The 57,553-nt window shown below is 60.2% G+C and carries 52 protein-coding genes (1 of these 52 cut by a window edge); 22 read left to right on the plus strand and 30 right to left on the minus strand.

Annotated features, from left to right (window positions below):
• From NQL71_RS28225 to tssB, 14 genes are all read right to left on the minus strand, one after another.
• On the minus strand, positions 1-1,241 hold a 1,241-nt coding region (locus tag NQL71_RS28225; protein ID WP_274643696.1), incomplete at its 3' end, for an ImcF-related family protein.
• Between the two features lie 169 nt (positions 1,242-1,410).
• Positions 1,411-2,607, minus strand: coding sequence for a KPHS_23130 family T6SS system protein (locus NQL71_RS28230; RefSeq protein ID WP_507189793.1), 1,197 nt, complete (start codon positions 2,605-2,607; stop codon positions 1,411-1,413).
• Position 2,608: 1 nt separating this feature from the next.
• Complete coding sequence (locus NQL71_RS28235; protein ID WP_046817255.1) at positions 2,609-2,788, minus strand: hypothetical protein; 180 nt, start codon at positions 2,786-2,788, stop codon at positions 2,609-2,611.
• Positions 2,789-2,899: 111 nt separating this feature from the next.
• The gene (locus NQL71_RS28240) at positions 2,900-3,928 is read right to left on the minus strand and encodes a formylglycine-generating enzyme family protein (RefSeq protein WP_274643698.1); all 1,029 of its coding nucleotides are present in this window, start codon (positions 3,926-3,928) and stop codon (positions 2,900-2,902) included.
• A gap of 35 nt (positions 3,929-3,963) precedes the next feature.
• Positions 3,964-4,986, minus strand: a complete 1,023-nt coding sequence (locus tag NQL71_RS28245) for a formylglycine-generating enzyme family protein (protein WP_274643699.1) — start codon at positions 4,984-4,986, stop codon at positions 3,964-3,966.
• Positions 4,987-5,000: 14 nt separating this feature from the next.
• The gene (locus NQL71_RS28250; protein WP_274643700.1) at positions 5,001-7,286 is read right to left on the minus strand and encodes a hypothetical protein; all 2,286 of its coding nucleotides are present in this window, start codon (positions 7,284-7,286) and stop codon (positions 5,001-5,003) included.
• A gap of 17 nt (positions 7,287-7,303) precedes the next feature.
• Positions 7,304-9,820, minus strand: a complete 2,517-nt coding sequence (locus NQL71_RS28255) for a type VI secretion system Vgr family protein (RefSeq protein ID WP_274643701.1) — start codon at positions 9,818-9,820, stop codon at positions 7,304-7,306.
• Between the two features lie 2 nt (positions 9,821-9,822).
• Positions 9,823-12,486 carry a type VI secretion system ATPase TssH gene (tssH, locus tag NQL71_RS28260; protein WP_274643702.1) on the minus strand — a complete coding sequence of 888 codons (2,664 nt, stop codon included), beginning with the start codon at positions 12,484-12,486 and terminating at the stop codon, positions 9,823-9,825.
• A 136-nt stretch (positions 12,487-12,622) separates the two neighbouring features.
• A complete protein-coding gene (locus NQL71_RS28265; protein ID WP_046817247.1) occupies positions 12,623-13,114 on the minus strand; it encodes an Hcp family type VI secretion system effector in 492 nt (163 codons plus the stop codon).
• Between the two features lie 34 nt (positions 13,115-13,148).
• Entirely contained in the window at positions 13,149-14,870 is a 1,722-nt protein-coding gene (locus tag NQL71_RS28270; RefSeq protein ID WP_274643703.1) for an OmpA family protein, read from the minus strand.
• A gap of 10 nt (positions 14,871-14,880) precedes the next feature.
• Positions 14,881-15,561, minus strand: coding sequence for a type VI secretion system protein TssL, short form (tssL, locus tag NQL71_RS28275; RefSeq protein WP_077182539.1), 681 nt, complete (start codon positions 15,559-15,561; stop codon positions 14,881-14,883).
• Complete coding sequence (tssK, locus tag NQL71_RS28280; protein ID WP_046817244.1) at positions 15,558-16,913, minus strand: type VI secretion system baseplate subunit TssK; 1,356 nt, start codon at positions 16,911-16,913, stop codon at positions 15,558-15,560. The genes tssL and tssK overlap by 4 nt, the downstream gene beginning before the upstream one ends.
• A complete protein-coding gene (gene tssC, locus NQL71_RS28285; protein ID WP_046817243.1) occupies positions 16,910-18,475 on the minus strand; it encodes a type VI secretion system contractile sheath large subunit in 1,566 nt (521 codons plus the stop codon). The genes tssK and tssC overlap by 4 nt, the downstream gene beginning before the upstream one ends.
• 34 nt (positions 18,476-18,509) lie before the next feature.
• The gene (gene tssB, locus NQL71_RS28290; protein ID WP_274643704.1) at positions 18,510-19,013 is read right to left on the minus strand and encodes a type VI secretion system contractile sheath small subunit; all 504 of its coding nucleotides are present in this window, start codon (positions 19,011-19,013) and stop codon (positions 18,510-18,512) included.
• Between the two features lie 481 nt (positions 19,014-19,494).
• Here tssB and NQL71_RS28295 point away from each other — a divergent pair, with 481 nt between their 5' ends.
• Genes NQL71_RS28295 through argE form a run of 4 tightly spaced genes read left to right on the plus strand, consistent with a single transcriptional unit; the run spans position 19,495 to position 23,110 of the window.
• Positions 19,495-20,805, plus strand: a complete 1,311-nt coding sequence (locus tag NQL71_RS28295; protein ID WP_046817241.1) for a flavin-containing monooxygenase — start codon at positions 19,495-19,497, stop codon at positions 20,803-20,805.
• 51 nt (positions 20,806-20,856) lie between these two features.
• Positions 20,857-21,273 carry a RidA family protein gene (locus NQL71_RS28300; protein ID WP_008058648.1) on the plus strand — a complete coding sequence of 139 codons (417 nt, stop codon included), beginning with the start codon at positions 20,857-20,859 and terminating at the stop codon, positions 21,271-21,273.
• A gap of 11 nt (positions 21,274-21,284) precedes the next feature.
• Positions 21,285-21,962 carry a DUF1028 domain-containing protein gene (locus NQL71_RS28305; RefSeq protein ID WP_274643705.1) on the plus strand — a complete coding sequence of 226 codons (678 nt, stop codon included), beginning with the start codon at positions 21,285-21,287 and terminating at the stop codon, positions 21,960-21,962.
• Positions 21,959-23,110 (plus strand): acetylornithine deacetylase, encoded by a 1,152-nt coding sequence (gene argE, locus NQL71_RS28310; protein ID WP_046817239.1) that lies wholly within the window; start codon positions 21,959-21,961, stop codon positions 23,108-23,110. The genes NQL71_RS28305 and argE overlap by 4 nt, the downstream gene beginning before the upstream one ends.
• A gap of 13 nt (positions 23,111-23,123) precedes the next feature.
• Here argE and NQL71_RS28315 read toward each other — a convergent pair whose 3' ends face one another.
• Positions 23,124-24,035: a LysR family transcriptional regulator gene (locus tag NQL71_RS28315; protein ID WP_046817238.1), complete on the minus strand. Its 912-nt coding sequence runs from the start codon at positions 24,033-24,035 to the stop codon at positions 23,124-23,126.
• A gap of 256 nt (positions 24,036-24,291) precedes the next feature.
• On the opposite strand from NQL71_RS28315, the gene NQL71_RS28320 reads away from it, so the two are divergent.
• Entirely contained in the window at positions 24,292-25,707 is a 1,416-nt protein-coding gene (locus tag NQL71_RS28320) for a purine-cytosine permease family protein (RefSeq protein ID WP_046817237.1), read from the plus strand.
• A 237-nt stretch (positions 25,708-25,944) separates the two neighbouring features.
• Entirely contained in the window at positions 25,945-26,682 is a 738-nt protein-coding gene (locus tag NQL71_RS28325) for a hypothetical protein (RefSeq protein WP_046817236.1), read from the plus strand.
• A 37-nt stretch (positions 26,683-26,719) separates the two neighbouring features.
• Here the strand turns inward: NQL71_RS28325 and NQL71_RS28330 are convergent, their stop codons facing one another.
• A complete protein-coding gene (locus NQL71_RS28330; protein WP_046817235.1) occupies positions 26,720-27,523 on the minus strand; it encodes a membrane protein in 804 nt (267 codons plus the stop codon).
• Positions 27,524-27,901: 378 nt separating this feature from the next.
• Here NQL71_RS28330 and NQL71_RS28335 point away from each other — a divergent pair, with 378 nt between their 5' ends.
• Complete coding sequence (locus tag NQL71_RS28335) at positions 27,902-28,120, plus strand: PLD nuclease N-terminal domain-containing protein (RefSeq protein ID WP_046817234.1); 219 nt, start codon at positions 27,902-27,904, stop codon at positions 28,118-28,120.
• A gap of 128 nt (positions 28,121-28,248) precedes the next feature.
• Positions 28,249-28,674 carry a hypothetical protein gene (locus NQL71_RS28340; protein ID WP_046817233.1) on the plus strand — a complete coding sequence of 142 codons (426 nt, stop codon included), beginning with the start codon at positions 28,249-28,251 and terminating at the stop codon, positions 28,672-28,674.
• A gap of 86 nt (positions 28,675-28,760) precedes the next feature.
• Here the strand turns inward: NQL71_RS28340 and NQL71_RS28345 are convergent, their stop codons facing one another.
• From NQL71_RS28345 to NQL71_RS28360, 4 genes are all read right to left on the minus strand, one after another.
• Positions 28,761-29,309 (minus strand): cupin domain-containing protein, encoded by a 549-nt coding sequence (locus NQL71_RS28345; protein WP_274643706.1) that lies wholly within the window; start codon positions 29,307-29,309, stop codon positions 28,761-28,763.
• Between the two features lie 338 nt (positions 29,310-29,647).
• Positions 29,648-30,931 (minus strand): NAD(P)/FAD-dependent oxidoreductase, encoded by a 1,284-nt coding sequence (locus NQL71_RS28350; RefSeq protein ID WP_274643707.1) that lies wholly within the window; start codon positions 30,929-30,931, stop codon positions 29,648-29,650.
• A 52-nt stretch (positions 30,932-30,983) separates the two neighbouring features.
• Positions 30,984-32,474: an aldehyde dehydrogenase gene (locus tag NQL71_RS28355; RefSeq protein ID WP_248687763.1), complete on the minus strand. Its 1,491-nt coding sequence runs from the start codon at positions 32,472-32,474 to the stop codon at positions 30,984-30,986.
• Between the two features lie 187 nt (positions 32,475-32,661).
• On the minus strand, positions 32,662-34,038 hold the full coding sequence (locus tag NQL71_RS28360; protein ID WP_046817230.1) for a glutamine synthetase family protein: 1,377 nt from the start codon (positions 34,036-34,038) through the stop codon (positions 32,662-32,664).
• 283 nt (positions 34,039-34,321) lie between these two features.
• Between NQL71_RS28360 and NQL71_RS28365 the strand changes: the two genes are divergently transcribed.
• The 5 genes from NQL71_RS28365 to NQL71_RS28385 all read left to right on the plus strand — a co-directional run bounded on the left by NQL71_RS28365 (position 34,322) and on the right by NQL71_RS28385 (position 39,496).
• Positions 34,322-35,083, plus strand: coding sequence for a gamma-glutamyl-gamma-aminobutyrate hydrolase family protein (locus NQL71_RS28365; protein ID WP_077182532.1), 762 nt, complete (start codon positions 34,322-34,324; stop codon positions 35,081-35,083).
• A 326-nt stretch (positions 35,084-35,409) separates the two neighbouring features.
• Positions 35,410-36,552 (plus strand): polyamine ABC transporter ATP-binding protein, encoded by a 1,143-nt coding sequence (potA, locus tag NQL71_RS28370; protein WP_046817228.1) that lies wholly within the window; start codon positions 35,410-35,412, stop codon positions 36,550-36,552.
• Between the two features lie 29 nt (positions 36,553-36,581).
• On the plus strand, positions 36,582-37,463 hold the full coding sequence (locus NQL71_RS28375; RefSeq protein ID WP_162837833.1) for an ABC transporter permease subunit: 882 nt from the start codon (positions 36,582-36,584) through the stop codon (positions 37,461-37,463).
• On the plus strand, positions 37,460-38,344 hold the full coding sequence (locus NQL71_RS28380; protein ID WP_077182531.1) for an ABC transporter permease subunit: 885 nt from the start codon (positions 37,460-37,462) through the stop codon (positions 38,342-38,344). Before NQL71_RS28375 ends, NQL71_RS28380 begins: the two co-directional genes overlap by 4 nt.
• Positions 38,345-38,398: 54 nt before the next feature.
• Positions 38,399-39,496 (plus strand): polyamine ABC transporter substrate-binding protein, encoded by a 1,098-nt coding sequence (locus NQL71_RS28385; RefSeq protein WP_046817225.1) that lies wholly within the window; start codon positions 38,399-38,401, stop codon positions 39,494-39,496.
• A 233-nt stretch (positions 39,497-39,729) separates the two neighbouring features.
• Here the strand turns inward: NQL71_RS28385 and thpR are convergent, their stop codons facing one another.
• The gene (thpR, locus tag NQL71_RS28390) at positions 39,730-40,269 is read right to left on the minus strand and encodes an RNA 2',3'-cyclic phosphodiesterase (RefSeq protein WP_077182529.1); all 540 of its coding nucleotides are present in this window, start codon (positions 40,267-40,269) and stop codon (positions 39,730-39,732) included.
• Positions 40,270-40,343: 74 nt separating this feature from the next.
• Between thpR and NQL71_RS28395 the strand changes: the two genes are divergently transcribed.
• Entirely contained in the window at positions 40,344-40,538 is a 195-nt protein-coding gene (locus tag NQL71_RS28395; RefSeq protein WP_046817223.1) for a hypothetical protein, read from the plus strand.
• Between the two features lie 15 nt (positions 40,539-40,553).
• Here the strand turns inward: NQL71_RS28395 and NQL71_RS28400 are convergent, their stop codons facing one another.
• Positions 40,554-40,907 (minus strand): DUF1428 domain-containing protein, encoded by a 354-nt coding sequence (locus tag NQL71_RS28400; RefSeq protein WP_046817222.1) that lies wholly within the window; start codon positions 40,905-40,907, stop codon positions 40,554-40,556.
• 16 nt (positions 40,908-40,923) lie between these two features.
• Positions 40,924-41,988, minus strand: coding sequence for a hypothetical protein (locus tag NQL71_RS28405; protein ID WP_046817221.1), 1,065 nt, complete (start codon positions 41,986-41,988; stop codon positions 40,924-40,926).
• Positions 41,989-42,393: 405 nt separating this feature from the next.
• Here NQL71_RS28405 and NQL71_RS28410 point away from each other — a divergent pair, with 405 nt between their 5' ends.
• The gene (locus NQL71_RS28410) at positions 42,394-42,654 is read left to right on the plus strand and encodes a hypothetical protein (RefSeq protein WP_274643708.1); all 261 of its coding nucleotides are present in this window, start codon (positions 42,394-42,396) and stop codon (positions 42,652-42,654) included.
• On the opposite strand, the gene NQL71_RS28415 is transcribed toward NQL71_RS28410, so the two are convergent.
• From NQL71_RS28415 to NQL71_RS28440, 6 genes are all read right to left on the minus strand, one after another.
• Positions 42,626-43,573 (minus strand): NAD-dependent epimerase/dehydratase family protein, encoded by a 948-nt coding sequence (locus tag NQL71_RS28415; protein ID WP_046817250.1) that lies wholly within the window; start codon positions 43,571-43,573, stop codon positions 42,626-42,628. The genes NQL71_RS28410 and NQL71_RS28415 overlap by 29 nt on opposite strands.
• Positions 43,574-43,575: 2 nt before the next feature.
• A complete protein-coding gene (locus NQL71_RS28420; protein ID WP_046817219.1) occupies positions 43,576-44,700 on the minus strand; it encodes an HlyD family secretion protein in 1,125 nt (374 codons plus the stop codon).
• Between the two features lie 6 nt (positions 44,701-44,706).
• Complete coding sequence (locus NQL71_RS28425) at positions 44,707-45,549, minus strand: hypothetical protein (protein WP_248687765.1); 843 nt, start codon at positions 45,547-45,549, stop codon at positions 44,707-44,709.
• Position 45,550: 1 nt separating this feature from the next.
• Positions 45,551-46,879, minus strand: a complete 1,329-nt coding sequence (locus tag NQL71_RS28430) for a glycosyltransferase family 2 protein (RefSeq protein WP_077182526.1) — start codon at positions 46,877-46,879, stop codon at positions 45,551-45,553.
• Positions 46,876-48,273 carry a TackOD1 domain-containing metal-binding protein gene (locus tag NQL71_RS28435; protein WP_274643709.1) on the minus strand — a complete coding sequence of 466 codons (1,398 nt, stop codon included), beginning with the start codon at positions 48,271-48,273 and terminating at the stop codon, positions 46,876-46,878. Before NQL71_RS28435 ends, NQL71_RS28430 begins: the two co-directional genes overlap by 4 nt.
• 495 nt (positions 48,274-48,768) lie before the next feature.
• Positions 48,769-49,662, minus strand: coding sequence for a LysR family transcriptional regulator (locus tag NQL71_RS28440; RefSeq protein WP_274643710.1), 894 nt, complete (start codon positions 49,660-49,662; stop codon positions 48,769-48,771).
• Positions 49,663-49,795: 133 nt separating this feature from the next.
• Between NQL71_RS28440 and NQL71_RS28445 the strand changes: the two genes are divergently transcribed.
• Entirely contained in the window at positions 49,796-51,058 is a 1,263-nt protein-coding gene (locus tag NQL71_RS28445; protein WP_274643711.1) for an MFS transporter, read from the plus strand.
• A gap of 6 nt (positions 51,059-51,064) precedes the next feature.
• On the opposite strand, the gene NQL71_RS28450 is transcribed toward NQL71_RS28445, so the two are convergent.
• Entirely contained in the window at positions 51,065-51,514 is a 450-nt protein-coding gene (locus NQL71_RS28450) for a cupin domain-containing protein (protein ID WP_046817213.1), read from the minus strand.
• A gap of 377 nt (positions 51,515-51,891) precedes the next feature.
• Here NQL71_RS28450 and NQL71_RS28455 point away from each other — a divergent pair, with 377 nt between their 5' ends.
• The 6 genes from NQL71_RS28455 to NQL71_RS28480 form a co-directional block, all read left to right on the plus strand.
• A complete protein-coding gene (locus NQL71_RS28455; RefSeq protein ID WP_046817212.1) occupies positions 51,892-52,743 on the plus strand; it encodes a putative selenate ABC transporter substrate-binding protein in 852 nt (283 codons plus the stop codon).
• Positions 52,740-53,537, plus strand: coding sequence for a phosphonate ABC transporter ATP-binding protein (locus tag NQL71_RS28460; RefSeq protein WP_046817211.1), 798 nt, complete (start codon positions 52,740-52,742; stop codon positions 53,535-53,537). Before NQL71_RS28455 ends, NQL71_RS28460 begins: the two co-directional genes overlap by 4 nt.
• Positions 53,531-54,358, plus strand: coding sequence for a phosphonate ABC transporter, permease protein PhnE (gene phnE / locus NQL71_RS28465; RefSeq protein ID WP_046817210.1), 828 nt, complete (start codon positions 53,531-53,533; stop codon positions 54,356-54,358). Before NQL71_RS28460 ends, phnE (NQL71_RS28465) begins: the two co-directional genes overlap by 7 nt.
• Positions 54,355-55,122: a phosphonate ABC transporter, permease protein PhnE gene (gene phnE, locus NQL71_RS28470; protein ID WP_046817209.1), complete on the plus strand. Its 768-nt coding sequence runs from the start codon at positions 54,355-54,357 to the stop codon at positions 55,120-55,122. Before phnE (NQL71_RS28465) ends, phnE (NQL71_RS28470) begins: the two co-directional genes overlap by 4 nt.
• A 644-nt stretch (positions 55,123-55,766) precedes the next feature.
• Entirely contained in the window at positions 55,767-56,897 is a 1,131-nt protein-coding gene (locus NQL71_RS28475; protein WP_077182523.1) for a PAS domain-containing protein, read from the plus strand.
• Positions 56,894-57,553, plus strand: partial view of a sigma-54 interaction domain-containing protein gene (locus tag NQL71_RS28480; RefSeq protein WP_046817207.1) — the 5' end (the start) only. The gene runs 768 nt beyond the window's last position; only the first 660 of its 1,428 coding nucleotides appear in the window; its start codon is at positions 56,894-56,896; its stop codon lies off the right edge, out of view. Before NQL71_RS28475 ends, NQL71_RS28480 begins: the two co-directional genes overlap by 4 nt.

A 57,553-nucleotide genomic window follows, 5' to 3' on the forward strand; every position in this document is an offset into this window, starting at 1 on the left:
GTCAGGGCAGCGAGTTGCTGCTGCAGGCTGGCCACCGCCGGGTCGAGCAGCAGGCGCTGGTTGGCCTCGACGTAGGTGGGCCAGAGCATTTGCAGCAGTTGTGGGTTTTTGTTCAGGCCGAAGCGCTGGTACCAGGGCGTGCCGTGGGTGGCGCGGTATTCCAGGCGGCCCAGTTCGCGGGTCAGGTCATTCAGGGCGAGGAATTGTTCGTCAGGGGTTGATGATTGTTGCAAGGTCGCCAGCGAGGTTTGCACCTGGGCGATGTGCACGCGGTTGGTGGCGAAGGACAGTAGCATGCCGGCGCTCCAAATCAGCGCCAGCCCCAGCGCCAGTGAATAACCCACTCGCGTGACGCCCCAGCCGAGGCGGCGATGGAGCACGGTCTTGTCACCGAGCACGCCGTCCCAAGGCGGCATGGCGTACCAAAGGTGATCTTTTTTTACTTCAGTGTCTTTACTGCCCGGCAGCGGCAGGCTGAACCACAACCCGCGCAGCGGCAGACTCCGGGCGAACACCCGGAACAACGGCGCCAGCGCCTGCCGCCAACGCGCTATGCCCTCGACCTGCAAATCACGGGACAGACGCAGCAGGAAGTCATGACGCATGGTGCCCTGTATTTGCGCCCAACCGTTGTCGCGCAGGGGTAACACCAAGCTCTCCAACCCGCTCTCCAGCGCCTGCGGCGTCACATCGGACGGCAGCAGACAACCGACCGCCTGGGTGGGGCGTTTGTCCTGATCCCATCCACTGTCGCAGACCTGCCACAGGTGCAGCGGCAACTGCCAGCGCAGCTGGCGGGCCAGGTCTTGCAGGTGACGCACACCGTTGTCCATCGCCTCGGTGTCGGTGCTTTGTTGTGCGTTCAGGGCCCAGATCACGCCGTCGAGGGCGCGCCAGCGGCTCAGACCTTGCCACGGGGTGACGCGGCCATCATCGAATTTGGTTTGGGTGCTGCCACCCCAGAGCAGGATGGTGTCGTGGCCTGCGAGCCATTTTTTATCTTTCAGGTGGGGGGCGATGGCGGTGATCTGATCGGGTTCGCCGACAACCAACAGCAGACGGACTTTGTGGCGCCAGAAATGGCCGTGATGTTCGCGCAGGTAATAATCGAGACCGTCCCGTTCAACGTTATCGCAGCTCGATCGAGGGGCTCCTGCACCGAATTTTTCCCGTGCCCACGCTATGAACTCCAGTGTCCCCAGCTTTCTGGTAGCCAGCGCTCCCAGACTTTCGAGAAACAAGATCACCATACATCCGGCGAGCAGCCAAGCGGAGAAAGTCACCCTTTCGAGCCCATTATTTACAGAAAGGATCGGGTTCTCCACCCATATCAGCAGCCCACCGATAATTCCCAAACAAAGCACTACAATCCAGACACTGACTTGTTTCATGATTAATCCTTATCCCCGATCATCCAGCGGGCCGCACAACGCACCATTGCGGCGAAGTGTCCTGCATCATTACAAGTTGAGGTTGGCGCTCGGTGCGCGCGTTTTCGCTGGCGACGACCAGTGCCAAATTGCCCACTGCACACCCCGGCAATCCAAGCGAATGGTCCAGTGACTGGCTCCTTTCAACATTTAGCGGGTGCCCGGCAGCGCTCATTGCAATGCTCACCTGGCACAAATGATCGGAAGGCACTTGTGTCTGCCAGGCAAACAGCGGCGAGTTGTCTTCCTGAACGCGACCCCAAAGGAGTACGTCCTGTAAGGACTCGGCCTGCCCGGTCATGGAAACCGGGCGGTGTACCCAAGATGCCGGCGCAAGGTTTTCCCTGGCGCACCATTCAGGTTGGGCAAGCAACAGGACAGAAACAGACTCGGCCTGTTCGGCGGTAGGCTGTTGAAAAAAATTGAGCTCAAGCGACAGCATCAAAGGACACGGCGAGGGGTCGTCGAGCCAGGTATCCAGCCAAAGCAAACCGTCGTCCTGGTTCGCCAACCACACATGTTCCACAACCAGCACCTCACCTAGGCATTCACGCCAAAGCGACAAGATCCTTTCGTCGCTAACTTCCTGGTTATGCCTTATACGAACGCAAACTGGTGTAGTACCCGCAAAACGCTGCAAGTCCTCATCAAGGCCGCGCATGACCTGATGAACATAAGCCGTTAAACGCTCCGTGTACTCTTGTTCCGTATAAAATCTCGGCTCGGGCGCCAACTGGCTCAAGCGCATCGTGGTCGCGGGTTGTGTCAGATAAGTGGGCTGCAGCGGCTTGCTACCGCCGCGCAGCGCGCGAGCCAATTGGTTGCAACCCGCCGCCGTGCAGTAGGACGTTGCCAACACGGCTATCGAACGCTGTCCTTGTTGAATCAGCGCCCGCTCCAGCTCGCTACGACTCAGGTTCCAGCTCTGCGCAAAGTCATGCTGACGCTCATAAATCAAACGTCGCAACGCAAACAGCAACAATCCGGTGATCGCGGGAAAAACCAGGACGCAACACCAGTACCACAAAGGCATCTGCCACAGGTCTTGCGGCCACAGCAAAATCACCAAACCGGCGCCCAGTAAAGCGCAGAGCAGCACCACCAGGCACCATCGCCATACGCGAGGTGGCATCGGCAATACGCGCTTCTCGGCCAAGGCTCGAAGATCCACCGGCACGTTACAGCCTCCCGGCCCGGGGCAACGACGTGATTAAGGTGCAACCACCATCACAACGATAACCGTCCGGAACGGCCTCTTTCAGGAAGTTGTTGATGTTTCTGTAAGACGTCACCGCACCTGAAGGCAGGGCAACCCCCACCATTGAGAACGTGTATTTGATAATGGATAAGACTTTCATGGTTTTCTCCTTGAACTAATACCAGTGCGCATCAGCAATGCACTGACACATAGCGTCAATCCATAGATAGCTGGCGGAGCAATGCCACCTTTGAATGAAAGGCCTGCGCGCTCACTTAATGGGTTGCGGATGATTGACTACGCAGCGGGCGGTTTTATTTCTAAGAATCAGTAGATCACCCATTCCAGTAACAACACTAGGCTGAGTACCATCTGGACTTTTATAACTCCTATGCACGTTTACACCACCTCCCCAACTCGGATCGGCAAAATCCTTCCCTCGTAGTACCTTGGCGTATTTGTGGTTCGAACGAGCGTCTTTATAAACAGGCTCACTCGGACCCTGTGGATCTTTAAGCGATGAATACTGATAATAATTCGGATCATACCAATCTTTCACCCATTCATATCCATTATCGGACATTGAATAGAGACCCAGTGGATTCGGAGGAAATCTATCGACAGGTAGCGGTGTAAAAGTACCAGTCTTCCAGCCCATCTCTTTGGCGAAAATTTTGCGATCCCATGAACTGGAAATATTGATACCCTTGGGCCCATCTTTCCAATCTTCGGTTACTGCATCATCAGTCGCTTTATAGGTACCATCATCAGTAGCCACCATTAAAAATTGCCCACGACTTCTCGCCGCATACTCCCATTGGGCTTCAGTCGGCAATCCAAAAGGCAATCCACTGGTATCTGCCAGCCAACTGCAATATTGCTCAGCTTCAAACCAGTCCATATGTGCAGGGGTGGTGGGCGCTGCACTAATGATTTTGAAATCATTACCAGCATCCTGACGAAGCACTAAACCATTGCTCTTCAGATAAAATTGAAACTCCTCATTGGTAATCTTGTACTTATTGATCGAATAGCTACTTAGCTCAACTTTATGCAATGGCTTGCTGTCTTTATCCGAGTCATACGAAAGCCTTTCCGGGCCGTATTGCACGCCGTAATCCCCCATCAAGAACTCACTACCCTCTACGAATACGAGGTTGCTTTTTATTCCCTTAATAAAAGCCTGAAAATCCTGCGAAGATCTTTCTTCAAAGGAAGTATTCGACAACTCAGGACTTCGCTCGCAACCCGCAACTGCAAACAAAAGAAAAACGCATACAACTGATTTTAGCTTGCTCATTAAATCACTGCCCTGATTTGGTTTTTTTCAAGTCGTCATTTAATAGGATGTGGATGATTGACTATGCAGCGAGCTGTTTTATCACCAAGCACCAAGCGCTCTCCCCTATTAGACAGGGCAGCCATAGTCGCATCTGGACTTCTATAGCTTCTGTGTACGTTTACTGCACCTCCCCACTGCGGATTTGCATAATCCTTGCCTCGGAGCACCTTGGCATATTTGTAATTTGAAGGAGGATCCTTATACACGGGGGCGCTCGGACCTTGAGGGTCCTTGAGTGGAGAGTTTTGGTAATAGGTTGGGTCATACCAGTCCTTAACCCACTCAAATCCATTATCGGACATCGAATAAATACCCAGTGGATTGGGTGGAAATTTATCCACGGGCAATGATGTCAGAGTACTAGTCTCCCACCCCATCTCTTTGGCGAATATTTCACGGTCCCATGAGGTTGAAATATTAATGCCTTTGGGTCCACTCCCCCACTCTTCAGTTATATCGTCATCAGTCACCTTATAAGTACCATCATCAGTAGCCACCATTAAAAATCGCCCACGACTTCGTGCTGCATATTCCCACTGGGCTTCGGTTGGCAATCCGAACGGTTGTTCGCTGATATTTGCCAGCCAAGTGCAATATTTCTCCGCTTCAAACCAATCCAAGTGCGCCGGGGTGTTTGGAGCGCCACTGACAACGGCAAACTTATCTCTGGTATCCTGGCGGAGCAGCAGACCGTTGAAACTTAGGTAAAGCTGATATTCCTGATTGGTAATTTTGAATTTATTGATTGAAAAATTACTCAGCTCAACTTTATGCAGCGGTTTACTATCCTTATCCGAGTCGTAGGGTAGCCTTTCAGGACCGTACTCCACGCCATAATCGCCCATCAGGAATTCCCCGCCCTCAACAAATACGAGATTGCTTTTAATCTTTTGAATGAAACTTTGCAGCTCACGCGAAGATACATTGTTCTCTGTCGTACTCAAGGACAAGGCATCCTGCTCACAACCCAGCATTATAAAAACAAGAAATATTATTGTAATTTGCAGCCTTATCATAAAAACTCCTTGTATCAAGCCCATCGACCCGTCTCTGCTTCACACGGACCAAAAGTACAACCTTCGGGAAAACGGTGATGATCGAGAGAATTATTTTGATAATAGGGCGTGTCGTTCATGGCCAGCGCATACCCCCAAACAGCACCGGGCCTTATCCGTTCATAAATAATGGACAGTTCACGTTTCGCCTTATGCAAATCCTGATCACGATTGAGCCCCTCCCGCAGAAAATCCACTAATTTCTGTTCCTGTTGCTGGGTTATCAGGAGTTCATCTTCGGCTCCTGCCAAGCTAGAGCCATGAGGCGTCATGCGACAAAATACTTTGCGCCACTCGTCGTGGGTCTGGATGCTTCTGAGTAACCAGATCACCGCTTCCTTACGATCTTGGTAGATATCGGGTATCAACCCCTTACCATAATTGTACGGATCGAGATGGTCCCAAATACCATGACGAGTGAGAAGGTAAAGCAAAATCCCTTTTGCCTCCGGGGTGTAGCTCAATAACTTTGTGGCATTGGCATTAATACTAGCAGCAAGTTGATTGCGTCGCTTCGAGGCATCTATATTCGTTTTGCTTTCATCTACAATAGAGTTTATGCGATCTTTGAATTCATACTCAACAGACTTGATACTTTCCCCTAGCGTCATAAATCCTGCATAAATGTCGCTTTGCATATCATCCATTTGCATGACGCAGTACCTACTGTACGTTCTAAATGCATCCCTATCGATCAAATCAAAATAACTATAATTCAACCGATATAACTGATAGACCAACCATGCTCCAAACTCTACAATCGTACTCGTACCCACCTCACAAATAAGCCCGCCCTTAGCCCCCAACCCCCAACACAAACTGGCGGCCACATGAAAACAGAACTTCCCATTTATAAAGGTGCAGTGAAATTTGCCACCGGCCCCAGCCCCGGCCAAACCGGCAATGCTGCCGCTAATACTGCAGAAGTCGGTGAATTCGCCGCTGGACTTCAATAAGCCGGCGAGTGCGGGATTGACGTCCGCGGGCGGTGTAGGTTTGAGCCATTGCAAGCCACCCTTGAGGCTGCCCTCGACCCGGGCGCCGGCGAAGGCTTCACCGGTCAGTTGCAGGCCTTCATCTCCGGCGGCCATTTGCTTATGGAACACCGCGCCCCTGGTTCTTCTTTCCTTGAAGCGGGGTAATCGGCCATTGGGCTGGCCAGCGAGCAATTGCTGATCACCTTTGGTCACAACCTGCAATTGCCCCTCGAGCGTCACCGAGGCTCCGACGAAACCGCACAACTGAGGCGTCAGGCGCAAACGCAACATGCCCATGTCAAAGAGATTGCCTTTGGCATTGGTGTAGGACAACGACCAACCCATGCGGTCTGGGACAAAGGCGCTGAGGTTAACCATGCCGGAGGCGACGGTCAGGCTGGCTTTGGTCTCGCCCTTGGCCGCGACATTGCCCTTGTTAGGGTCGAACTCGGCGCTGGCCCCGACATTGGATACAAAGCGCATGAACTGCGCGGCACCGGAAACGTCGACGTTCTCGCCCAACTCGGTCTTGCCCTCCAGGCTTCCGTTCCAGCTTTCAGCCCAGTCGAACAAGGTAACGTCCTGATTCAAGGCTTCAGGATCGAAATCCAGACCGGTCCACTTGATGACGTCGCTCAACTCCAGCTTCAGTTTTGGCCACTCCAAGGTGGTCAGTTGCTGCTTGAGTTTGTGCGTATCGATGCGGCGTATACCGTGCTTGTCCTTGCCGTAGATACTGTTCTCGGCGCCTTTCTTCTGGTTGCCTTTCAAGGACACCGTGTGCAGCTTGCGACCTTCCTGGCCTTTGCTGAAGTAGCCTTTTTTGACATAGGCATAGCGGACGGGCCTGGTCCCGCGTTTGCCTTTTGCCGTTCCCGCTACCGGAAGCAATTCGACGACGTCGTCGTAGCTCATTTTTTCCTGGGAAAAACTGCCGAGTTTCTTGTGTAGAGCCTCTTGTTCTGCCTCCAGTCGATTTTCCGCCGCCGTGATTTCCTTGGCATGCGCTTCAGCTTCCAGGGGAGGCAGGGCGGAGGTTGAAGCCCTTTTGGCATAATTTTCCAATGCCCTGGAGTAGCGCTCTTTGGCCAGGTGAAACTCATTTATCCGGCGGGCCATCTCTTGCCAGTGTTGTTCGAACTCGCCCGCCTCGGTGGCCGTTATAAAGACCAGCTCTTCGGTCTCGGGGCGAAAGTAGCATTGGGGCGACTGGTGAGGCGCAACCACAATGGGGGCTTGCTTGCTGGTCCGGTTTTCAGCGACATGGGTATTGGCTTCGGTCATGCATTCAGGCTCCACGATTATTCAAAGAACAGCTTGATGCCTTGCGGATCAAGGCCATGATGGCGCTGGGTGAAGCCGTTGCCGTCTGTCACTCCTCGCACCACGCTGCCGTCAGCGGTTTCGATGCGATAGCGCACATCGGATTTTGGTGCGCCTGTCTCTTTGTCCTTGACCTGGAATCCACCCTGCGTTGGATTTTTGTAGAGGGGGTCTTGCAGGACCATGGCCGACAGCGCCTGTTCAAGGGAGGCACCGCCGCCCCAGGCGATAAGGTCGTTCTTGATGCGCAATTCACCCGGCGCACCGATTTCGATGGAGCCATCCTTGATCTTGATGTAGGCGCCTCGACTGACCAGGGTGATGCCTTGTTCGGCGTTGAGCATGATTTCGCCGTTGATACTGTTAAGCGTCAGCGCCTTGTCCGCTTGCAGTGTCATCGCATCGCTTTGCGCCTGGATCTCCACCGGCCCCCGGGCGGCAAACAGCTTGAGCCCAAGTTTCTGCGCGAACAGGCTGATTGCTTCGCCGGCGGTCACGCTAAAGCGCTTGAATACGCTGACATCAACGGTCTCCCCTGCCGTCGCGGTAAGGGTTTTTCCCGCTGAGATCTGAATATTTGCCGGTGTCGTGAGAGCAATACCCGCAGGTGCCGACGCAATCAGTCCAGCTTGCTTGAGATGCGCCAATGCCTCTTGCAGCCCTTGTTGCGACTGCACGTCTGCTGGCAGGGCGCCCGATACGGCGGCGCTTTGAGCCAAGGCATTCACCAGTTGCAAGGCACTGTTGAGCTGCGCCAATGCGGCACTCATCTCAAGCACCTGACCTTGAGCCTTGGCCTGTTCATCCGCACTGATGAACAACCCCTTGCCCCCGCGAATGGCGCCGTGCCCATCCGTGCGCAACTCAAATCCTTCGCCACGCTTCTGTTTCTTGGCATCCACTAGATGCCCCAGGTTCAGCTGGCTCTTGCCACTGTGCTCGGTACTGAGCTTGACGTGCTCCTCGCCGCGGTTGTCCTCCATGCGCAGCTTGTTGTTCGCCGGGGTGCGCAGCACGTTGCGTTTGTAGTTGCGTAGGGTCACGTGGTCCGGGTGGTCGCTGTCGTGCAGGGCGTGGGCGATGTAGGGGCGGTCCGGGTCGCCCTGTTCGAAGGCGATGGCGACTTCGGTGCCGCAGATCAGCGGCAGGTGCAGGCCGTGGGTGTCGCCGGCGTAGGGGCGCGCCTGGCGTAGCCACATGCTTTCCCGGCCGAGCTTCCAGGGGTCGCGATCGAACAGGAAGTTGACCTTGTAGCGGCCTTCGAGGTCGATTTCGGCGTAGGGATCGTTGGCTTTGCCGCTGGTGACGCGGGCCGGCAGGGTGCCGGCGATGATCGGTTTGGGCGGGACCGGCGGGCGGAAGCAGACCATTTCCGCGTAGGGGATGGCCTCGAAATTTACTTCGATGCTGCGGTCGCGGGCCGCGCGGGTGTGCAGGCCGGTGATCACTGCGCCGGGGGTAAAGGCCTGGGGCGCGTCGGCGATTTTCAGCACCTGGCCCGGTGCCAGGGTGGCGCTGCTGCTGGCGCCGCTGAGGTGGGTCTGGCTGTTGAGGTAACGTTCGTGACGCAGGCGGGCGTAGAAAAAACCGCTTTCGCTTTGCAGATCTTCGTCCTGGTCGAGGCGATCGCCGAGCACGCGGTAGGGTTCGGCGTAGTGGTAGGCCTCGCCGTAGGTGGTGGTCGTGGTGCCGCGGGTCTGGTCGACCTCGCCATCGAGCCGGGCCCGCGCATCGCGGTGATGATAGGCGCGAAAGTTGATGGATTTTTCCACCACCTGGTGGCGGGTTTGCAGGTCCCACACGCCGTCCTCGCCGCTGGCAAAGCCGGACGGTGGACGAAATGGCAGCTGCACGCCGAACTGGTAGTGACGCTGGTCGTCGTGGAATTCGACGACGTCGATCTGCAGGCGGTCGTCGTGGCTGAAGCGGTACCAGATGCCGACCTCGGCCAGCAGGCGCTCGATGAACTTGAGGTCGCTTTCGCCGTATTGCATGACCTGCTCGCGACGGGGGTATTCGCGTACCAGCTGGAACAGGAAGTGCTGGCCAAGAAAATCGTGGCGGCTGCGCAGGATGTGCTCGACGATCTCCGGCACCGACTGTTGCTGGTACAGGCGGTACTGACGGCCGCGATCGAGCAGGGCCAGGCGCGGTTGCAGGGTGATTTCGTAGCGAGCTTCGTCGCGGGAGCTGGACAGGCGCTGGAAGGTGTTGACCACGCCATACAGGCTGCGCAACGGCTTGTACTCGGGCACTGGCAGGCCAGGGTAAGGCGGCTTTGGCGGCAACGGATACAGACTGAAACGGGCGTCCTTGTTGAGTATTTGTTCGGCGCTGAGGTCCTGTTCGGCGCAGGTGAATTCGATGCGGTAGCTGAAGGGCTGGCTGAGGTGTTCCTGGCCTTCGAAGGCCAGGACGTCGAAGACGGCGTTGAATCGGTGGATGGTGAATATGTGGCGGCTGTGGTTGAAGAAGATGCGCGGTTGGGTGCTCATGGTCAGGCCTCCTCGACGATGCCCGGCATCGCTTCCTGTGTGTCGATGAACTGCAGCGTGATGCCGTCATCGTCGCTGTAACCCAGGGTCACCCCCAGGGCTTGCCGATGGGTCGCCTGGCGCTGCAGCAGTTGCTGGCTGAGCACCGGCAGGATCTGCTGGTTGAGCAGGCTGTCGATGTTGCGCGCGCCGGTATCGGGCAGCAGGCAGGCGGCAACCAGGGCCTGGTTGAGAGCGCTGTCGATCTGGCAGGTCAGGCCGTAGTGGCGTTGCAGGCGCGTGGCGACGCGGGCGAGTTTTTGCGCGACGATGCGCTGCAGGGCGTCGACTTGCAGCGGGCGGTAGATCAGGGTCTGGAAGCGCGCGAGCAAGGCCGGCTGGAAGTGTTCGCGCAACAGTGGTCGCAGCAGCTCATGCAGGGTGCTGTCCGCTGCTTCAGGATGCTCTTGCAGGCAGGCTTGCAGTTCATCGCTGCCCAGGTTCGAGGTCATGAGAATGACGGTGTTGCGAAAATCGATTTCGCGCCCCTCGCCATCGCGCATGAAGCCGCGATCGAAGACCTGGTAGAACAGATTGAGTACGTCGCGGTGGGCCTTTTCCACTTCGTCGAGCAACACGACGCTGTGGGGGCGCCGGCGTACCGCTTCGGTGAGCACGCCACCCTGGCCGTAACCGACATAGCCCGGTGGCGAGCCTTTGAGCTGGCTGACGGTATGGGCTTCCTGATACTCGGAGAGGTTGAGGGTAATCAGCGACTGCCCGCCACCGAACAGGCAGTCGGCCAGCGCCAGGGCGGTTTCCGTCTTGCCGACGCCGCTGGTGCCGACCAGCAGGAACACGCCCAGCGGCGCTTGCTCCTCGGTCAGGCCGGTTTTGGCCGCACGCAGGCGCTGGGCCAGTGCGCCCAGGGCATGATCCTGGCCGACGACACGATCACTCAACTGCTGCTCCAGTGCCAACAGGCTGGCCTGCTCGTCCTTGAGCAGACTGCCCAGCGGCACGCCGGTCCAGTCGGCAATCACTTCAGCCACACTGCGCGGGTTGACGTCCAGCGAGAGCAACGGCTGGGCGCCCTGCACTTCGGCAAGCTGCTGTTGCAGTCGAGTACAAAGGGTAATCTGCAGGGGCTCAGCCTGACGTGCATCAAGCAATTGGCGGGTCAGGTCGAGTTCATCGCGGTATTGCCGCACCAGCGCACTGTGCTGGTCTTGCAGCTCGACAAGTTGTGCGTCGATCGAGGCAAGGCGCTCGTCGACGCTGCAGTCACCGAGTTGCGCATCCTCTGCCAGTGCTTGCCGTTCAAGCCCCAGGGCCGCCTGCCCGGCCTTGAGTCTGACCAGTGCCTGGGGTTCGCAGTCGAGGCCCATACGCACCCGTGCACTGGCGGTGTCGAGCAGGTCGACGGCTTTGTCAGGCAGCTGGCGACCGGTCAGGTAGCGCCGCGAAAGCGTGACCGCAGCCTGTACCGCCGCATCCTGAATGTGCACGCCATGATGACTGGCGTAACGCGCCTTCAAGCCACGCAGCATGAGACAGGCATCGAGGTCATCCGGCTCGTCGACCTTGACCTTCTGGAAGCGTCGTTCCAGGGCGGCATCGCGCTCGAAATACTGCTTGTATTCGCTCCAGGTGGTGGCGGCGATGGTGCGCAGCTCGCCACGGGCGAGTGCGGGCTTGAGCAGGTTCGCCGCGTCGGCACCGCCCGCCTGGTTACCGGCGCCGATCAGGGTATGGGCTTCATCGATGAACAACAGCACGGGATTCGCCGACTGCTGCACGGCATCGATGACGTTTTTCAGGCGTTGCTCGAACTCGCCCTTGACCCCGGCCCCTGCTTGCAGCAACCCCAGGTCGAGGGTACGCACGCTGACTGGTTTGAGGCTGTCCGGAACATTGCCCTCGGCAATGCGTAGCGCCAGTCCTTCGACCAGTGCGGTCTTGCCGACGCCCGGTTCGCCGACCAGCAACGGGTTGTTCTTGCGCCGGCGACTGAGGATGTCGATGACCTGGCGTATCTCATCGTCACGGCCGAACACCGGGTCAATCCGCCCTTCCCGGGCCTTGACGGTAATGTCCTGGGTGAACCTGTCCAGCACGGCCTGCAAGGCCGCCTGGTTAGCGGTCGCGGGTGCAGGCGTGGCCAGCAGATCAGAAGCAACTTGTGCCTGATCAATGCCAGCCGCTTGCTGCGCCTGGGGACGTTCTTCGGAATGTTGATCGAGCAGTGCAGACAGCTGTTGTAACTGGGTTTCGCTGATGCTGAACAACGGCCAGGCGGCTTCGCAAGCCAGCAGGTCGGGTGACTCCAGCAGCGCGCCAAGCAAGTGCGCCGAGCGCAGGTGATCCTGGCTGTCCAGCGATGCACGCAGCCAGGCATCGCTGATCAATTGCTGCAGCTTGCCGCACAGCTGCGGCTTGCCCTGGACGCTGCGCGGCAGTGTGTCCAGGTGTTCAAGCAGCCCGCGCCAGAGTGCATCCAGGTCCCATTCGTAGCGACGGGCAATGAGCGTCAGGTCGCCCTCGCCCTGTTCGAATAATTTGAGCAGCCAGTGCTCGATACTGATGTAGCCATGGGCGCGACTTTGGCACAGCGTCGCCGCCGCGCTCAGCGCCTGGGCACAGTAGGAATTGAGACGGCGAAGCAAGCGGGAGGCGTTCTGTACCATGGGTACGTCCTTGTCTTGAGTGGGAGGCTGGTAATTAAAAAGAGCCCGGCTCGACGGGGTTGGCTGAGCGCCCGCGGACGGACGCTCAACACGGGACACTGGACCCGCAGGCAAGCATGCCTACAGGTTCAATGGGTTAAGCGCTCTGGCGTTCGTCCCAGGCATCGGAGTGACTGAAGTTGCCCTCGATGAACTTCCAGGTGATCTTCTCGAAGCGCAGCTGGACGTCTTCCAGGTGATTGTGTTTTTCCTTGGCCGGGTCCTTGATGTCGTGCATTTTCGTCACGACGCTTACGACCTTTACGTTCTCGAGCAGAGCGGTGTAGTAGACGACCTCCTGGCCTGCGTCATTGATGCGATACCACTTGAACTCGGCGCTCTTGAAGGTCTGCCCCTGGGACGCGCCCTTGAGCAGGTAGACGCTGGCGGCATCGATTTCCTTGGTGAACATGAACGGAGTGTGAATCCGTGTGCCTGTCAGCTTGCCGGTGTTGTTGTCAGTGGGAATGGTCAAGCCATGATCCTGGGCCAGCACTTCGATACTGCCCTCACGCCCTTGAACATCCACCGAACCCTTGATGTCGGCGCCGCCGTCATTTTTCAGCCACAGGTAAACGGGAATTGCCATGTGAAGCTCCTTCTCTCTGAACATGAATGCCGCGTTATGCGACAGGGGGTTGCAAATCCGGCCCCGCAGCGGGGAACACGCAGGCTCCAGGCTCCGGTACCAGACGAATATCAACTCGGCGATTGGCGCTGCGTCCGGTCTCATTGTCATTGCTGGCGATGGGCTGGCTGGCACCGAAGCCCTGCACCGCAAAGCAACTGGCGGGGATACCGCCCATGTGCTGCATCCAGTCGTGCACGGCGGCCGCCCGGGCCCGAGACAACTGCAGGTTTTGCTCGGCGCTGCCGGTGGCATCGGTATGGCCGCTGATCACGATGAGCCAGCCAGGCTGGGCCTTGATGTCGACCAGAGCATTGATAAGGACCCTGGTCGAGCCGGGTTTGAGCTGGGCGCTGCCGGTACTGAATAGCGACAGGCTGTCCAGGCGCACCGGCTTTGGATTACCCACAAGTCTTGGGGCCAGCGACGGATGACGGTGAGCGGCAATCGTCGACTGCAGCCTGATGCGCAATCGCTCGCCCCGGTAAAGGCCCAGCCCCAGCGAAAGGGGCGCTCCGTGTCGGTAGTAGCTGTCCAGTCGCAGGGCATCCTCGCGCAGCACCGCGAGAGCCTGCTCGCGCAGGATGAATTCAGGCCGATCGGGTTGTCCTGACGCGGGGATGGCGTGGTAACGACGCAGGTCGTCACTGACCTGGCGGACCAGCAGGGTGTTCTGCCAGGCCGAGCTGGCCAGGGCCGTTGTCCCGGCAATGGCGAACATCCACAACGCGATGACGCTCGCGCGGCGCAATGGGACGCGTTGAGTCTGCGTGGGCAGCAGCGCCAATAAGGGATCGGGGAATGGCATTGACGTGCCCTGCCCTGGCTGCGCCTGCCTGACGTCATGCAGTGCAACCTTGTTGCGCAGCCATTGCTGCCACAGGTTACCCGCGACTGATTGCGCGAGCGCCGGTACGAAGGTGATGGCACAGACCCTCGGCAGGCTGTCGGGATCGCGCACATCGCGGGGGGCCAGGTGGGGCAGTACCGCGTTGTCCAGCCATGCCACGACACTGTTGAGCTTTACGCTGGTGTGCATGCGGGCAGCGCGCGTTGCGCTGTCTGAAGGCTGTCTTTGCCAGTCGTCCAGGCTGGCGCGGGTTCCGGCCTCGCGCACCCTGGGGCTGACTTCACCGGCCTCCCAACTGAACCAGGGGCCTTCTGCGGCCGAGACTTGCACATAGCTCGTCAACAATAGCGGCAACGCAACGCCGCCCTTTCGAATGAGGCCGACCTGATAGCGCAGTGCTCGCGCCTGTCCAGCCAGCACGGCGGTGTCGGCGTGTTCAGCCGGGTTGACGATGAACATGACGCTGAGCTGCCCACTCCATTCAGGACGCAGCGTCATCAGACTGGCGGTGACCGCAGGCAACTGCTCAAGCCCGGGCACCCGCAAATAGCAACCGTGACGGGTTGTGCGCAATGCCAGTTGTTCCACCGGCGTCGCGCCGAACAATCCCGTCAGGCCATCGCCACAAACCAGGACGACCGGTTGACGGTAGGCGGCCGGGGGCAGCGAGGTATTCTCGGCCAGGGTCAATGATGCGCGCATTGACGTTGCCCGGCGCCCAATCCGGTTCCAGGCTACACCCACGACGCACACAACGACCAGAACGGCCATGGCGCGCAGGCTCCAGGTCAACGGAAAGACAATCAGCAACACCAGTAAGAGCGCACCCGCCCATAACCAGAGACCGCGCATCAGTGTCGGCGTCATCGGTCCCACCTCAAGCCTCACCGGGCAAAACCGAGCTGAGGAGATTGGCCAACAGGTGGTCAAGCCCCCACCAGCAACCGACAAACAGCAGACCCACAAGCAGACCATGAGCCAGTGGCGAACGCGGCCATAGCGCAATGCGCAGTCCCTGTCCGAATGTCTTCTTCGTCGCCAGGGTCTGGCTGAGTGCCAAGGGGGCGACTTGCACTTGGAACGCGCTCAGCAACTGTTCGCGCTCAGGATCTTCGGCATCGTGGTAACGCCCCTGGAAGCCGAGCATCAGCACCCGATGGAACACCGTCAGCACCAGTGGATCAGGGGCGGGCTCGCGCAAGACTTCGCGCATGTCTTCATACAGGAACTCGCCCGCCTGGTGACGGCTGAAGAACTTCGCTTGCAAGGGTTCTTTCGTCCAGGCGTCGCGAGCCTGCTTATCGACACGCAGTACGGTTTCATCGAGCAAGGCGCACTGGGCATGGCTGATGTGATCGATGCTGCGCGGGCTCAGACCGGCATGCTCGAGCATCTGGCGAACATGTTCGACCTGCTTTACGCAAAGGTCCTTCAACGTCGGGCCATCGTGCGTCGATGCGCCCTTGCACAGTTCTACCACCAGCAGGTAGCTGTCCTGCAGCAACGCGTCGATATCCACCGCCATTGCGGTGGTTTTTCTTGAGGCATTCAGGTTCATGTGCGCAACACCGCAAACAGTTCAAGTTTCACCTCGGCCAGTGTGCTCGGGACGTAGAAGGCGCAGACCCCTGCAGCCAGCACCGCCTGCCCCTTGGCGTGGTCGAGATCCAGGGCGAAATACTGGTTCTCCAGTCGCAGCGGAATGGCTGCCGGTACATGGCTGAGCGACTGCAACGGCACTCCGTCGAGCGCGGCGTTGATCAAGTGATCGACATCGTCCGGCGTGCCGATCTTGCACAAGCGCGGGAACTGGCTCTGCACCTGTGCCGCCGGCAAGCGGCAACGCACCGACAGATAAAAATCAGCGCCTTCGCGCTCGCACAGACGTGGATCATTGAGGCTGACCTTCCAGCGGTTGGCGCCGTTCTCCTCCATCTCAAGGGCAATGACCCGCGAAGGCAGGCTGGCCTCAAGCAAGGTGGAGATCAGACGCAACAGTGGGGGAAAAACGCTTTCCAGTTGCTCATGTCGATAAGCCGGAATCTGCTCGATATCGTGTTCCAGGGAAAAGGTCAGCAGGCCGCCGGCCAACTTTGCCAGTTCCCGATATACCGGCTCGGGATGTCGTGCCGGGTGCGCCTTGATATCTGCCAGGATCGGCTGGTAGGTGTTCAAGGCATTGAGCAGCCAAAACAACGACACATCGGCCACGGCAAAATCGGCCATGCGCTGGTTACTTTCACGACGCATGCCCATCAGCCGTTGACGCTTGGCGGCCAACTGGATCAGCAAATTATCCAGCTGCGCCAGCAACCCCGGGTGTGCCGCGAAGTCGAGCAGCGGTGGCACATAAGCGCCATCCAGCCCCCATGCACCCTGCCCGTCCCGTATCAGGCGCACGATCGGACAGGTCAGGTAATCGGCGTTATCGTCGTGGGCAAAACGCAGGCTCAGCACGTGTTCCAGCACGCCGATCTGCTGCACCTCGCTTTCGTACACGTCCTGCACTTTGCGCCAGTCCTGGCGATAGCGCGTGGGTCGCTCGACCTTGCCGTCATCGAGCAGGCAGTTGTTGCCATTGGCCTGCTCCAGCGGCAAGGCCAATACCACCGTGGCATCCTGCACGTCACTGGAAAGCAGCTCGGTCAATTCCAGGGCCGAGGGCAGACGATCCACCTCATCAGTATCGATCAAGGTGCCATCGGGCATGCGCAGGCACAACCTTGTGGCCTTGAGCTTGCCCAGGCGCAGGGTCTCCTGGTCAAACGCCACTGCCCCTACACCCCAGGGATGCACCAGTGACAAATGAGCCAGGCGTTCGTTGGTCCAGGCTTCCCATCGCGCCTGTTGCTGGAACTGCTGGGGGCACAGGAGTGCCCCCGCAGACCATACGGGACGGTCGATTTTCAAGACCTGGATTCCCCGCGAGCGCCATCGGCCTTGCGCTTGGGCATCTGCGACACCAGCGAAAGATTGACGTCCATGCCTTCGACCTGGAAGTGCGGCACGGCATACAGCTTGACGCGGAAGAAGCCCGGGTTGTCCTCTATGTCTTCCACGGTCACCTTGGCATCACGCAGCGGATGCGAGGCCTGCAGGTCGTCGCCCGGGTCGGTCATTTCGGTGACCAGTCCGCCGATCCACTTGTTCAGCTCAAGTTCCAGCAAGCGCCGGTCCTTGGTGGTGCCGATGTTTTCGCGCTGGATCAGCTTGAGGTAATGGGCAATGCGCGATAGCAGGAAAATGTAGGGCAGGCGCGAATTGATCCGGCTGTTGGCGGTCGCATCGGCAGTGTCATAGAGGGCCGCTTTCTGAGTCGAGTTGGCCGAAAAGAAGCATGCGTAGTCGCGGTTCTTGTAATACGACAGCGGGATGAAACCGAGGTCGGCGAACTCGAATTCGCGGGTTTCAGGGATCATGACTTCCGAAGGAATCTTCACCTGGTTGCCGGTGCCCAGGTCGTACAGGTGGATAGGTAATTCAGTGACTGCACCGCCCGACTGCGGCCCGCGGATCTGCACGCACCAGCCATTGGCAATGAAACTCTTGACCATGTTGGCGGCAAAGGCGAACGAGGCGCTGGTCCACAGGTACTTGTCGTGGTCGGGGCCCTTGACGCTCTCGATGTAGTTGAAGCTGCGCACCGGGACGGTGTCTGGGCCATAGGGCAGGCGTCCGAGGACACGGGGCATGACCAGGCCGATGTAACGGGCGTCGTCACTGTCGCGGAACGCCTTCCATTTCAGGTATTCGGCGCGGTCAAAATAGTTGCCGATGTCCTTGATCGCGGCCACTTCTTCCATCGACTGCTTGCCGAAGAAGGCCGGGCCGACGGTGCCGATAAATGGCATGTGCGCAGCTGCGGCGACTTTGGAAATGTTGCGCAACAGGGCGATGTCCTGAGGACTGCGACCGAACTCGTAGTTGGAGATAGCCGCGGCAATCGGCTCGCCGCCCGGCGTGTCATACTCCTGGGTATAGGTATGCACGTAGAGGCCGCTTTGAGCTATTTCCGGTGCATCGTCGAAATCCTGGACCAGATGATCCTTGCTGATATCCAGCAATTCGATGCGCACGTTCTGGCGGAAATCGGTCTGGTCGATCAGCGATTTGACCCCGCGCCAGGTTGACTCGACGCGCTGGAAATCCGGGTGGTGCATTACGGCATCAAGTTGCCGACTGATTTGCGCATCCAGTGAGGCAATGTGATCATCGAGCAGGACTTTATCCAGGCGCTCAACCTTCTGTGAAGACTGTCCGAGCAGTTTGAGAAAAACACTGACTGCCGCAGTCACTCGCTCATCAGCAGACACTTCGGACAGCGCCTCGGTGTTCTGAAACACTTCGATACTACTTAGTGTGGAGACCGGACTGAGATTGATCTTTCCGAACAGCGCGCCATATACACCTTTACTTTCTTCGGACAACACTGTAGCGCCGCGCGATTGCACGTTAGAACTTTCGATGGACATGAAGGTAACTTCCCTTTAAACGAACCGAAGTGGATTAACGATTTTCTGGCGGCGCCAATGCGGCCAATTCAGCGCGCAGTTCGTCACTCAGCGCATCGTCCTTGAGAATGCGTTCCAGTTCATGACGAAAGGTGGCATTGTCCAGCAGGTTAGACTTGAGGTCGCGCAACAGGTTGCGCATGGCCAATAGTGCACGCAGATGCGGGATTTGCCGTGCTACCTGCTCCGGCTCGAAGTCCTTCATGCGCTGGAAATTCAGCTCGACCGAGGTGTCGCCGCCATCATCGACCAAGGTATTTTCCACGGTCACTTTCAAGAGAGGAGAAAACTCCGCCAATACGCTATCGAAGTTGTTTTTGTTGATCGAGACTTTTCTTCGGGCTGATAAGGGACGCTGCTCCTGGCCATTGCTGTAGTCCCCCATCACCATCAGCTTCAGTGGTAGTTCGACTTTTTTCTGCGCACCGCCGGTATGCAGGTCGAGCTTGATATTGACCCGCGCCTTCGGCACTTCGTTTTGAAAACTGCTTGAAGACATAACACCTCCCGATTATTTTGCGACGGCCACTGCCATCGCTAAAACCTGTAGCGACAGGAACTCGAAACTCTAGCCAACAGAGTAGAAAGTTCCTCCACTACAGCCTGTGAATTCCATGTCTAAATAAGTACAACAATATACGCACGGGAACTATGCCTGTTCTCCTACAACAACAATGAAGTATCTCACTCTCACATTCCACCCCTGTCCTTAACTTTGGGAAATTTCGTACTTATTTACGGAAACGCCCTACAAGAAACCCGTGGAAATGGACATTTTGTCGGGCGCCAGTCTTCGTTTTTCTGCTCCGACCGGACTGCAGCCTCCCCTCCAATCCACCCGGTCAAAACCCACTGCATCAATTATTTATACTCAAATACCAGCTTAATAATATTTTACCGACATCAGGCTGATCCCTAGTCTTGAGCCCAGGAAATGGCAGGTCGACACCGACCGTTAACCAACTTCGAAGGGCAAGCAGATGACCATTGAAAAAACAATAATAGATACCTTGATTGTCGGCGCCGGCCAGGCCGGCGTAGCCATGAGTGAACACCTGAGCAAGCTCGGCGTGCCGCATCTGGTGCTGGAGCGCAATCGTATTGCCGAGCGCTGGCGCACCGGCCGCTGGGATTCGCTGGTGGCTAATGGTCCGGCCTGGCACGACCGTTTTCCCGGCCTGGAATTCGACGACGTCAGCCCCGATGGTTTTGCCCCCAAGGAGCGCGTGGCCGATTACTTCGAAGCCTATGCCCGCAAGTTCAAGGCGCCGATCCGCACCGGCGTGGAAGTGAAGAAGGTCGAGCGCAACGTCGGTCGCCCAGGCTTCACCGTCGAGACCTCCCAGGGCGTGATCGAGGCCAGCCGCGTGGTGGCTGCCACGGGTCCGTTCCAGCGTCCGGTGATCCCGCCGATCGCCCCCAAGGATGCACAGTTGCTGCAGATCCATTCCGCCGACTACCGCAATCCCGGGCAATTGCCCGAGGGTGCCGTGCTGGTGGTGGGCGCAGGTTCCTCGGGCGTGCAGATCGCCGATGAATTGCAGCGCTCCGGCAAGCAGGTCTACCTGTCGGTGGGCGCCCACGATCGTCCGCCCCGCGCCTATCGCAACCGTGATTTCTGCTGGTGGCTGGGGGTGCTGGGCGAGTGGGACCAGGCCGCGATGAAACCCGGCCGCGAACACGTGACCATCGCCGTCAGTGGCGCCCAGGGTGGCCGCACCGTGGACTTCCGTGGCCTGGCCCATGCCGGCATGGTGCTGGTGGGCCTGACCCAGTCGTTCAACGGCAGCGTGGCGACCTTCCAGGCGAACCTGGCGGAGAACCTGGCCCGGGGCGATGAAAACTACCTGGCCCTGCTCGACGCCGCCGATGCCTACATCGAACGCAATGGCCTGGATCTGCCGGAAGAACCCGAAGCGCGCCATACCTTCCCGGAGCCGGACTGCGTCACCCATCCGATCCTTGAGCTCGACCTGGCCAAGGCCGGTGTGACGTCGATCATCTGGGCTACCGGTTTTGCCGTGGACTACAGCTGGCTGAAGGTTGACGCGTTCGACGACAACGGCAAGCCCCGGCATCAGCGCGGGGTGTCCAGCGAGGCTGGCGTGTATTTCCTCGGCCTGCCGTGGCAGTCCCGCCGTGGTTCGTCGTTCATCTGGGGCGTGTGGCACGACGCCAAGTACGTGGCCGATCACATTGCCATCCAGCGGACCTACCTTGAGTACCGCGACGCCGCCCAACGCGAGGCCGATAGCAACCCGGCCGATCACAAGACCACTGTCAGCGCTTGATAACCGCTCGGCGCGTGAACCGCGCCGCCCCCCATATTCCAGGAGTTTCAAATGACTACGCCTACCCACACTCGCATCCGCATGTTCAACACCAAGGAAACCTACCCGAACCAGAGCCTGGACAACGACCTGTGCCAGGCCGTCCGCGCCGGCAACACCGTGTATGTGCGCGGCCAGGTCGGCACCGATTTCGAGGGCAACCTGGTCGGCCTGGGCGATCCGCGGGCGCAGACCGAGCAGGCCATGCGCAACGTCAAGCAACTGTTGGAAGAAGCCGGCAGCGACCTGAGCCACATCGTCAAGACCACCACCTACCTGATCGACCCGCGTTACCGCGAACCGGTGTACCAGGAAGTAGGCAAGTGGCTCAAAGGCGTGTTCCCGATTTCCACCGGGCTGGTGGTGACGGCATTGGGTCAGCCGCAGTGGCTGATGGAGATTGATGTGATTGCGGTAATTCCCGAATAAGGAGCAGGCCCATGACCTTTTCCATTGCCGGCCGCTGCCCCGACACCGGTCAGTTCGGCATCGCCATCAGCTCCTCGAGCATTGCCGTGGGCGCCCGCTGCCCCTGGTTATTGCCCGGTGTGGGTGCCGTCTCGACGCAAAACATCACCCTGCCCTCCCTGGGCCCGGAAACCTTGGCCCTGATGGAGCAAGGCCTTACACCTGCCGAGGCCCTGGACAAGGTGCTGACCCGCAATGGCTACAGCCAGTACCGGCAGATCACCGCCATCGACCACCTCGGTCGCACCGCGCATTTCAGCGGTGCGCAAACCCTGGGCAACCATAACGCGGTGTCCGGCGAGCAATGCGTGGCGGCCGGCAACATGCTCGCAAGCCCTGTGGTGATCGAGGCCATGGTCCGCGCCTTCGAACAGGCCGAAGGCCAACTGGCCGACCGTTTGCTGGCGGCGATGCAAGGTGGCGTGGCGGCCGGTGGCGAAGCCGGGCCGGTGCATTCGGCCGCAGTAATGGTGGTCGGCGAGTTGACCTGGCCGATCGTCAACCTGCGGGTCGACTGGGCCGATGAGGACCCGATTGGCCAGCTGCAAAAACTTTGGCAGGCCTACCGTCCGCAGGTCCAGGACTACATCGACCGCGCCCTGGCGCCCGACCGGTCCCCTGGCTACGGCGTCGCCGGAGACGATCGATGAGCGCCAGCCGCGATTTGCTCGCAACGCTGGTGGCGTTCGACACCACCAGCCGCGAATCCAACCTGCAACTGATCGAGTGTGTCCGCGACTACCTCGCAGGCTTCGATGTGCCGTGCCAGCTGGTCTACAACCCGGAGCGCAGCAAAGCCAACCTGTTCGCCACGATCGGCCCGGCGGACCGGCCGGGCATTGTGCTCTCGGGGCACACCGACGTGGTGCCTGTCGACGGTCAGGCGTGGACCGTCGTGCCGTTCCAGCTCACCGAGCGCGAAGGGAAGCTGTACGGTCGCGGCACGGCGGACATGAAGGGCTACATCGCCTGCGTGCTCGCCCTGGTGCCCGCGCTGGTGCAGGCGTCGTTGCGCCTGCCGGTGCATATCGCCCTGTCTTACGATGAGGAAGTCGGCTGCCTGGGCGTGCGCTCGCTGCTCAAGGCCCTTGAGCAACGACCGGTCAAACCGCTGCTGTGCATCATTGGCGAACCCACCGAACTCAAACCGGTGCTGGGCCACAAGGGCAAGCTGGCGATGCGCTGTGACATCCAGGGGCACGCCTGCCATTCGGCCTATGCTCCGCTCGGGGTCAATGCCATCGAATACGCGGCCGAGCTGATCGCTGAACTGGGGCGCATCGGCCAACGGCTCAAGGCACCGGAGCAGCATGACGCGCGTTTCGATCCGCCGTTCTCCACCGTGCAGACCGGGGTGATTGGCGGCGGCAAGGCTTTGAATATCGTCCCGGCCGACTGCCGCTTCGACTTCGAGGTTCGCGCCCTGCCCTCCCACGACCCGCTACGGGTTGCACAGGAACTGCAGGCCTATGCCGAACAGCATCTGTTGCCACGCATGCGCGCCGTGAGTGAGCACAGCGACATTCGTTTCAGTGAATTGTCGGCGTACCCCGGCCTGGCCACCGATGCCCGCAGCGAAGCGGCGGAGTTGATCGCTGCGTTTTCCGGCTCCCGGGACTTCGGCACGGTGGCGTTCGGTACCGAGGGCGGCCTGTTCGATGCAGCGGGAATTCCAACGGTGGTATGCGGCCCGGGCAGCATGGAGCAAGGCCATAAACCCGATGAGTTCGTCAGCCTGGAACAACTGCACGGTTGCGACGCCATGCTGCAACGGATGCTGCTGGCCATCAGCAACTGATCCCTGGCCCGACTCAGGTATAGAGTCGGGCCAGTTCTTCCTGGCAGTAATCGACGAACAGCTGCACCGGCTTGGTCAGCTGTGCCCTGCGCAACCACGCCGCGGACAACCCGGAGCCGGTGACGTTTTCGGCCAGCGGCACGCACACGACTTTTTGCCCGTCATAGGTGTATTCGGAGAACGGTTTGGTCACCAGGATCGAAAAGCCGAAACCCCGCCCGACCATCCCGCGCACCATCTCGATCGAAGGCGAGCTGAACACGATGTTCGGCGTCAACCCGCGCTCTTCGAAAATGCTCACGAAGTAGGTCCGGCTGGGCACCACGTCGAGCAAAATCATCGGCTCCAGCACCAGGTCATGCAGCGAGACTTTCGCCTGCTGGGCGAAGCGATGGTCGGCGGGCAGCAAGGCGTAGGGTTGCTGGGCCGGCATCAGCGCCACGGTCTCGATGGTGCTGTCCAGGTCATGTTCGTAAACCATGGCCATGTCGATGCTGCCGGCGGTCAGCGCCTGCACCAGCTCCTGCTGCTCGCCATCGCGAATGCGGATTTCCACCCCGGGCCAGCGCAGCTTGAACCCGGCGATCAGGCGTGGCAGGTACAGCGGTGCCACGGTTTCAAAACAGCCGATGTCGATCTGTCCCGCCACCACGTCATTGTCCGCCAGGGCATTCTGCTCGAACTCATGGGCGACCCGCAGCAGCTCCTGGGCCTTGCGGTAGAACCGCGAACCGCTCGGCGTCAGCGACACCCCCTGGGCGTGATGGCGGATGAACAGTTGCACGCCAAAACTCTCTTCCAGGTGCTTGATTGCCGTCGACACCGAGGGCTGCGCGATGTAGAGCTTGCGCGAGGCCTCCGCCACGCTGCCGCAGTCGGCCGTGGTGACGAAATACCTGAGCTGGCGCAGGTTGTAGGCGGCCATGGGAACCTCCGGGAAACAGAACATCAGGGTCAAGGGATCGGCAGCGCACACAAGGGTTTGGTGCAGGCCTGCGGTCAAGGCTGAACATACCGGAGGCGACCGCCGGCGCGGCATATATTTTTTAAGGTTTGAAGCAACAAACTTACTAATTTATCTATCCCGATCCATTGCACATGATCGCTCCAACAAGAAAAGCGTCGTTCGCGCGACGCTCACCGAAGTACGTCCACGTACTCACTTTGCCTTGGAGTTCGTCATGGTAACCACTGCAACAACGAGCGCCCCGCTCATCGAGAAACACACGATCGGCTACGTGCCGCCGCAAGATCGTCATGGCAAGACCCGCGACCTGTTCACCCTGTGGTTCGGTGGCAACATCGCGCCCTTGCCCATCGTCACCGGCGCCCTCGGCGTGCAGATGTTTCACCTGAACCTGGTCTGGGGCATCGTCGCCATCCTCGTTGGCCACCTGGTCGGCGGCGTGCTGATGGCGCTGCACTCGGCCCAGGGCCCGCAGATGGGCATCCCCCAGATGATCCAGAGCCGAGCCCAGTTCGGCTCCCTCGGCGCACTGCTGGTGGTGCTGATCGCCGGCGTGATGTACATCGGTTTCTTCGCCTCCAACATCGTGCTGGCGGGCAAATCACTGCACGGCGTGGTCGACAGCGTGCCGGTGCCCGTGGGCATCGTCATCGGTGCCCTGGGTTCGGGCATCATCGGCATCATCGGCTATCGCTTCATCCACGTGCTCAACCGTATTGGCACCTGGGTGCTGGGCATCGGCATCGTGCTGGGTTTCGCCTACATCCTGACCCACGTGCAGACCGGCGACTTCCTCACCCGCGGCAGCTTCAACATCTCCGGCTGGCTGGCGACAGTGTCCCTGGCCGCGCTCTGGCAAATCGCCTTCGCGCCCTACGTGTCCGACTATTCGCGCTACCTGCCGGCCGACGTGCCCGTGGCGGCGACCTTCTGGACCACCTACCTGGGCACCGTGCTCGGTTCCAGCCTGTCGTTCATCTTCGGCGCCGTCGCCGTACTGGCCACGCCTGTCGGCATGGACACCATGGAAGCGGTCAAGCTCGCCACCGGTTCCATTGGCCCGCTGATGCTGGTGCTGTTCCTGCTCAGCGTCATCAGCCACAACGCCCTCAACCTCTACGGCGCCGTGTTGTCGCTGATCACCCTGGTGCAGACCTTCGCCTACCGCTGGATCCCCACCGCCAAGAGCCGCGCCGTGCTCTCGGTGATCGTGCTCGGTGCCTGCTGCTTTGCCGCCGTCGGTGCCTCCGCTGACTTCATCGGCCACTTCGTCGACATGGTGCTGGTCCTGCTGGTGGTCCTGGTGCCGTGGACGGCGATCAACCTGATCGACTTCTACGCCATCCACAAGGGCAAGTACGACATCGACTCGATTTTCCACGTCGATGGCGGCATCTACGGGCGCTACAACCCGCAGGCGCTGCTGGCCTACGCGATCGGCATCGTGGTGCAGATTCCGTTCATGAACACGCCGCTGTACGTCGGACCGATTTCCGAGCACATCAATGGCGCGGACCTGTCCTGGTTGGTGGGCCTGGTGATCACGTCACCGTTGTACTGGTGGCTGGCCAACCGCGACAGTGCCTACAAGCGTCGGTTGTCGGGTGGGAAACTCGCCGCCAGCCTGTAGTCACGATCCTGGACGTTTGCTCGCGACAAGGCCCTGACGTCGAACGTCAGGCCTTTCGCGAGCGAACCCCCCGCCTGAACCGAACCGCGCTTGATACCCCCCCGTTACCCGCCTGTAACGCCAAGACACTTAGCCAGTGCATCGCCTGAACCTAGAGTGAAGCTCTCGATGGATGGCCCCGGTTGACTGCCTGCCAGCCATCGATTGCCCAACACACCACCAAGGAAGAGGGACACCATGAGCCAATCAAACGCTGTCAGCCAACAACGCCAGCAGCTGCACGATGAGGTGCAAGAAGCCGTCAAGTCGATCATGGGTGCAACGCAACTGAAGTCGGCGGATTACGGCAGGGTATTGAGGTCCGCCCTGGCGGCGGCGCAGAAAACCGTCACCATCGAAATCGCCCCCGGCGACCTGACCCTGCTCAAGAAGTCTGGCTACAAGCTGTGCTTTGCCAAGAAAGTCGGCACCGCCGACTACAACGTGGTCTGGCAGTCCTATGTCGCTTACCTGAGCAATAACGAATTCAGCTGGACGCCGTTGTACCAGATGTTCGCTTCCAACGTGTTCAAGGAAAACATCCAGGTCAAAGTCTCGACCAACATCGTCAATATCGGTCTTGGGCAAACCTCGACACTCGATGAACACGGCCTGCTGAGCCCGGCGATCACGGGCGGCCCGGACGTTTCCATGACCTTTGTGAACGAGTACGCGCCGATCCATCCGGGGATCAACCAGCTGTCCACCGGCATCGACGGCAATCAGGTCAGCACGCCGATCTATGTGGCGGTGGATCAGGTAGTCACCGGTAAAACCGTACTGACCCCCGTCGAAACCATCCTCGTATGGTTCGAACAGAATGTGCAGACCAGTACCATGTTCAGTACCTCACGCTCCAAGGCGATCGAAATCGACCTGACGTTCGAAAACACCGCCGGTCGCCTTTATGAAGGCGGTCAATGGAAAACCGTGTAACCGGTGCGCGCCGGGGCAACCCCCAGGGTTGCCCCTTTCATTCGTCAATGGCGCCTTTGGCAAAGTAGCCCGTCAGGGACAGGCAGATCGATTGCGCCAGGTCCTCCTGGGTGGCGATGCCATAAGGCTGGGTGCGATCGAACTGCGCCGACCAGCGAATCCGCCCCTGCGCGACATCCACCAGGCGCAACGACGCCCGCACCCGCGCAGGCTCGACCCGCACGCTGCCCTCCAGGCAATAGCTGTAGCGCCCGACGCGTCCGCCATCGGCTGTCTTGACGCTGCTGCGCGGCACCTTCATCAACACATGATTAGCCCCGGTCTGCGCCTGCTCGAACGACTCGAACAAGCGACAACTCAGCTCCTCGCACAAGCCCCGGGCGAAGTCATCGCCGTCACGGGTAATGCAGGTGAACGGCTGGATCTGCAAAACCGGATGGCGGGTGGCGATGGCCTTGGGCTGCAATCGCTGATAAGCAAGGCGATAACAGCCGGCCGGTATGCTCAGGCGCACCGGGTCGTGCTGACCGTTGCTGGCGTAGTGCGCCGCAAGCTTGCGCCGTAGCCGCCCCACCTGCACCCGCACCACAGGGTCATCGCCGGTGCAGTACACCGCCGGATCACGCCGGAACACCGCGATGCCGATGGCGTGTTCGGTGAGGGGGGTATTGGAGGGTTGCAAGTCGTGCTCGGCCAGAAAGCGCAACAGACTGCCCATGCGCCGGGACTTGGCGAACAAGGGACTTGCCAGCAGCAACGCCAGTACTCGCTCCATCTCTTCAGGATCGAGCGGCACGGGAACCCGCGCCGCGCTCGAATCCACCATGCGCTTGAACACCATCGCCTGCCTCCGTGCAGATTGCCGACAGGAATAGAGGTGGAACTCCGTGGTTGCGCACGCAACGTGAGCCCAGGGCAGGCTCGGGTGCTGCAACGACGAAGCTTAGCAGCCGTGATGGAACGGGCAGGCAAAAGCGCTGATAGCCAGCTGACATCCGACGAACGTTAGATTCTGATCTGCAAAACCTGCAGGACATTTCCCTTTATGGTGAGACCGCTAACCACCGACGCACTGCGAAGTGGCGGTAGTCCCGCCAGGCTCAGTCCTCCTGATCGACAAGTCGAGGGGGGGTTGAGGTGCCTGTTTCGTCTACCGCAAATTAAATGAACCCTGTGCACAACTGCCCACCTAACTGAAAGACTATCAGGAGGTGACTACATGCAGATCGAAACGACGTGGATTGTATTGGCAGCCGTTCTTCTGTTGATCGAGTTGTGGGCCATCAACCGGGTGCGCAAAAGCGCAGGCAAAGCGAGCAGCAAAGGCGTGTGGATGGTGGTGATCGTGTTTGTGCCGCTGATCGGATTGATCCTGTGGGCGCTGGCAGGGCCCAAGCACATCACCCACCACCCGGATCCAGCACAGGCCAGACAATAAGGCCGGGGCTACGCGTTAACGCTGCATAAACGAGCCAAATGCATGGAACCACAGGCCACATCGGGGTTTCGAAACTCTATCAGCGCTGATCCTGGTTCAAACAAGGCGCCATTGGAGAGGAAATCCCGATGAACAGTAGACTGCTGCTTTTGCTCGCTGGCCTCTGCCCTGCCCTGGCATTCGCCGAAGGTTGCGACGTGCTGACCCGATCCCAAAGCGCTTCCGTCCCCGTGGTCGAAAGTCATAGTTGTTATGAATACGAAGGCATGCCAGTCAATTCCATCGACTGGTCATGCAGCAACGAAAGCAAGGACATGCTGACCAGCACCAAGAAGAAAGTCGAACATTGTGCAGATCATTATCAAGCCACCTGCACCGCCACGCTGACCCAGGAATCCCTGGCCAATCCTCATTCCACCAGCAAGGACAAGAACAGTCAGTCGGTCAACATCCCCGACAATGCCCAGGTCACGACGTATTACTACGGCGCCGAGCACATCGCTCAGGCCAGGATTGATTGTGAGTCTGGCGGTGGGCACTGGAAGGCCAAATAAAAAAACCGATGCCTGTGCGGGCATCGGTTTTTTTCAAGCACCACGGTTGTTGCGCCGACGTAACGCCGGATCACGCCACGCTGTTATCAGAAGTTCGCCGGCGTGTTCGCGCTGATGATTTCCGCCTCATCCTGGCCGATATTGCGAAACTTGTGCGGTAAGGTCGTCGGAAAGTAATAGCCGTCCCCGGCATTGAGCACGCTGATCTGCCCATCCACCGTCAGCTCGACGGTGCCACGGGTGACCAGACCGCACTCCTCGCCTTCCGAATGCACGATCGGCTCTTCTCCGGAGCCGGCACCTGGCGCGTACTGTTCGCGCAACAGACGCATCTGCCGGCTTGGCACGGAGGCGCCGATCAGCAACAGGCGCAGGCCGTGGCGGCCGAGGTCGGGCTGCTCGTTGGCGCGGAAGACGTATTGATGCTCACGCGGCGGCTGGTCGAAGGTGAAGAAGTCGGCCAGGGACATGGGGATGCCTTCGAGCAGCTTTTTCAGCGAGCTGACGGAAGGACTGACGCGATTCTGTTCGATCAGGGAAATGGTGGCATTGGTGACGCCGCTACGCCGGGCCAGCTCGCGCTGGGACAGCTTGTAGCTTTCGCGTACTAATTTGAGTCGTGAGCCCGTGTCCATGACAGCCTTATGTGCTTGGTACGCAAGGGTAATGGGGGTGGAGAGCAGGCGTGGATCGCGCCGTTTTCCGGTCCCGGAAACGTGAAAGGCGGCTATTAAATCACGTTTGTGGGTGTTGCTCAGCAGGTTCGATAAACGGTGGAAAAAAACAGCCGTCTGCCATGACGCCGTACCCCCTGTGGGAGCGGGCTTGCTCGCGAAAGCGGTGAGTCAGGTAACATCATCGGTGACTGATACGCCGCTTTCGCGAGCAAGCCCGCTCCCACGGGGGACAGGGGTTTTTCTGAATACAAAAGGCCGGCAGCACCTGATCGGGATGGCTGCCGGTGAGGTAAATCTTAGATCCCGAAACGATCACGCAGCGAGTAGTACACCGCGCCCAAGGCAGTCAACGGCGCCGAGAAGGTGCGCCCGCCGATCATCGGCATGTGCGGCAGCGAGGCGAAGGCGTCGAAGCGCTCGGCATCGCCGCGGATCATTTCCGAGATCAGCTTGCCCGCCAGGTGCGAGCAGGTGACGCCGTGGCCGCTGTAGCCTTGCATGTAGTAGGCGTTCTTCTCGATACGGCCGAACTGCGGCATGCGCGACATGGTCAGCAGGAAGTTGCCGGTCCAGCGGTAGTCGATCTTCACGTCCTTCAACTGCGGGAAGGTCTTGAGGATTTTCGGGCGGATCAGTTGTTCGATGTCGTCCGGCTCGCGCGCGCCGTAGACCACGCCGCCACCGTAGAGCAGGCGGTTGTCGGCGGTCAGGCGGTAGTAGTCGAGCAGGTAGTTGCAGTCTTCGACGCAGTAGTTGTTCTTGATCAGGCTGCGCGCCTGCTTCTCCGACAACGGCTCGGTGACGACGATCTGCGAACCGCAGGGCATGCTCTTGCTGGTCACGCGGTTGTCCAGGCCCTGCGGCAGGTAGGCGTTACCGGCGATCAGCAGGTATTTGGCCTTGACCACGCCTTTGGCGGTGCGCACGGTGATCGGTTCGCCGTAGGTGATTTCCACCGCCGCCGATTGCTCGTAGATCTTGCCGCCCAGGCCGATGATCGCCGAAGCCTCGCCCAATGCCAGGTTCAGCGGGTGAATGTGCCCGCCTTGCATGTCCAGCAGGCCGCCAACGTAAGCCTCGGAACCGACTTCGCGCCTGATGTCATCCTTGCCGAGCATCGTCAGGTTCTTGTTGCCGTAGCGCTCCCAGCTCTTCTTCTGTTCGGCCAGGCCCTTGAGCTGCTTCTTGTTCATCGCGGCGAAGATGCCGCCCGGACGGTAGTCGCACTGGATATCGTAGTGCTGTATGCGCTGACGAATGATGTCGGCGCCTTCGAAGATCATGCTGCCAAGGACTTCGGCGGTCTTGTCGCCATAACGCTCTTCGATGACGTCGACGTCACGGCTGTAGGAATTGACCAGTTGGCCACCGTTGCGACCGCTGGCGCCGAAGCCGACTTTGGCCGCTTCGAGCACAGTGACGCTGTAGCCCGCTTCGGCGAGGAACAGTGCAGAGGACAGGCCGGTGTAGCCGGCGCCGATCACGCAGACGTCGCAATCCACCGCGCCTTCCAGCACCGGGAAATCGCCGGTGAAGTTGCGGGTGGCCGCGTAGTAGCTGTTTACATGTGCTTGTTTCATAGACTTCTCCGATGGCCGCCGCACAACGCCGGCGACCGCCGCTTTATTGTTATTAGAGCTTGATCCAGGTCGCTTTGAGCTCGGTGTACTTGTCGAACGCGTGCAGCGATTTGTCCCGGCCATTGCCCGACTGCTTGAAGCCGCCAAACGGCGCGGTCATGTCGCCGCCGTCATACTGGTTAACCCAGATACTGCCGGCACGCAAGCCACGGGCGAAGGTGTGGGCCTTGCTCAGGTTGCTGGTCCACACGCCGGCGGCCAGGCCGTAGATGCTGTCGTTGGCAATCGCCAAGGCTTCTTCAGTGCTGTCAAAGGTGATCACCGACAGCACCGGGCCGAAGATTTCTTCCTGGGCGATGGTCATGGCGTTGGTTACGCCGTCGAAAATCGCCGGCTCCACATACAGGCCGCCGGTGTCCTCGAGAGTGCGGCTGCCGCCGGCGATCAACCGGGCGCCCTGCTCCTTGCCGATGTTGATATAGCGCAGCACGTTGTCCAGTTGACGCTGATCCACGACCGCGCCGACGGTGGTCGCCGGATCGAGCGCGTGCCCCGGCTTCCAGCCTTGCAGGGCCTCGACCAGCAGCGGGATGAACTGGTCGCGGATCGAACGTTCCACCAGCAAACGCGAGCCGGCGGTGCAGACTTCGCCCTGGTTGAAGGCAATGGCGCCGGCGGCGGCCTGTGCGGCGGCGCGCAAGTCCGGGGCATCAGCGAACACCACGTTGGCGCTCTTGCCACCGGCTTCAGCCCAGACGCGTTTCATGTTGCTTTGCCCGGCGTAGATCATCAGTTGCTTGGCAATCGCCGTGGAACCGGTGAAGGCCAGCACGTCGACGTCCATGTGCAGCGCCAGCGCCTTGCCCACGGTGTGGCCGAAGCCCGGCAGTACGTTGAAGACGCCTTTGGGTATGCCCGCATCCAGCGCCAGTTGCGCGATACGAATAGCCGTCAGTGGCGACTTTTCCGAAGGCTTGAGGATGAACGAGTTGCCCATCGCCAGGGCCGGGGCGAATTTCCAGCTGGCCATGATCAGCGGGAAGTTCCACGGCACGATGGCCGCGACCACGCCGGCCGCTTCGCGGGTCACCAGACCCAGTTGATCGTGGGGCGTGGCGGCGACTTCATCGTAGATCTTGTCGATGGCTTCGGCGGTCCAGCGGATCGCGTTGGCGGTCGCCGGGATGTCGATGGCCAGGGAATCGCCGATCGGCTTGCCCATGTCGAGGGTTTCGAGCAGCGCCAGTTCTTCCTGGTTGGCCAGGATCAGGTCGGCGAAGCGGATCAGGATGCGCTTGCGCTCGGCCGGGGCCAGCCCGGACCAGACGCCGGATTCGAAGGCGCGTCGCGCCACCGCGACTGCTGCATTGGCATCGGCTTCGTCGGTGCTGGCGACGTTCGCCAGGAAACGACCGTCCACCGGGCTGATGCATTCGAACGTCGCACCGCTGGCGGCTGCGCAGTATTGGCCGTCAATGAATGCGCGACCTTCGAGGGTGAGGGACTGGAAGCGTTGCTCCCAGTCGCTGCGAGTAATTGTCATGGTTGTGACTCGACGCAGGAAATTGAGTGATCGTCGGACCGACGCCCGCCAATTCAAATTTGCAATACGATCCCTGTGGGAGCGGGCTTGCTCGCGAAAGCGCCGGCACATCCAATATTGATGTCACCTGACACTCCGCTTTCGCGAGCAAGCCCGCTCCCACATTTGATTGTGTTGAACCGACTAATCAGACGGTATGCAAGTACCAGTTGTATTCAAGGTCGGAGATGGAGTTCTCGAACTCGGCCAGCTCGCTTTCCTTGCACGCCACGAACACGTCGATGTACATCGGGTCGATGTAGCGCGCCATGACTTCGCTGTCGTCCAGCTCGCGCAGGGCATCGCGCAGGTTGTTCGGCAGGCTCTGCTCGTTCTGCTCGTAGCTGTTGCCTTCCACCGGGGCGCCCGGCTCGACCTGGTTGGTCAGGCCGTGGTGCACACCGGCCAATACCGAGGCCATCAACAGGTACGGGTTGGCATCGGCACCGGCCACGCGGTGTTCGATGCGCACGGCATCCGGTGAACCGGTTGGCACGCGGACCGCCACGGTACGGTTGTCGATGCCCCAGCTCGGCGAGTTCGGCACGTAGAACTGCGCACCGAAACGACGGTAGGAGTTGACGTTCGGGCAGAGGAACGCCATCTGCGCCGGCAGGGTCTCGAGCACACCGCCGATCGCGTGTCGCAGCGCGGCGTTCTGCTCGGGATCCTCGCTGGCAAAGATGTTGTTGCCTTCTTTGTCGAGAATCGAAATGTGCACGTGCAGACCGTTACCCGCCTGGCCCGGATACGGCTTGGCCATGAAGGTGGTGTCCATCTCGTGGTCGTAGGCGATGTTCTTCACCAGGCGCTTGAGCAGGACGGCGTAGTCGCAGGCCTTTATAGGGTCGGCCACGTGATGCAGGTTGACTTCGAATTGCGCCGGGGCGCTTTCCTTGACGATGGCGTCAGCCGGGATGCCCTGCTCTTTCGCGCCTTCGAGGATGTCCTGCAGGCAGTCGACGTACTCGTCGAGGTCGTCGATCAGGTACACCTGGGTCGACATCGGACGCTTGCCGGACACCGGCGAACGCGGCGACTGCGGACGACCGTTCACGTTGTCCTGGTCGATCAAGTAGAACTCCAGTTCGAACGCGGCGCAGATGGTCAGGCCCATGTCGTCGAACTTGCGCACCACATTGGCCAGCACTTCCCGCGGGTCGGCGAAGAACGGCTGGCCTTCGAGTTCGTGCATGGTCATCAGCAATTGCGCGGTTGGGCGCTTCTGCCAGGGCTCGATGCTCAGGGTGCCGGGGATCGGGTAGCAGATCCGGTCGGAGTCGCCGATGTCCAGACCCAGGCCGGTGCTTTCCACCGTGGAGCCATTGATGTCGAGGGCAAACAGGGACGCCGGCAGGTTGATGCCTTTCTCGTAAACCTTATGAAGACTGGTGCGTTCGATGCGCTTACCGCGCACCACACCGTTCATATCCGCAATCAGAAGGTCGACGTACAAAACCTCAGGATATTTCTTAAGGAATGCGTTTGCTTCGTTGAGTTGAACGGTACGCAGAGGGACCGACATGATGCACCTATTTTTTACTGTTAATTATTATGTTCACCGCCCTTTCACGTAGCCAGTCAATCCGAAAGGCAAAGTGAAGTCAATAGCGAACACTTGGCCTTTCAACGTTTATTTTCGGGCCTCTCAGAGGCACGAGAGTGCCAGATCATCCCGGGAACACGCATAAATCCTCAGCTTCAGACGTGTGGCGTTTAGAATTTTTTACATGAGAGTTGTTAATTAAAATCAACAAGGCTAAGCTCCGGAAAAGCTCGTTCAAGTGTGAAACTTCGAGGTGATAAAAATGGCATTCAAGCCATTGATCGGCGTTACTGCATGCGTCAAACAGATTGGCCTGCACCCCTACCATGTCAGCGGCGACAAGTATTTGCGTGCTGTCAGCGTTGCGGCATTGGGGCTACCTGTTGTCATTCCTTCCCTGGGCGAACTGACCGAAATCGAGGACCTGCTGCCGCAGCTCGATGGTCTGTTGCTGACCGGCTCGCCATCGAATGTGGAGCCCTTCCACTATCAAGGCCCCGACAGCGCTCCCGGCACGGAACACGATCCCCAGCGGGATCGCACCACCCTTCCCCTGATTCGCGCGGCCATCGCCGCGGGCGTTCCGGTGCTCGGCATCTGCCGCGGCTTCCAGGAGATGAACGTGGCGTTCGGTGGCAGCCTGCATCAGAAGGTCCATGAACTCCCCGGCTTCCTCGATCATCGCGAGGCCAACCATCCGGACCTGGCGGTGCAATACGCACCGGCACATGCCGTCGATGTGCAGCCAGGCGGTGTGTTCCAGGCGCTGGATCTGCCGCCGGTGTTCCAGGTCAATTCGATTCACAGCCAGGGCATCGACCGCCTCGCTCCCGGCCTGCGCGCCGAAGCGCTCGCGCCCGATGGCTTGATCGAAGCGGTCTCGGTGGAGAACAGCCAGGCGTTTGCCCTCGGCGTGCAATGGCACCCGGAATGGCAGGTGCTGGACAACCCGCCGTACCTGAAGATTTTCCAGGCGTTTGGCGATGCGTGCCGGCAACGGGCGGCGCTGCGTAATCCGCGCTGACGTCATGAACGATCAAATCATTTACTGCCCCCGTGGGTCTGGCGGGTGCGTTTGCGCGCATCCGTGACCCGCGACAACAACACACTGCAATAACAACAAGCACTACCAGGCAGCCAGGACGGCGGCGCCGAATAAGCCCGAGTGGAGTGCCCGTCAGGCACGCGCAATACCTTGTAGGAGCTGGCTTGCCAGCGAAGAGGCCTTTCGCTGGCAAGCCAGCTCCTACAGAGACCGCGTCCTGATTGGCGCCTTACTGCAAGGGTTTGCAATCAACTATTAAGTCAGGCCGCGTTGGCCCGACGACTGAAACCTGTTGGGAGTTTCACATGGCAAACGCCTCCAGCATCTACAGGAAGGCTCTTGAAGGTCACCAGGCACCGAAAAAGGTGTTGGTGAAAGTCGACCGCGTCACCAAGAAGTTCGACGAGACCACCGCAGTGGACGATGTGTCACTGGAGATCCACCAGGGCGAAATCTTTGCCCTGCTCGGTGGTTCCGGTTCCGGCAAATCGACGCTGCTGCGCATGCTCGCCGGCTTCGAACGCCCGACCGAAGGCCGGATTTTGCTCGACGGCGTCGACATCACCGACATGCCGCCCTACGAGCGGCCGATCAACATGATGTTCCAGTCCTACGCGCTGTTCCCGCACATGACGGTGGCGCAGAACATCGCCTTCGGCCTCAAGCAGGACCGTTTGCCCGCCGCGGAAATCGACGCCCGCGTGGAAGAGATGCTGCGCCTGGTGCACATGACCCAGTACGCCAAGCGCAAACCCCATCAGTTGTCCGGCGGCCAGCGCCAGCGTGTGGCGTTGGCCCGCTCCCTGGCCAAGCGTCCGAAGCTGCTGTTGCTCGACGAACCGATGGGTGCGCTGGATAAAAAGCTGCGCTCGCAAATGCAGCTGGAGCTGGTGGAAATCATCGAGCGCGTCGGCGTGACCTGCGTGATGGTGACCCACGACCAGGAAGAAGCCATGACCATGGCCCAGCGCATCGCGATCATGCACCTGGGCTGGATCGCCCAGATCGGCAGCCCGGTCGACATCTATGAAGCGCCGGTCAGCCGCATGGTCTGCGAGTTCATCGGCAACGTGAACGCCTTCGACGGCACCGTGGTGGAAGACCTGGAGGGCCACGCGATCATTCACAGCGCGGACCTGGAGCAGAAGATCTACGTTGGCCACGGCGTCAGTACGTCGGTGCAGGACAAGTCGATCACCTACGCCATCCGCCCGGAAAAACTGCTGGTCAGCACCACCAAGCCGGACACCCGCTACAACTGGTCCAGCGGCAAGGTGCATGACATTGCCTACCTCGGCGGGCACTCGGTGTTCTACGTCAAGCTGCCGGGCGGCAAGGTCGTGCAATCGTTCATGGCCAACGCCGAACGCCGTGGTGCGCGTCCGACCTGGGACGATCAGGTCTACGTGTGGTGGGAAGACGACAGCGGCGTGGTACTGCGCGCATGAGAACCTTCAATCAGCAATTGCTGCGCCTGGTGCCCAGCGGACGAAAACTGGTCATCGGCATTCCGTTCCTGTGGCTGTGCCTGTTCTTCCTGTTGCCGTTCTTCCTGGTGATGAAGATCAGCTTCTCGGAAGCGGCCCTGGCCATTCCGCCCTACTCGGAGATCTACACCTACGCCGAGCAGAAATTCAACCTGCTGCTCAACATCGGCAACTACACCTTGCTGGGCGAAGACGAGTTGTACCTGTCGGCTTACCTGGGTTCGTTGAAGGTCGCGCTGTTCAGCACAATGGCGTGCCTGGTGATCGGTTTCCCGATGGCCTATGCGATCACCAAGGCGAGCAAGGAAGCGCAAAACGTCCTGTTGCTGTTGATCATGATGCCGACCTGGACCGCGATCCTGATCCGCGTTTATGCCTGGATGGGAATCCTCAGCAACAATGGCTTGCTCAACGGCTTCCTGATGTGGACCGGCCTGACCTCGCACCCGATCGAGATCCTCAACACCAACACCGCCGTGTACATCGGCGTGGTGTATGCGTACCTGCCGTTCATGATCCTGCCGCTGTACGCCAACCTGGTGAAGCACGATCAGAGCTTGCTGGAAGCGGCGTCGGACCTGGGTTCGAGCGCCTTCAACAACTTCTGGAAAATCACCGTGCCGCTGGCCAAGAACGGCATCATTGCCGGCTGCATGCTGGTGTTCATTCCGGTGGTGGGTGAGTTCGTGATTCCTGAACTGCTCGGCGGTCCGGAGACCCTGATGATCGGCCGCGTGCTGTGGCAGGAGTTCTTCAACAACCGCGACTGGCCGGTGGCATCCGCCCTGGCGGTGGTGATGCTGTTGATCCTGATTGTGCCGATCCTGCTGTTCAACCGCAGTCAAGCCAAAGAGATGGAGGCACGGGGATGAAACGCTTCGGATTTTCAAAGTTCATGCTGATTTTCGGCCTGTCGTTTATCTACTTGCCGATGCTGATCCTGGTGATCTACTCGTTCAACGCCTCGAAGCTGGTGACGGTGTGGGGTGGCTGGTCGTTCAAGTGGTACGCCGGCCTGCTCGACAACTCGCAACTGATGGGCTCGGTGGTGCGCTCTCTGGAAATCGCCTGCTACACGGCGATTGCCGCCGTCGCATTGGGCACGCTGGCCGCGTTCGTGCTGACTCGCGTCACCCGCTTCAAGGGCCGCACGCTGTTCGGCGGCCTGGTGACCGCGCCGCTGGTGATGCCGGAAGTGATCACCGGCCTGTCGCTGTTGTTGCTGTTCGTGGCCATGGCGCAGTTGATCGGCTGGCCAATGGAGCGTGGCATCGTGACGATCTGGATCGCCCACACCACGTTTTGTGCCGCCTACGTTGCAGTGGTAGTCTCCGCCCGCCTTCGCGAGCTGGACCTGTCCATCGAGGAAGCGGCCATGGACCTGGGTGCGAAGCCATTCAAGGTGTTTTTCCTGATCACCATCCCGATGATCGCGCCATCCCTGGCAGCCGGCGGCATGATGTCGTTTGCCCTGTCGCTGGATGACCTGGTACTGGCGAGTTTCGTCTCGGGCCCGGGTTCCACCACCCTGCCGATGGAAGTGTTCTCGGCGGTGCGCCTGGGCGTGAAACCGGAAATCAACGCCGTGGCCAGCCTGATCCTGTTGGCTGTATCGATCGTGACCTTCATGGTCTGGTACTTCAGCCGCCGTGCCGAAGCCAACCGTAAACGCGCGATCCAGGAAGCCATGGACCAGACGGCGAGCGAATCCTGGCAGCAACCGAAAAAGCAAATGGTAGAAGCGACGGCCTAGTGCCGTCGCGTTTCACAGTCTTTGCGTTTGAATAAAAAGAATGGAGTTGTACCGATGAAAATGTTTGGCAGGACTCTGCTGACACTGTCCTTATTGGGCGCAATCGCCTCGGGCGCCCAGGCCAATGACAAGGTTCTGCGCGTCTATAACTGGTCGGATTACATTGCCCCGGATACGGTCAAGAAGTTCGAAGACGAGACCGGCATCCGTGTGACCTACGATGTGTTCGACAGCAACGAAACCCTGGAAGCCCGCCTGCTGGCGGGCAAGTCCGGCTACGACCTGGTCGTGCCGTCCAACAGCTTCCTGGCCAAGCAGATCAAGGCCGGGGTCTACCAGGAACTGGACAAGTCGAAGCTGCCGAACTGGAAGAACCTCAATCCGGTGCTGCTGAAAAACGCCTCCGCCAGCGACCCGGGCAACGCCCACGCCTTCCCGTACATGTGGGGTTCGATCGGGATCGGCTTCAACCCGCAGAAGGTCAAGGAAGTGCTCGGCGCCAACGCCCCGACCAACTCCTGGGACCTGCTGTTCAAACCGGAAAACGCCGAAAAGCTCAAAGCCTGCGGCATCAGTTTCCTCGATTCGCCCACCGAGATGATCCCGGCCGCCCTGCACTACCTGGGCTACCCGGTGAACGATCAGGACAAGGCGCACATCGCCGAAGCCGAAGCGCTGTTCATGAAAATCCGCCCGTCGGTGGCGTATTTCCATTCCTCCAAGTACATCTCGGACCTGGCCAACGGCAACATCTGCGTGGCCGTCGGTTACTCCGGCGACGTGCTGCAGGCCAAGGCCCGCGCCGAGGAAGCCGGGGACAAGGTGAAGATCGACTACAGCATCCCGAAGGAAGGCGCCGGCAGTTTCTACGACATGGTCGCCATCCCGCGCGATGCCGCCAACGTCGACAACGCCTACCAGTTCATGAACTTCCTGATGCGCCCGGACATCATCGCCGAGATCACCAACAACATCGGCTACAGCAATGCAAACTCGGCGGCGACGCCGTTGGTGGACGAGGCGATTCGCAACGAACCGGGTTCGTACCCGCCCGAAGCGGTGATGGCGACCTTGTATGCCGTACCTGACCAGCCGATTGCGGTGCAGCGGATCATGACCCGGGGTTGGACCAAGGTGAAACTCGGCAAATAATCCCACTGCTGATCGTTCCCACGCTCTGCGTGGGAATGCCTCAACGGACGCTCCGCGTTCGGCTCTAGAAAGGGACGCGGAGCGTCCCGGGATGCATTCCCACGCAGAGCGTGGGAACGATCATCGCTGGCCCCTTTTATATTCATGCAGCGCCTTACCACCGCTGCATCCCTCACCTGGCTCCTCGGTTAAGGTGAAGTTTGGCGCCCTCGGGCGCCTTTTTTTGTTTTGGCTCAGGCACCGCCCAACGGCCATTCGGCCAACGCCCGATAGCGACCCTTATGCGACTCGAACAAGGTGAAGCGATCAGCCCGCAGGATGAATTCCGCCGGTGTGGCGGACTCCGGCACCGGCGCCCGATAGTCACGCGCCAGGGTCAAATGCGGGCGAAATTCCCGGGGCGCATCTTCCAGGCCGAACGGCAAAAGGGCTTGCTCCAGGTCATACACCAGCCGCAACAACGCCGGCGACGCCTGCTCGGGCGCCAGCACCAGGGCCCCTGCCCTGCGCCAGACATCCAGGCGATCCAGCTCCACCGTCAGGCGTTCCCCCGGCGTGCGCACCGACGCGGCAGCGCTGCAGAGGTCGGCAATCTGCGCGATCTCCACCGCCCCGAGAAACTTCAGGGTCAGGTGAAAATTCTCCACCGGCACCGGACGCCCGCTGCGCAGGTGCAAGGCGCCGCGCCATTGGCCGATGGCCTTACGCAGCGCGGGCGCGCAGTCCAAGGCGAAAAACAGCCGTTTGAACGGTTCGTGGGTATCGTCATTCATGCCTGGTCTCTCGTTTCTGGCGTCTGCCGGCATGCAAGTTATAGTTGATGCAAGCGAATCAACCGGAGGGGAGTATGCGCCAGATCCTCAGCAAGGAACCTTGGTGGGCCGCGCCGCCTCAGCCCGGCCAGGACGAAATGGAGCTGGAATGGGGCTGGCTGGTGCATTACAGCGAAGGCGAGCCGCGTTTCGAGTTCATCCGCGAGCGACCGAGCGATCTCGAAATCCGTAACCGCAAGAGTTGCCGGATCACCCCGACAGCGGAGTGATCCGACGATGTCGGCTCAAGCCTGCACGATCATTTCAAACCCGCCGAAAATCATCCTTTGACCATCGAACGGCATGGGATTGACGTCCGGTTGTACCCGCGGATCGGTCATCAGTTTCGCCATCCCGGCATCACGGGTGGCCTTGTCCGGCCAGACGATCCAGGAAAACACCACGGTTTCATCCTCCTTGAGTTTTACCGCCATGGGAAACGAGGTCACCTTGCCGTCCGGGACGTCGTCGCCCCAGCACTCGGCGAGGCTGAGCGCGCCGTTCTCGATGAAAATGGCGGCGGCCATTTGGGCGTGCTGCCTGAATTTTTCGCGGTTGGCGGTGGGTACGGCAATGACAAAGCCATCGACATAAGACATGAGCGTTCTCCTTGGGTCATGGGTTGAGCTGCTGGTTAGTCGACTGGGTCGGGCTCCAATCGACAGCCCCGCCGTCCGGACCGACCGACGGTTGGGCGCTCTGCGCCAGGCTCCCTTCGATCTGCGAGGCCATGTACAAGGTGCTCGCCATGACACCGGTCGTCGGGTTCTGCAGCAGCTTCGTCCAGGCCTTGTCGAACGTGTTGCCCAGGCTGCTGCGAATCAACGCTTCGCTGTCTGGCCGGTCGTTGGCCTGGATGATCGCCCGAACGCCCGCTACGCCGACGGAGATCAGCGCACCGGCAAGTTTCCCGGCTGCCGCCGCTACCGCACTGGCCGCCCCGCGCGGGGCCATCTCGGCCTCAATGCGTTGACTGGCGCGCTTGGCCACCGGCGCCATGGCGGTGTCGGTGGAGCCCACGCCCTTGTCGCCACCGGCCTTGTGGACCTTGTCGACCAGCGCGGCGTAGGCCGGCAACGTCGCCAACTGTTCAGTGTGCACAACCTGGAACAGCGAGGCGTCCCTGGCGGGTGGCGGTCCGAGGGCAATCGCGGGGATTTTCCGGACGCGGCCATTGAGCTGGGCCATTGGCACGCCATGGCGCTGGGAGATCTTCTGCAGTTCTTCCTTGACAATGTCCACGTAGAACGCCGCTGCCAGGGTGAGAATCGCATCCGGGTCGACCTCGAGCGCCGCCGGGGCCAGCACTTTTTCCTGGTACTTATCCAGCAGGTAGGCCGCCAGGCGTTTTGCCGTCGCATCCTGTTCGCCCTGGGAACTGATGGAGTACCAACTGACTTTCATCGACAGCCATTCCTGGGTCCAATAACTGCTGAACCAGGGTATGAAGTTTTCTTCGGTCAGCTGATAGACGCGGGTGCGCCAGTAATCCATGGCCCCGCGCGCGTAGATCTTTGCCTGATCGGTGGCCGATTGCGATGCTGCAATGATCTCTCGGTCCACTTGCTGCCAGGTGCTCGGGGAAATCATGACCTGGGGCACTTCCACCGGGGCAGGCGGGGCCGTGACGCATCCCGCCAACACCACCAGCACGGCGACGATCAGCGAACGCAGGTTCAAGATCGCGGTTTCCTGAAAAGTACGCCGAACGGGAGGTCCGGCGTTCATTAGCCCCTGGTTTGAGTATAGGTGGCGGCCGTTGTCCGCTCAGAATCGATAGTGACCTTGAGGCCGCCTTCGCGAGCAAGCCCGCTCCCACAGACCCATACCCCTGTGGGAGCGGGCTTGCTCGCGAAGGGGCCATCGAGAACATCTACAGGATCCGACCATCACTCCCATCGATATTCACCATCGCCACGATTGCCTTCCGCCCACCGACCGTCAGCGTAGGATCAACGCCAACCCCACACCAAACCCTGTAGCGGAGGGTCCAACCATGCTGATCCATCTCCTGACCTGCCTGGCCCTGACGGCCTTCACGTTGAGCGCATTCGGCTGGTACCTTCTTTCCGAGGAGCGCACGTCATGATCTACCACGTCACCCTGGCCGTGAGCTTCCCGGTGTTCGGTAACAACTACTACTCGCAACCCTTCGAGTCTCGTAAAGTATTGACCCTGATGTTCGACAAAAAATTCGAAGCGCTGCTGATTCCGGCAGCCGGCCATCACTTCAGCAACGAAGTGGTCGGGCTCAACGATCAGTTCCGCTTTCTCAACGATGTGCTGGCCGAGCATTTGTCGGCGACCGAAGCCGCCTCTAGCGCCCGCCGGCATCGATACTTCTGAGAAGCTGACCCAGGCCCTCGGCAAAACAGGTCGGCTTGCCCAGGGCAAAATTCGCCAGCAAACGACTGTTTTCCGCACGCGAATGCCTGATGTCACCCGATCGCGGCACATCATAGGTCAGCGCCAGCGGCCATCCCAGCAGTTCGCTCAGCATCGTCGCCAGATCGTTGACGCTGGTGGAGCGGTTAAACCCGACATTGACCGGTTCCATACGCGGCTTGGCTTCAGTGACCGCCTGCACCAGGATCTTGACCAGGTCATCGACATAGACGAAATCCCGTGTTTGCTCTCCATCACCGTAGACCGTGATGGGGAGTTTTTTTTGTGCCCGCTCGCTGAAAATACTGATGACACCTGAGTACGGCGACGAGGGATCCTGGCGCGGCCCATAAATATTGAAAAAGCGCAGGATGACCGGTTCCAGTCCGTGCTGGCGTCGGTAGAAATCCAGGAAATGTTCGCTGGCCAGCTTGTCGGCGGCATAAGGCGTCAGTGGATTTTTCGGCGTGTCTTCGCTGATCGCAGTGCCTTCGCCATTGTTGCCGTAGATCGCCGCACTGGAGGCGTAGACGACTCGCCTTACACCCGCCTGGCGCATGGCTTCACAAATATTCAGGGTACCGATGAAGTTGCTTTGGTGAGTGGCGATCGGGTCGTCGACCGAGGCCTGCACCGACGCCACCGCCGCCAGATGGACCACGGCGGTGCAGTCCTTCATCGCCCGGGCGACTGTCGACGCATCGGCGACGTCCCCCACTACCAGCGTCAGATGGCAGCGATCAATGGGCAGGTTGGACAATTTGCCAGTGGAAAGATCGTCCAGGACCCGAACGCTGTAACCGTGTTCGAGCAGGGCTTCGACAAGGTGCGAGCCGATGAAACCGGCGCCGCCGGTGACCAGGATTCGCTCAGCAGTCATCATTATTGAGCCTCCGATACGCGGGTGTTGGGGTTGGGATTGCGATCCATTGCGATCAGCTCCCCTAATTGATCGATGAACTCACGGCTGTCACTGAGCAATCCTTGCCAGTCCGTGGGAAAGCGAACATTCAACGGCAATTGATCGATGCGCCAGCGCGGCGGCAGCGGATGATCAAACCGGGCGGCGACCTGCAAGCCCATTTCGCTGGCAGCGAACGGCCCGCGCAACACTGTCGGCGTACGCCCGGCGCTGTCGACTGCCTGGACCACATGGGCGCTCAACCACTCACCATCCGGCATGCGCACCCGCAGCGGCTGGCCAATGGCGGCGTAGCTGATGTTCAGCGGTTCCAGGTAAATCCACAGCAGCGGGTCTTCCAGTCGCTCTATGCGCATCAGCAACGTACCGGCGCCGACGTTTTCGCCGGGGTTGACCAAGACCTCGGCAATCCGGCCGCTTTGCGCGGCGTTGATCGGCAGCGCAGCCAGGCGGGTTTTCAGCCACTGTTGTTCGGCCTGCTGTTGAATGACATCGCGCTCGACGCTTAGCGGCGCCTGGTTGGCCAGTTGTTCACGGCGCTCGAACGCCAGCAGATCCGCCCTGAAACTGTCGAGCTCGGACTTCGCCGACAGTACCTCGCCAGGCGACACCGCCCCTCTGGCAACCAGACTTTCAAGCACCCCCACCCGCTCCTGCGCCCTGCCGATGCGGGTCTTGAGCAACTGCCGTTCGCTGCCACCCAACCTGGTATCGCGCGCAGGTCGGGTTTGGGTCGGCATGGCCGACAGTTGCGATAACCGGGCGCGCCATTCCGGGTTGTCGAGATTGACCAAGGGCTGGTCGGTCCGGACCTGATCACCGGCTTTGACGAACAATTGCTCGACACGCCCGGTATCCCGGGCGCGCACCTCGAGAATCGGCAGGCGCAACTGAGCCGGCGCGTCGATCATCAACATGCCGTAGGCCAGCTTGGCCCCCAGCCAGATCAACGGGCTGGCGACCAACAACAGGATCAAATACCAGCGCACGCGGAAGGCCATGCGTTTGCCCGGCGCGTAGAGCACGGTCAAACCCTGTTCCTGAGTTGGACTCAACTCTTTACGACTATCGAAACGAATCTTCATGACGGCTCACCGTTTTGGAAAGTCTCGCCAGGCTTGCCAGTCAATGCCGGCAATCCCCAGGGGTTGCAGTTGTTCACGCCAGGCATTGCTCTGGTGTTGCAACTGCGCGGTCGACGCGCCGGCCCAGGACTCCGTGGCATCCAGTTGTGGCTCCGTGCTTTGGGCGAGGCGAAACTGCAGATCGGGCCAGCGCTGGGCGATCTGCTCTGCCATTCGTGCGCTGTTTTTCGGGTTGCGGGTATAAATCATCAGGCTGACCTGACGCACACCCGCGTCGGGAAGCCCGCATGGCACACAGGTGTGTCCGGGCTTGGCGGCAGCGAACCAGCGATGATGGCTGGAAATCTCGACTGGCCATGGGCTCTCTCGGGAAGCCACGCGCAAGGTCTCGAGCAAATCCTGCAAACGCTGGTCAGGCACCGGCACGCCCAGTTGCTCGACCTCCAGGTCGAGGTGCAGGCTGGTGAATGAAAGCCCTTTGAATTTGTCCAGCAGGTCAGTCAGTTGATGGCGTTCCTGTGGCTTCAACCACTCTGGATCGCCCAGCAAAAGGCTCACTTGTATGCCTTCGCCAGGCGCGTCCTGCAGCAATTGCGCCAGGCGTTGGCGCGTGGTGGCGAAGTCCTTGATCTGTGCGCCCGTAAGGCCAAGGTAGATCTTGTCCATCCCGGCCTTGCGCAGTGCCGTCAGTTCAACCGCCCGCTGCCCGGGATCGAGCAACGCCTCGCTGTCCCACACATAGCTGGCCTGGGACCACTTTTGCGCTTGCGCCGCTTGAAGCGTCATGGGGTGTACCGTCAGCATCACAGGGGACATCCACAGCGTCACGACCAGCAATAGCGAGCGCATATCAGAACCTCGTGGCGCGCTTGAGCACCCACCAGGGTGCCATCGAGCTTTCTTCATGGCCGCGACGGAAGATCTCATTAAGCATGGCCACGACGCTCCAGCACCGCAGCAGGAGCATGAACAGCGGGAAGAAAGGCACCAGCAACCCCAGCACCATGTCCTGTCGTGGCCGGTCGGACACCATCACCAACATGGCGATGAACATCAGCAGGGTGATCGTCAGGTACAGCACATAGATCAGCGCAAACAGAAACAACAGCGTCTTGCCCGGCAGGATGAACAAGGCCAGCAAGGTGTAGATGAAGATGACGAACGGCAGCACCAACTGAAAGAAGAAGCCTGTGAGCAGGATCATCAGGAACGTGCGCCAGCCCAGTAAATGGGGGCTGATGTTGCGGTTGTGCTTTCTGATGTAGAGAAAAAACAGGTCGCCGTCCCAACGCAAGCGCTGCATCAGGAACTGGCTGAGCGTCGCCGGTGCATCGGTGTGCCCTACCGCTTCGGGCTCGAATGGAATCCTCAGGTCATGCCGCTTGAAGTAGCTCTTGATGCGCAACGTCAGGTCCAGGTCTTCAGCGGTGTGAGTGTTCCAGCCACCGATTTTCACCAGGAAACTGCGGCGGAACGCGCCAAAGGCGCCGGAGACGTTATTGACCAGGTTCCATTCGGCCAGGCCGATCTTCGACATGTGGATCGACAGCAGATACTCCAGCGCCTGCATGGCTGTCACCCACGAGCCCCAGACATTGCGCACCCGCAGGCTACCGGCGACCGCAGGTACGGCGGGGTCCTCGAAATGCCGCACGATGGAGGCAACCATGTTGTTGTCGAAGGAGGTATCGCCATCGAGCGCCATCACGATTTCACCGCCGGCCAGCGACAAGCCGGCGTTCAGGGACGACACCCTGCCGCCCCTCTGCCATTTGGCGATCGGTCGTAAATGTCGCTTGGGGTATAACTGCGGGTCCACGTTGAAACTGCGAACGGCGCTGAGCGTCGCCTGGTTTACCGTGGCGCCGTCCACCACCGGAATCATCTCGATGTGGCCGTCATAGGTCTGTTCGCACAGGCTCAACAGCGTGGTCTGAACGTCCATGCCTTCGCTGTAGCAGGTAATGATGCAAGAGACCTTCGGCCGATAGACGCTGATCTTCGGCACACTGGTACGTCGACGGGTGAACCAGCGCAATACGCCCAGCATCACCATGATCATCATCGGTAATTCAAACATCAGGAACGCCGGAAAAAGCATGTAGAACAGTCGGCTCATTCCATCCGGCCCGGCGAGCGCACTGAGTGCGTCCAAGAGTTGCTCGAGGAAAGGGCTCATGGCGTATCACCCAGCTCACCGGCCATGCGCGCCAGTAACAGTTCGCCATCTTCCTGATCAAGTAGATCCTGGGGTGCGGTGATGCTGATGACGCGCAAGGTAATGTCGCTGACCTCCGGCGCCGAGAACAGTTCGGCGATTCGGCCCAGGCGCTGCTTGACGATATCCAGCCCCTTCTCGTCGGTATGGGGCAGCATGATCCAGAAGAACTCTTCGGTACTGCGAGAGCAGCGATCCGTTTCCCTGACGGACTCCTTCAAGCGATCGGCGACGCTATCGATGAAGGCATGCCCGCGTTGTTCACCCAGGTGCGACAACGTACCGGCCAGGTTGACGAAGCGCAGACCGATCAGGGAAAACTCAGGCACCGGATGGCGGCGCACAATCTGCATTTGCCAAGTCAGCAGATCATAGAAATCCTTGCCACCCAGCAGATTGAGCTTGCCGAAATGCTGTGCCGACTTTTCACTGAATTCCTGGCGGCAACGGAAACGCCCGGCCTCGGACAGGCGGAAATCCCTGACTTCGCGTATGCGCAACTTGTCCGGCGTGTGTGACAGGCCGCAATCCAGGCAGCGCGCCTGCACCTCGGCGTCGACGAAAAACGCCTGGCATGAGCGACAGCGATAGTTCTCCATCGGACGGTCGTAATCGCTGCCAATGTGACGCAGCCGATTCAGGCAGTTGGGGCACAGCAACACCCCGTCCTTGAGAAATGACTCCTGCGCTCCGACATGCCCACAGGTAAAGCAGTGCAAGGAAGGTTGCCGAGCAATGTCCATCGACTGGCATTCGGTGCACACATCAATGTAATTGAGCCGCCCCGAACCACAATCGGAACACAGGCGGACGCGGTCGATCAGGACCCCCTCTTCCAGCCAGTCCTGTTGCACCATCAGGCTGAGCCATACAAACGCGTTGACCTGCTCGCTATCTGCCAGGGCGTCCAGCAGTGGATAGCGATAGTGCTGAGGCACCTCCGGATCGCGCAGGGCAACCACCTGGGCACCGTCGCGCAACCACAGCCAGGACAGCACCCGACTTTCGAAGCGTTCCGGTGCGGAGCCATGACTGAACAGCCCGAAGCGTTCCTGCCACACGCCCCAGAGCCTTTTTATTTCGCCGGTTTCCACAGGACACGCGCCATCGCCCAAGGCTTCGCACCAGCCATCCTGATCCCGGCAGCAGTAAATGAGCGTGTAGCGGTAAGGGGGAAGCGAGCGCAATTTTCGAAGGACTTTCCCGGCGTACACGGCTGGCATGTCCAGCAGCACCACATCAAATGCATCGGCAGCCAGCAAGCTGCCCAGATCGGTAAAGTGCTCAAGCTCTGGAAGGTTCAGGCTCGGAACTCTATTACCGAATATCGCAACCCGAGGATTTAAAGTTGGCATGACGCACGTCCTCTACAAACAGACAAGTGCGGGTTAATTGGAGGTGGAACACTAGCATCACATTTGTGAAACGTGTGGATTATTATGAAGTTATTTTTTGACAAGCCCAGCGTCAAAAATTCTTCACCACTCGTCGCCAAATCCTGCTGTTACTTTCACGCACAGGAAATCACGGAAGAAGTATTAATAATTATCTATTATTCATAGAGTTACACCGCTCTTATAATAACAAGACTTATTAATTCCCAGTAAATAACTAAGCGCTAAAATTGATAGCCCTTGGCCATCCGCGAGCAACTGAGAGCCCTTATCAAATACTTGATTAAATGAACTGGATCCATATTGCCACGCCGTACAGCATACGAAACTATAAATTCAATTTTTTTTATATCAGTCCGACCAACGCTTATAATCAAACAAACGCCGACGCAGAATAGTTTCAATAATGAGACGGCCACTATTTTAACATCAACTAAATAAATAACCGGGTTAATATTAAAAAGGAACGCAAACATCCCTTAGGCAACTACGCAACCATCGATGTACTGGATCGGCATCCAGTCGAGGATGCCAGATCATCGCCAGGGTAAATTCCGGGAGCGAAAATGGCAGCACGAAGCTGTGCATGCCGGACCTAAGATTGGCGGTATGCCGCTCGGGCACGGTGGCGATCAGGTCGCTCGCCCTGGCCAGCGCCAGTGCGGTCGAGAAACCGCCGACCTCGGTTGCGATGTTCCGCTGCAAACCGAGCGCCCCCAAGGCTTCGTCAATCGGCCCCTTGTCCGTCCCCCTCCGTGAAACGCTGATGTGAGCGTGCGCGACAAAGCGCTCGGGCGATAGCTTGCCGTCGCACAGTGGATGCTCCGCGCGCACCACACCGACCCATCGATCGCGGAACAAGCCTTGGGTACGCAGTTCCGGGCTCGCGGTATTGGCTACCACGCCGGTTTCCAGATCGACCGAGCCGTCGCGCAATGCCGTGCTGTCCTTGTCGATTTTGGGCAAGAAGCGCAGGCGTATGCCCGGCGCCTGTTCGGCGACGCGGGCGATCAGTGCGGCACCGAAGTTTTCGACAAAACCTTCGCTGCTACGCAAGGTGAAAGTGCGCGACACCCGCAGGAGGTTGGGTTGCTCGGCCGGGCGTAGCACCGCTTCAGCGTCCTGCACCAGCTGCGCGACCCGCTCACGCAACTCCAGCGCCCGCGGCGTAGGCACCAGGCCCCGGCCGGCCCTGACCAGCAGCGGATCGCCCGTGGTCTCGCGCAACCGCGCCAGCGCCCTGCTCATCGCCGAGGGGCTCAGGCGCAGGCGTTTGGCGGCCCGGGCGACACTGCCTTCCGCCAGTAGCACATCGAGGGTGATCAACAGGTTGAGATCGGGAGTGGACATGCGTGGCCCCAGGGTCGGTTGATATGGCGTTGTATGCACGTAATAAGTGCAAACCGTGCGCCTTCCGCCATGTTAGGCCCCGGCGTAGATTTCGGGTAGCTCCGATCGGGAGTGGCCAGAACAGGGGAATACCATGAATAACGAACCCGCAGTCGCGGCAATAGCTCAACCCACACGCTCGGTGAAAGGCGCGCTGGCCAGCCTGTCGTTGGCGATGTTGTTGTCGTCCCTCGGTACCAGCATCGCCAATGTCGGCCTGCCTTCTTTGGCTCAGGCATTCAGCGCATCCTTTCAACAGGTGCAGTGGGTGGTCATCGCCTACCTGCTGGCCATCACCCTCTCGATTGTCAGCGTCGGTCGCCTCGGTGACCTTGTCGGTCGGCGCCGCCTGCTGCTGTCCGGCATTGGCTTGTTCACCCTGGCGTCAGCGTTGTGCGGCCTGGCGCCCAATCTTGACCTGCTGATCGCGGCCAGAGCGCTACAAGGCCTGGGCGCAGCGGTAATGATGGCGCTGACCCTGGCGTTCGTCGGCGATACGGTGGCCAAGGACAAATCCGGTGGCGCCATGGGGCTGCTGGGGAGCATGTCCGCCATGGGCACCGCGACAGGCCCGGCGCTCGGCGGTGTGCTGATCGGCGGGTTCGGCTGGCGCTGGATTTTCTTTATCAGCGTGCCCCTGGGCGTACTGACCTGGCTGTTCGCGCAACGCTACCTGCCCGAGGATCGCCCGCGGCAAACCGGGCGTACGGGTTTCGATTCGCTGGGCACGGTGTTACTGGCCCTGTTGCGCAATAGCCGACTCAGCGGCAGCCTGGCCATGAGCCTGCTGGTGACCACCGTGATGATGGCGACGTTGCTGGTCGGGCCGTTCTACTTGGCGCAGACGCTGCGGTTGACGGCGGTGGCGATTGGCCTGGTGCTGTCGGTCGGGCCGCTGGTCGCCGCGCTGACCGGTGTGCCCGCCGGGCGCCTGGTCGATCGTTGCGGGGCCCCTGGCATGACCCTCGCCGGGCTCCTGGGCATGGCGCTTGGCTGCTGCCTGTTGTCAGTGCTGCCCGAAACGCTGGGCGTCGGCGGCTACCTCGCGTCCATGGTCGTTATCACCTTGGGGTATGCGCTGTTCCAGACTGCCAACAACACCGCCGTGATGCTCGGCGTGCTGCCCGAACAACGCGGTGTGGTGTCCGGCCTGCTCAACCTGTCGCGTAACCTGGGCCTGGTCACCGGGGCCTCGGCGATGGGCGCCGTGTTTGCCCTGGCCTCCAAGGCGGTCGATATCGGCACCGCGCAGCCGCAGGCCATTGCCAGCGGCATGCGCACGACCTTCCTGGTCGCGCTGGGGCTGATCGTCGTCGCCTGCCTGATCGCGTGGCGCAGGCAGGCAGAGTCGCAGTAAGGGCGCTTACTGCTCCAGCACCACCAGCGGCGTGTCTTTCTTGACGATGTAGGTCGCCAGTTCCGACCCCTTGCCCTGGCCGATGTTTTTGGCCACATGGGCGGTGCCTGCCGGAATGTACAGGGAGTCACCGGCCTTGAGCGTCACGGCCGGTTGCCCTTCGAGTTGATATTCGAACGTACCCTCGATGACGTAGGCCACCTCTACGCCGGGGTGCGAATGTTTCGGCGACACCACGCCCGCATCGAAGTCCACGCGCACCTGAATGACTTCGCGCCCGGCGACATCGAGGTCGCGGCGCACCAGGTCGGTACGCGAAAGGCCGGCCTGCCAGTTTTTCGCCGGCGGCTGGCCTGACTCCTGAGCCTGGGCAAGGCCGGTGAAAGCGCCGAGAGTCGCGGTGATCAGGGCAACGCCGAGCAGGCCTGCCGCATGGCGGGTAGGGATTCGGGACATGGTGATTCTCCAGTGAGCGCAAGGTAAAAGCCGTTGTGCGGCCGTTGCATTACGCGCTCGCCATGTATCGCCTGCGTGTCCCGCCACCCCGGCTTTTGTATGCCAACGTAGCTGGATGAAGGGTGGATACGTTGCGATACGCATTCACCCCGAGCTCCTTGCGGATGATCGGGCGAACCCGACTCTTCGTATCCACCGAACGGTGACGTAACGTCGCCCCCCCGCCGAATAATGAATCAACGGCAGGACATGAGCGCGACAAAGCCACGGCAACGCTTATAATCGCCGCACGTCGTCTACCCTCAAAAAGCGCCTGACCGTTATCCATGCGGGTCCGGCGCTGGCAAATACTTGCGCTAATGAACCGGAGAACTTTCATGCTCAAACGCACCCTGGCATTGGCTGTCGGCTTGTCCCTGTGTTTTACCACCCTGCTGGCACAGGCCGCCGACGTCCTCAAGGTCAGCGCCATTCCCGATGAAGCCCCCACCGAACTGCTGCGCAAGTTCCAGCCCCTGGGCACTTATCTGGAACAGCAGTTGGGCATGAAGGTCGAGTTCGTGCCGGTGAGTGACTACCCGGCCGTGGTCGAGGCACTGGCCACCGATCGGATCGACATGGCCTGGCTCGGCGGGTTCACCTTCGTCCAGGCGCGGCTGAAAACCGGCAATGCCATTCCCCTGGTGCAGCGTGAACAGGATGCGCAGTTCACCAGCAAGTTCATCACCGCCGACCCGAACGTCAAATCCCTCGCCGACCTCAAGGGCAAGACCTTTGCCTTCGGCTCGGTGTCTTCGACCTCCGGCAGCCTGATGCCGCGTTATTTCATGCTGCAGGACGGCATCAAGCCGGAAACTTTCTTCAGTCGCGTGGGCTACTCCGGCGCCCATGACGCCACCGTGGCCTGGGTCCAGGCGGGCAAGGTCGATGCCGGTGTGCTGAACGCCAGCGTCTGGGAAAAACTGGTCAAGGCCGGCAAGGTCGACACCGACAAGGTCAAGGTCTTCGCCACCACGCCGGCTTACTACGACTACAACTGGACCGTGCGCGGCACCCTCGACCCGGCGCTGGCGGCGAAGATCAAGGCCGCGTTCCTCGCGCTCGATCCGGCGAACCCCGAGCAGAAAGCCATCCTCGACTTGCAGGCAGCCAGTCGTTTCATCGAGACCAAGCCTGAGAACTACAAGGGCATCGAGGAAGCCGCACGCGCCGCCGACCTGCTCAAATGACATTGCACCTGACCCGGGTCAGCCTCAGCCACGCCAATGGCGTACAGGCGCTGCGTAGCCTGGACCTGCACATCGAAGCCGGTGAACAGGTCGCCATCATCGGCCCGTCCGGCGCGGGCAAGTCGAGCCTGCTCCACGTACTCGCCACCGGCCTGAAACCGAGTAGCGGCGAGCTGCAATTGCTTGGCGAAAATGCCTGGCAGTTGTCTGCCCGCCAGCGTCAGCACCTGCGTGCACGCATCGGCCTGGTTCATCAGTCGCCTCCCTTGCCACCGCGTCAGCGGGTGGTCACGGCGGTGCTGGCCGGAAAGCTCGGCCAGTGGGGATTGGGCAAAAGCTTGCTGAACCTGCTGCATCCACTGGATATTGCGGGAGCACGCGCGGCGTTGGCCCGGCTGGACCTGGGCGATAAATTATTCGCCCAGTGCCAACAGCTGTCCGGCGGACAACTGCAGCGGGTCGGCATTGCCCGGGTGTTGTACCAGGCGCCCGAGGTATTGCTGGCCGACGAGCCCGTATCGGCGATGGACCCGGTCCTGGCTGCGCACACACTTTGCGTCCTGTGCCGCCATGCACGCAAGCACGACGTCACCCTGGTCGCCAGCCTGCACGCGGTGGAGCTGGCCCTGGCGCATTTTTCGCGGATCATCGGCTTGCGTGACGGGCAGATCCTGTTCGACCTTGCGCCCGATGCAGTCGATCGCGAGTTGCTCGACAGACTCTACGCCAACGAACAGCTGCAATCGCCAGCGATTGCCGTGACGCCCTTGGCTGTGCAGATCCCCCGATGCTGAGGCGCGATACCCGAGACCCGGCCACCCGCCCTCGCCTGTTGCTCAGCCTGCTGGCGATCGCCCTGTTGTGGCCTGGCATTCATTTCAGTGAACTGGACCTGGGCGTGCTCCTGGCCAGTGACAGCCAGAGTGAAATAGGCCGCTTCGTCTCCGCTTTCTGGCCCCCTGCCCATGACCGGACGTTCCTCGAACTGCTGTGGCAAGCCACCTTGCAGACCCTGGCCATCGCCACGGCCGGAATGGCACTCGCGTTACTGCTGGCTGTCCCTGCCAGCCTGCTCGCCAGCCGCGCACTCTCGCTGTCCGCCGCTTACCGGGCCGGGCAACCGGGTTACTGGGGCCAGTTGCTGCGCTGGCCGGTGCGCAGTGTGCTGATCTTCCTGCGCAGCGTTCCGGAAATCGTATGGGCCTTGCTGTTCGTGCGCGCCGTCGGGTTAGGCCCGACGGCAGGAGTGCTGGCGATTGCCATCACTTACAGCGGCATGCTGGGCAAGGTCTACGCGGAAATATTCGAGTCGGTTGACCAGCGCCCCGCCCACGCCTTGCTGCAAACCGGCAGCGGTCGGCTGGCGGCGTTCAGTTATGGAATATTGCCCAACGTTGCACCGGAGCTGATTTCGTACACGGTGTACCGCTGGGAATGCGCGATTCGCGCCTCGGTGGTGATGGGCTTCGTCGGCGCCGGTGGGCTCGGCCAGCAGATGGATTTGTCACTGCGCATGTTCGCCGGCGGTGAAGTGGCCAGCCTGCTGCTGACGTTTCTTGTTCTGGTGTTGTTCGCCGACCAGCTCAGTCGCCTGCTGCGTGGGAGGCTGGCATGAATCGCCTGATCAACCTGCTGCTGGTTGGCGGTATCGGCGCGGCGGTGATCGCTTCGTTCATCTACCTGGGTATTGATCTGGGCGAACTGGGTGACAGCGGCAACCTGGCACAGATGGGCGCCTACGCACAGCGTTTCCTGAGCCCGGACCTGAGCGCCGCGCATCTGCAAGCCATTGGTCATGGCGCTGTGGAAACCCTTGCCATGTCGGCCCTCGGCACCTTGCTTGCCGCCGTGCTCGGTTTGCTGCTGGCATTGCCCGCAGCCGGACGCTTCGGCTGGACGCTGCAAAATATTTCCCGCCTGGTGCTCAATGCCCTGCGCGCGATTCCAGAACTGGTGTGGGCCGCGCTGATGGTGCTGGCCGCCGGGCTCGGCCCGAACGCCGGCACCCTGGCACTGGCACTGCATACCACCGGCGTGCTTGGTCGGTTGTTCGCCGAAGCACTGGAAAACACCCCGCCGGAACCGGCCGACGCCATCCGGCTGCAAGGCGGTAACGCCGTGTGGGCGTTCTGCTACGGCACCCTGCCCAATCTCGTGCCGCAACTGTTGGCCTACATTCTGTACCGCTGGGAGAACAACATCCGCATGGCCAGCGTGCTGGGTTTCGTCGGTGCCGGCGGCCTGGGTCAAATGCTCTATGTCAGCCTCAGCCTGTTTCAGGAAGCGCAAGCCAGCACGGTCATTCTGGCGATGCTGGTGTTGGTGTTTGCCGTCGATACGCTGAGCAGCTGGAGTCGCCAGCGTTGGGTGAAGGCCTGAGATCGCGCCAATGGCAATCAGGCAGACAAACAAATGCCCCGAAGTCGGGGCATTTGATCTTGGCTAGCTGCATATGTTCAGCTGCACAAGGCAGGCTTCAAAGAGCCAAGTAGGTGGCCAGCGCTGGTCTCTGGCTTACGAGGTTTATCAGGACTCTCACAGCAACAGCAATAAGCGCTGTCCTGCTTCACACGGCATAAGGGCTGGATCTCAGCGCGGAGATCTTTCTAACCGTGTACCCTTCGGAGCGCGCCCCACGCGTCCTCGCTATCCGCTTGCGCATCAGTCTGCGTTTTCACCTACAACTTCAGATTAGCAAAACGCCCAGGGCGTGGCCTGGAATTTTTAGATCGATTTGGTCCTGTAGGTGCTGGCTTGATGGCGAAGGTGATCTGACGGACGCCTTCGCTGCGCTGCGGCGACCCGACAAGCCAGCTCCTTACAACGTTCTGCGCACGACCATCGATCTCATCCAACGAGCTGTGTATTTGCCGATTATGCTGCAATAACGCAGCACTTGTTCAAAACGGCCTTGGGCAAGGCCACTGTTCACTGGCGTTTGAGTTGGCATGCGATATGCCCCTACCAAACTGCCCTGGCCCTGTGTGCCCAGGTCCCATTAGCCGAATCGAGCCGATCCACGCATGGATATCCTGAATTTGCTGGTCAACAAAGCCCAGCCCCTGACCAGTACCGTCGGCGCCGACGGACAACTGCTCAGCTTGTCGTCCAGCCTGAGCGACCAATTGGGCTATGCGCCCGAAGAACTGCTCAATCAACGGATCGAACGGGTATTGAGCGTCGAGTCGCTACGCACGGTGCAGGCACTGTTTGCCAACCCGCCCGCCGATGAACTGATCCACAGCCTCGAACTGACCCTGATTCGCCACAACGGTGGGCTGCTGCATGTGATTGCCAACGGTGTGCTGGAGTGGCGAAACGTACAGCCGGCACGCCTGCACCTGTTGAAAATTCCCCTCGGTACGCTGGGGCACCGGCTGCGCGAAATGCACAACGCCAATGAAGTGATGAGCCAGATGCTGCAGAGCGCCAAGGTCGCCTACTGGTGCATCGAATTCGCCGAGGCAGTGGACATCAACCATGCCCCGGATGAGATCGTGCGCCAGGTGTTCGAAAACGACTCCCACTGGCGCCTGTGCAATCGTGCCATGGCCGAGGTGTATGAGATGCCGTCGGATGTCGACTTCAACCAGCAACCGGTGCGCCTGTACTGGCCGCGTAGCCCGGCCAACGAAGAGTTTGTGCGGCGCCTGATCGAATCCGGGTTTCACGTCGACGGCGCACTGTCGGTGGATCGTCGCCACGATGGCTCGCCGGCCTACGTGGAAAACGACGTCAGGGCCACCATCGTCAATGGCCAACTGTTGCGCATGTGGGGCAGCATTCGTGATGTCAGCCAGGAGTTGCGCATGCAGCACGATGCCGAGCAACGCATCGATGCCTTGCGCCGAGTCTTCGACGCCGTGCCCGACGCGGTGCTGGTGATTGATGAGCACCAGCAACCACAATGGCGCAACGCAGCCTTCGAAGACACTTTCGGCATCACCCATGGCGCCGGCATCGCCCGTTTGCTGTTGGACACTGCCTTACCCGAACGTACCTGGCACAACCTGCCCCTGCCGGACCTGAACGGGCGCGACCTGAACTTCAACGTGCATTGCTCGCGCATCCTGATTCGTGAAGGCGTGGCCTGGCGCGTGGCGGTGTTTCGTGAAAGCCAGGGCATTCGTACCCCCCAAGAGTTGCACCCATGAAAGACTCCAACCTGCCACCCACCTTGCAGATGGGCATGCGCTCTTCGGTCAATGTCAGCAGCGAAGTGCTGGGCGCCTTGCTGGAAACGCCCGCCTTGCATGCCTTGCTCGACAGCTTCAGCGAAGCGCTGATCATCACCGACGGTGAAGGCCGGCTGCGTTTCATCAACCTGGCCGCCGAGCGCGTCAACCGGCTGTCGAAACAGCAGGCCGTGGGCTTGTCGGAGAGTGATTTTTTCCAGCGGTCGGCGTTGAACTACGACGACTTCCTGGCGGCGCTGAACCGCGGTGGCAACAGTGCGTTGACCCGTTCCCGGGAAGGCCGGGTGCTACTCAGCAGCACCCACGCGATCCCCACCGGCGCCTACGAAAAACCGTTCAGGATGCTCACCCAGAAAGACTTCGACGCCAGCCAGCCGCAGCGCCGCGCATCGCTCAACACCCGGCCGCTGGAGCCACAAGGCCTGCGCGATCCCCAAGACAATGCCCTGCACCTTTCGCCGCAGCTGTCGAGCATCGCCGACACCGGTGTGCGTGCTTTCCGCCGGCGTGCGCGCCTGTTGTTGCTGGGTGAGCCGGGGGTCGGCAAGACCGCCATCGCCCGGCACATCCATCGGGCGGCCGGTTGGGGCGATCGGCCGTTCATCCACGTCAAT

The organism is Pseudomonas serbica (genome assembly GCF_028823535.1).
Lineage (GTDB): Bacteria > Pseudomonadota > Gammaproteobacteria > Pseudomonadales > Pseudomonadaceae > Aquipseudomonas > Aquipseudomonas serbica.

Bases quoted from the DNA above. Each gene is read 5' to 3' on its own strand.
- NQL71_RS28235 (WP_046817255.1), bottom strand. From the start codon at position 2,788: ATGAAAGTCTTATCCATTATCAAATACACGTTCTCAATGGTGGGGGTT.
- NQL71_RS28240 (WP_274643698.1), bottom strand. From the start codon at position 3,928: ATGAGCAAGCTAAAATCAGTTGTATGCGTTTTTCTTTTGTTTGCAGTT.
- NQL71_RS28245 (WP_274643699.1), bottom strand. From the start codon at position 4,986: ATGATAAGGCTGCAAATTACAATAATATTTCTTGTTTTTATAATGCTG.
- NQL71_RS28250 (WP_274643700.1), bottom strand. From the start codon at position 7,286: ATGACCGAAGCCAATACCCATGTCGCTGAAAACCGGACCAGCAAGCAA.
- NQL71_RS28255 (WP_274643701.1), bottom strand. From the start codon at position 9,820: ATGAGCACCCAACCGCGCATCTTCTTCAACCACAGCCGCCACATATTC.
- tssH (WP_274643702.1), bottom strand. From the start codon at position 12,486: ATGGTACAGAACGCCTCCCGCTTGCTTCGCCGTCTCAATTCCTACTGT.
- NQL71_RS28265 (WP_046817247.1), bottom strand. From the start codon at position 13,114: ATGGCAATTCCCGTTTACCTGTGGCTGAAAAATGACGGCGGCGCCGAC.
- NQL71_RS28270 (WP_274643703.1), bottom strand. From the start codon at position 14,870: ATGACGCCGACACTGATGCGCGGTCTCTGGTTATGGGCGGGTGCGCTC.
- tssL (WP_077182539.1), bottom strand. From the start codon at position 15,561: ATGAACCTGAATGCCTCAAGAAAAACCACCGCAATGGCGGTGGATATC.
- tssC (WP_046817243.1), bottom strand. From the start codon at position 18,475: ATGTCCATCGAAAGTTCTAACGTGCAATCGCGCGGCGCTACAGTGTTG.
- tssB (WP_274643704.1), bottom strand. From the start codon at position 19,013: ATGTCTTCAAGCAGTTTTCAAAACGAAGTGCCGAAGGCGCGGGTCAAT.
- NQL71_RS28295 (WP_046817241.1), top strand. From the start codon at position 19,495: ATGACCATTGAAAAAACAATAATAGATACCTTGATTGTCGGCGCCGGC.
- NQL71_RS28300 (WP_008058648.1), top strand. From the start codon at position 20,857: ATGACTACGCCTACCCACACTCGCATCCGCATGTTCAACACCAAGGAA.
- NQL71_RS28305 (WP_274643705.1), top strand. From the start codon at position 21,285: ATGACCTTTTCCATTGCCGGCCGCTGCCCCGACACCGGTCAGTTCGGC.
- argE (WP_046817239.1), top strand. From the start codon at position 21,959: ATGAGCGCCAGCCGCGATTTGCTCGCAACGCTGGTGGCGTTCGACACC.
- NQL71_RS28315 (WP_046817238.1), bottom strand. From the start codon at position 24,035: ATGGCCGCCTACAACCTGCGCCAGCTCAGGTATTTCGTCACCACGGCC.
- NQL71_RS28320 (WP_046817237.1), top strand. From the start codon at position 24,292: ATGGTAACCACTGCAACAACGAGCGCCCCGCTCATCGAGAAACACACG.
- NQL71_RS28325 (WP_046817236.1), top strand. From the start codon at position 25,945: ATGAGCCAATCAAACGCTGTCAGCCAACAACGCCAGCAGCTGCACGAT.
- NQL71_RS28330 (WP_046817235.1), bottom strand. From the start codon at position 27,523: ATGGTGTTCAAGCGCATGGTGGATTCGAGCGCGGCGCGGGTTCCCGTG.
- NQL71_RS28335 (WP_046817234.1), top strand. From the start codon at position 27,902: ATGCAGATCGAAACGACGTGGATTGTATTGGCAGCCGTTCTTCTGTTG.
- NQL71_RS28340 (WP_046817233.1), top strand. From the start codon at position 28,249: ATGAACAGTAGACTGCTGCTTTTGCTCGCTGGCCTCTGCCCTGCCCTG.
- NQL71_RS28345 (WP_274643706.1), bottom strand. From the start codon at position 29,309: ATGGACACGGGCTCACGACTCAAATTAGTACGCGAAAGCTACAAGCTG.
- NQL71_RS28350 (WP_274643707.1), bottom strand. From the start codon at position 30,931: ATGAAACAAGCACATGTAAACAGCTACTACGCGGCCACCCGCAACTTC.
- NQL71_RS28355 (WP_248687763.1), bottom strand. From the start codon at position 32,474: ATGACAATTACTCGCAGCGACTGGGAGCAACGCTTCCAGTCCCTCACC.
- NQL71_RS28360 (WP_046817230.1), bottom strand. From the start codon at position 34,038: ATGTCGGTCCCTCTGCGTACCGTTCAACTCAACGAAGCAAACGCATTC.
- NQL71_RS28365 (WP_077182532.1), top strand. From the start codon at position 34,322: ATGGCATTCAAGCCATTGATCGGCGTTACTGCATGCGTCAAACAGATT.
- potA (WP_046817228.1), top strand. From the start codon at position 35,410: ATGGCAAACGCCTCCAGCATCTACAGGAAGGCTCTTGAAGGTCACCAG.
- NQL71_RS28380 (WP_077182531.1), top strand. From the start codon at position 37,460: ATGAAACGCTTCGGATTTTCAAAGTTCATGCTGATTTTCGGCCTGTCG.
- NQL71_RS28385 (WP_046817225.1), top strand. From the start codon at position 38,399: ATGAAAATGTTTGGCAGGACTCTGCTGACACTGTCCTTATTGGGCGCA.
- thpR (WP_077182529.1), bottom strand. From the start codon at position 40,269: ATGAATGACGATACCCACGAACCGTTCAAACGGCTGTTTTTCGCCTTG.
- NQL71_RS28395 (WP_046817223.1), top strand. From the start codon at position 40,344: ATGCGCCAGATCCTCAGCAAGGAACCTTGGTGGGCCGCGCCGCCTCAG.
- NQL71_RS28400 (WP_046817222.1), bottom strand. From the start codon at position 40,907: ATGTCTTATGTCGATGGCTTTGTCATTGCCGTACCCACCGCCAACCGC.
- NQL71_RS28410 (WP_274643708.1), top strand. From the start codon at position 42,394: ATGATCTACCACGTCACCCTGGCCGTGAGCTTCCCGGTGTTCGGTAAC.
- NQL71_RS28415 (WP_046817250.1), bottom strand. From the start codon at position 43,573: ATGACTGCTGAGCGAATCCTGGTCACCGGCGGCGCCGGTTTCATCGGC.
- NQL71_RS28420 (WP_046817219.1), bottom strand. From the start codon at position 44,700: ATGAAGATTCGTTTCGATAGTCGTAAAGAGTTGAGTCCAACTCAGGAA.
- NQL71_RS28425 (WP_248687765.1), bottom strand. From the start codon at position 45,549: ATGCGCTCGCTATTGCTGGTCGTGACGCTGTGGATGTCCCCTGTGATG.
- NQL71_RS28430 (WP_077182526.1), bottom strand. From the start codon at position 46,879: ATGAGCCCTTTCCTCGAGCAACTCTTGGACGCACTCAGTGCGCTCGCC.
- NQL71_RS28435 (WP_274643709.1), bottom strand. From the start codon at position 48,273: ATGCCAACTTTAAATCCTCGGGTTGCGATATTCGGTAATAGAGTTCCG.
- NQL71_RS28440 (WP_274643710.1), bottom strand. From the start codon at position 49,662: ATGTCCACTCCCGATCTCAACCTGTTGATCACCCTCGATGTGCTACTG.
- NQL71_RS28445 (WP_274643711.1), top strand. From the start codon at position 49,796: ATGAATAACGAACCCGCAGTCGCGGCAATAGCTCAACCCACACGCTCG.
- NQL71_RS28450 (WP_046817213.1), bottom strand. From the start codon at position 51,514: ATGTCCCGAATCCCTACCCGCCATGCGGCAGGCCTGCTCGGCGTTGCC.
- NQL71_RS28455 (WP_046817212.1), top strand. From the start codon at position 51,892: ATGCTCAAACGCACCCTGGCATTGGCTGTCGGCTTGTCCCTGTGTTTT.
- NQL71_RS28460 (WP_046817211.1), top strand. From the start codon at position 52,740: ATGACATTGCACCTGACCCGGGTCAGCCTCAGCCACGCCAATGGCGTA.
- phnE (WP_046817210.1), top strand. From the start codon at position 53,531: ATGCTGAGGCGCGATACCCGAGACCCGGCCACCCGCCCTCGCCTGTTG.
- phnE (WP_046817209.1), top strand. From the start codon at position 54,355: ATGAATCGCCTGATCAACCTGCTGCTGGTTGGCGGTATCGGCGCGGCG.
- NQL71_RS28475 (WP_077182523.1), top strand. From the start codon at position 55,767: ATGGATATCCTGAATTTGCTGGTCAACAAAGCCCAGCCCCTGACCAGT.